Source organism: Mesorhizobium ciceri WSM4083, from assembly GCF_000519305.1.
GTDB classification, from domain to species: Bacteria; Pseudomonadota; Alphaproteobacteria; order Rhizobiales; family Rhizobiaceae; genus Mesorhizobium; species Mesorhizobium ciceri_B.
In genome coordinates, this window is the sequence record NZ_JAFG01000003.1 from 504,649 (window position 1) to 562,319 (window position 57,671).

The following is a 57,671-nucleotide window of genomic DNA, read 5'->3' on the forward strand; positions in this document are numbered from 1 at the left end:
CGGCGCGCAACCGGCCGACCTCGACCCGCAGCCGCGCCCGGTGCGATTCATCGGCGTGCCTGCCGCCGAAGGCTTCAGCGATGAGCCTCGCCCTGGACACATCGCCTGGCCACGCTTCGGCGAGCGTACGGGCCAGCGCAAACAGCACCGGGCGCGTTGCCAGGGAGACCGTTTTCTCCTGTTGGCGCACGACATAGCGAAAGCTATCGACCAGCAATGCCGGCGACGCCTGCAACGCCTCGACGTCCTCAAGCAGCAACGGGCGCTGCTCGCCAGCCGCGATCAGCCGCGCCGCCGGCGTGTCCAGCGCCAGGAATGCGCGGTCGACTTCAGCGATGAGCCCCGCAATGCCGGCCTGGCGGGCGGCGTGGCGTGCCCACTCCAACGCCCTGCGCGCCGGCTTCGTCTTGAGGCGCCGCATCGCGATGCCGGCGACGGCGAGCTCATGCGCGGCGCGCGAGGCTGGCGGAAGCGGCATCGGATCGAGCCCGGCCAGCACGTCTTCGGCCTCGTCGAGACGGCCGATCAATAGCAGGCGGCGCACCTTGAGGTGGCCGGCATGCGCTGCGTTCAGCCGGTCGCCATGCTTTTCCAGCGTCGCCCGCGCCGCATCCAAAGCCTTGGCCGGCCAGCCGAGATCCCGTGAGACCAGCGCTATCTCGGCCTCGGCAACGATGCATCTGGCGCGCGCCGCCGCCTCTTTCGGGCCGAAGCCACGCGCGGCACGCCGCAGTAGCGCCTTGGCGCGATCGAGATCACCGAGCTGCGCCATGGCAATGCCGCGCAGCGCCAGCGCCGGCGGGTCCTCGCGCAGGGCGACGCGATCCAGCGCGCCGAGCGGATCGCCTCCGGCCAGCGCCAGCGCGGCCGCGGTGATCAGCGAGTCCATTCAAATCCCGTCACACTTGTAACTCCCACCTCGACGCTGCCCGCCCTAACTTAAATCCGTACCGTCAACCGGCAAGCCGCATCGGCCAACTCTATCGGCAACGCGCGGCACGCCAAGGGAGAACCGACAATGCCAACCGACACTCCTCTCCACCCGGCCGAAGGCACCGTGAGGATGCGCCACCCCTGCTGCGGCGGGCCGGTTCCTGCAAATCCCGTCACACTTGTAACTCCCACCCCTGCGCTTCACCGCCCTATTCTGGCTGACAGCAAGCGACAACAGACTGGCAAAGGAGACGACCAATGACCAAGCACATCGCAATGAAGACCCCGCCGATCGTTTCGAGGCAGGACTGGGAAGCCGCCCGCGAACAAATGCTGGCGAAGGAAAAGGCAACGCTGCGCGCCAAGGACGCATTGGCCGCCGAGCGCCGGCGCATGCCGTGGATGGAAGTCGACAAGGCCTATCTGTTCGAGGGGCCGAACGGCAAAGCGAGCCTGCTCGATCTGTTCGAAGGCCGCCGCCAGCTGATCGTCTATCGCGCCTTCTTCGAGCCCGGCGTGCATGGCTGGCCCGAACACGCCTGCCGCGGCTGTTCGCTGGGCGCCGACCAGGTCGGCCACCTCGCCCATCTCAACGCCCGCAACACCACGCTTGCCTACGCTTCACGTGCCCCGCAGGCCGATATTGCGCGGCTGAAGCAGAAGATGGGCTGGGAGATGCCCTGGTACACAATCACTGACAGTTTCGACAAGGACTTCGGCGTCGACGAATGGCACGGCCACAACGTCTTCATCCGTGACGGCGACCGCATCTTCCGCACCTACTTGATCAACAGCCGCGGCGACGAGGCGATGGGCACCGTCTGGAGCTATCTCGACGCGACCCCGCTCGGCCGCCAGGAAATCTGGGAGGATTCGCCCGAAGGCTATCCGCAGACCCCACTCTACTCCTGGTGGAACTGGCACGACAATTACGACGCCGGGGCCGACAAGAAATGGGAAGAAGTGTCTGCTGCCGGCGAGGCTGCATTCCGCGACAAGGGCGAGCAGTAACGGTTGCCCAGTCTGGGTTCCTCTCCCCACTCCGTGGAGAGAGGAACCTGTCGTGGCGGGCATGATCATCAAGGATCAAGGCGATGAGCGACATCCACACAGGTGCCGGCAGCACGATCCCGGAAGCCGCCACCCTCGGGCTGGCCGACTGGCTTTGCCTTGCCGCGGCACCGACCTTTGCCGTGATGGCGCTGCTCACCTGCATCTTCAGCGGCGATGCGGCCATACAGTGCATGGGCACCGACGCCTCGCCCCTCACGGGCATGGCCGCGATGTATCTGCTGATGAGCGCATTCCATCTGGCGCCCTGGCTGCGGGTGATTTCCGGCAGGCAGGTCCGCTAGGCGCAGCGCGCCGTTCCAATTCCAGACACCCCACACATCGGAGAAGACAATGAGACTGGTCAGGCTGAGGGCGCCGGGCGGCTTGGGCAATCTCGGCCTGGTCGAGGAAGATCCGCCCCAGCCAGGGCCGGGCGAGGTGCTGGTCAGGATCCGGGCCTGCGCGTTGAACATGCGCGACGATTTCGCCGTGCAAGGCAAGATGCCGCTCGCTGACGGCCGCGTTCCGCTCTCCGACGGCGCTGGTGAGGTGATCGCCGTCGGCGACGGTGTCGATGCACTCAAGCCCGGAGACAGCGTCGTCAGCGTCTTCTACCCCTGGTGGCTGGGCGGCGACATGACGCCCTGCACCCGGCGCGATATTCCGGGAGAAAGTTTCGACGGCTTCGCCAGCGAGTATGTCTGCATGCCGGCGCACGCTTTCACCAGGGCACCGGCAGGCTATACGCATGTCGAGGCGGCGTCGCTCACCTGCACCGGCGTTACCGCCTGGCGCGGCCTGGTTGTGTGCGGCAAGGTGAAGCCGGGCGACGCGGTGCTGGTCCTCGGTTCGGGCAGTGTATCGCTGTTCGCGCTGCAATTCGCCAAAGCCGCCGGCGCCCGGGTCATCGCCACCTCATCCGACGAGCAGAAGCTGGAAAGGCTCACGCGCCTCGGAGCCGACGCCGTCATCAACTACAGGTCCGTCCCGGACTGGGGTCGCAAGGCCAGGGACCTGACGGGCGGGCGCGGCGTCGATCACGTGATCGAGGTCGGCGGACCCGCCACGCTGGCGCAGTCCATTGCGGCCTGCCGCACGGGCGGTCACATCGCCCTGGTCGGTGTGCTGACCGGCTTTGCGGCGGAAGTCTCTATCCCCGCCCTGTTTTCCAACCAGATCCGCATCAGCGGCATTTCCATCGGCAGCCGGGCCGACCAGGAGGATATGATCCGCGCGATAGAGGCTATCAGGCTGAAGCCCGTCATTGACCGCCACTTTCCGCTGCAGGACATCGCCACCGCCTTCGCGCATTACGAAACCCAAAAGCATTTCGGCAAGGTCTGCCTCGACGTTTGAGCGGCCTCCGCCAGCAGCACGATGAAGGGGACCGTCGGGCCCGCGCCTTCGTCGTGATCCTGCCTAGGTCGCGATGTCGTTGACCGGCATCAGGGGCTTGGGAAGATCGGCCTCGCCGAGCCCGCTGCGCAACTCGATCTCGATGTCGCGGCAAATCTGCGAGATCGGGACGTCGTTGGCGTTGCCCTCGAACGGGTTGGCGCTGCTTTCGCCGACCTGGTCGAGGGACATGTAGGCCCAGCCGAGCAGCGTGCTGAACGGGATCGTCAGCCAGATTGCGATCGACCCGAGCGCGCCGCCCAGTTTGCCCATATCGGCAAAGACGGGAACGACCCCGAACGGCAACAGCGTGCAGAAGATCATCACGAACATCGAACTGACGATGGCGTATTGCCGGGGATAGGGATTGTTCTTGATGCGATCGCAGCGCGCCTGCTGGTCATGGAAGTCGCGGATCAGCTTGGTCAGCTCGCCATAGATCTGCGAAGGGATTTTTGCATCCTTGAACAGCGCATTGACCTGGACAGATTGCAGTTCGAGCAGGGCTATCGCCGGCTGGGGCGATTTCAGGACGTCCTCGGCCTGTTCGGCGAGCAGCGGATGCAGCTCATCAGCGATCGAGCTCGCATCCTCATGGATACGGTAGCGCCGCCGGTATTCGATATTGGCGGCCCGCGCCATGGATTCCCATGGCATCGGCCGGCGCAGGGAAAACCGCAATGCCGTCATCCAGGCGATATGGCGATAGATGAGCTGTCTGGCCGTCGGCGCGTCGAGGAAATCCCTGCAGAAATTGGACCACAACCGGCTGCTGGCCGTAATTTGCGTAAAAGCCTGCAGCGCGTCGCTGCTGCGGGTGAACACCTGCGAATTCTTGAACCCGGCAACGAGTGACACGGTGGTGCCAAGCACCAGCACCACCGACCATGGCACCGAAAACCCGGCGATGCCTGGAAGACGGTAGGCGGCCACGGCCAGTCCGCTCACCACCACCATGTAGATGACGCTGCGCCGCGACCACAGCGCGAAATCCACTATTTTGTAGGAACGGCCTACATACATCGGGTCCCCTCAAATCGGCAGGTGTGGTTTTGCACGGGCGGAATCTCGTCGCCTCATTGTGCCTTTGCAGCCCCGAACCGCAACCCGTCCATCAACAGCTTGACCAGCCGGCGCGAGCGGTCGCGCCATTCGGGGGTGTCGGGCGCTGAATAGATGCCGCCCAAGGCGTGCAGCACGTCGGAAGCGTCGACGTCGCCGCGGATGGTGCCGTCGGCCACCGCCGCCTCGACCAGCTGCCGCAAGGCTTGCGACACCCGGCCGAACGTGTCGGAAAACAGCGTCGAATTGGTGGTGAGCACAATGCGCAGGCTGGTCGCCAGGCCGCGCTTGGTGGCGATATAGTCGACGAAGCGCTGCATCCACTGTTCCAACGCGACATCGGACGGATGTTTTTGGGCAAGCTTGCCGGCGGCCGCGCACAGCGCCTCCACCTCACGACGATAGACCACCTCGACCAGATGCTCGCGCGTGGGGAAATGCCGGTAGAGCGTGCCGATGCCGACGCCGGCGCGGCGCGCGATCTCCTCCAGCGAGCCATCGATGCCGCGCTCGGCAAAGACGGACACCGCCACCTCGACCAGCCGGTCGCGGTTGCGCCGCGCATCGGCGCGCAGCGGCTTTGCGTCTACGGCCTCGGCCTTCTGTTCAGCAATGGCGGACGGCTCGCTGGCCAATTTTTTCTCCACATCGTGTCAGGGGGCTTGAACCCGGCCGGGTCAGCCACCACGTAATAAACGGAGGCGCCTCCGTTTTAGTGGAGCACCTTTATCATATAATCAGGGGAACCGGTATGTCACGTCTTTCGAACACGCAAGCCGACATCTCCCCTGCCCGCCTGTCTCGCGGGAGATCCGCTGCCATCTCCGCTTTCGCCGTCAAGACCTGACCGAACAGTTACCTTGCCCTTCTGCGGCAAGGCACCAGTTCAATCCCATCCGCGTCAAGCAACGGAGCCAGACGCCCATGACCAGCCTTCCCATCACCCTCACCATCAACGGACATAAACACGAACTGGAGGTCGATCCGCGCGTAACCCTGCTCGACCTGCTGCGCGAGCGGCTCGATCTCACCGGCACCAAGAAGGGCTGCGACCGCGGCCAGTGCGGCGCCTGCACGGTGCTGGTCGACGGCAAGCGCATCAACTCATGCCTGGCGCTGGCGGTCAGCCATGACGGCGCCCAAGTCTTGACCATCGAAGGCGTCGCCCACGGCGAGGAGCTGCATCCGGTGCAGGCCGCCTTCATCGCCCATGACGGCTTCCAGTGCGGCTTCTGCACACCCGGCCAGATCATGAGCACGCTCGGCCTGATCGCCGAGGGCCAGGCCGGCGACGATCCCGAACGCATCCGTGAGGGGCTGAGCGGCAACATATGCCGCTGCGCGGCCTATGGCGGCATCGTCGAGGCCGTCCTGGAAGCCCAGCAACAGCTTGTCAAAGCCGACCGGAGGACCGCGGCATGAGAGACTTCGACTACATCAGGCCCGCCACCATTCCCGACGCCATCGCCGCGGCAGCCGAGCCGGGCTCGGCCTATCTCGCCGGCGGCACCAATCTGCTCGACCTGATGAAAGGCGGCATCACCAGTCCCGAGCGTATCGTCGACATCTCCCGGTTGCCGGAGCTCAACCGCATCGAACGGTTGGACGGTGGTGGCCTGCGCATCGGCGCGCTGGTGCGCAATGCCGACCTTGCCCATGATCCAGCGTTCGCGAAATCCTATCCGGCGGTGGCCGAGGCGCTGCTCTCGGGCGCTTCGGCGCAGCTTCGCAACGCCGCCACAGTCGGCGGCAATCTGTTGCAGCGCACGCGCTGCAGCTATTTCTACGACACCGCCAGCGCCTGCAACAGGCGCCAGCCTGGCGCCGGCTGCGACGCGCTGGGTGGAGAAAACCGCCTGCACGCCGTGCTCGGCTGGAGCGACGCCTGCATCGCCACCCATCCGTCGGATTTCTGCGTGCCGCTGGTGGCGCTCGACGCCGTGGTCGAGATCGAAGGCAAGAAGGGCCGGCGCCATGTGACGCTGGAGGAATTCCACCGGCTTCCCGGCGAAACGCCGCAGCGGGAGAATGCGCTGGAGCCCGGCGACCTGATCGTGGCAGTGCGCCTGCCGGCGGAGGCAGCCTCCTTCTCCGCCAATGCCCGTTACCTGAAAGTCCGCGAACGCACCTCCTATGCCTTTGCCGTCGTATCGGCCGCGGCAGCGCTCGTCGTCGACGGCGGTAAGATCCGCGCCGCAAGGCTGGCGCTGGGCGGCGTCGCGGCCAAGCCGTGGCGGGCACGAACGGCGGAAGCCGTCCTGCTTGGCGCGGACGCCAGCGAGGCGACCTTCGCCAGCGCCGCGGACGCTGCCTTGGCCGATGCCAGCCCCTCCGGCGACAATGCCTTCAAGATCGAGCTGGCCCGCCGCATCGTGGTCAGGGCGCTGATGTCCGCGCTTTCGGGAACGCCCGAGCGTCTGCCAGCCCTTCCTGCCTCCCCGTTCTCGAACATTCCCGGAGCGCGCCATGACGCTTGAACTCAGCCTCAACCAGCAACCCGCCCATGCCCGGCAGGGCTCCAGCATAGGCCAGCCGCTGACCCGCCGCGACGGCTTTCTGAAAGTCACCGGAGCCGCGCGCTACGCCGCCGACAACCATCCGCCCGGCATGCTCTATGCCGTGCTGGCGGTCAGCAGCATCGCACGCGGCCGCGTCGCATCGCTGGATGTCGAGGCGGCCAAGGCGCACAAGGGCGTGGTCGAGGTGATGACGCCGCAGAACCGGCCGGCGCTCGCCGCCGATCCGGACGCCAAGGACCATCCCTTCATGTTCCGGCTCGACCTGCTGCAAAATGACCAGGTCCGCTACCCCAACCAGAGCATCGCCGTGGTGATCGCCGAGACGCTGGAGGCGGCGACCGAGGGGGCAGCACTGCTGTCGCCGCGCTATGAAGTGCTGCCGGCGCGCGTTGGCCTCGACGGCGCTGAAAGCTTCGTGCCGCGTGGTGTCGGCGTCGGCGGTCCGGCCGTGCAGCACAAGGGCGATGTCGAGGCCGGCCTCAAATCGGCAAAGACGCGGATCGAAGCCACCTACGAGACGCCGGCCCAGTACCACAACGCCATGGAGCCGCATGCGATCGTCGTCGCCTGGGATGGCGACACACTGTCGATCGACACGCCGAGCCAGGGCCTTGCCATGGCGCAGGGCCGCATCGCCGGCCTGTTCGGCATCGCGCCGGAAAACGTCCACATCCGCAGCCCGTTCCTGGGTGGCGGCTTCGGTTCGAAAGGCATGATCTCCGGGCCGCAGATACTCGGCATCCTGGCGGCGCGTCTCGTCGGCCGTCCGGTCAAGCTGGTGCTGCGGCGTGAGCAGATGTACGGGCCGGTCGGCCACCGTGCGCCGACGCGCCAGACGCTGCGCATGGGCATGGATGGCGAAGGGCGGCTGACGGCACTCGACCATCACGCCAAGACTACGTCCAGCACGTTCGACGATTTCTTCGAACCGGCGGCGGATGCCTCGCACACACTCTACGCCAGCCCGGCCATCGCCACCTCGCACGATGCGGTGCGGCTCGATACCGGTACGCCGCTGTTCATGCGGGCACCCGGCGAAGCGACCGGCTCGATCGCGCTGGAGAGCGCTATTGACGAGGCAGCCTACGCCTGCGGCATGGACCCGCTGGAATTCCGGCTGCGGAACTATGCCGAGGTCGAGCCGATGACCGGCAAGCCGTTTTCCTCCAAGGCACTGCGCGAATGCTACAGGCAAGCGGCCGAGACGTTCGGCTGGGCGAGCCGCCCGCTTCAGCCACGGCTGATGCGCGACGCCGACGGTTTCCTGACCGGCTGGGGCATGGGCACGGCGACCTTCCCGGCGATCATGTTCCAGGCCGAAGCGCGGGCGGTGCTGAAAGCCGATGGCAGCGGCGTGATGGAGACCGGCGCGCAGGACATGGGGCAAGGCGCCTGGACCGCCTTCGCCCAGATCGCAGCCGACGGACTGGGACTGGATATCGACCAGGTCGATTTCAGAGCCGGCAGTTCCGACCTGCCCAATGCAGGCATTGCCGGCGGCTCCGGCCACACGGCGACGGCCGGCATGGCGATCCACAATGCGGGCGCCGCCGTCATCGCCAGGCTCGCCGATCTCGCCACCGGTGACGAGGCATCACCGCTCTACGGCGCCGGAAATGAAGGCGTGCTGGCGCGCGGCGGTCGCCTCTATCGGCGCGACGATGAAAGCCGCGGTGAAAGCTATGCCGAAATCCTCACACGCGCGGGCCTCACCGAGATCGAGGGCCATGGCAAGGGCGCTCCCGACCCGGCATCCCAGGAAAACTATGCCAAGCACGCGCACGGCGCCGTGTTCGCCGAGGTGAAGGTCGATCCGGATTTCGGCCAGATCCGCGTCACAAGGCTGGTCGGCGCGTTCGCCGCCGGGCGGGTCATCAATCCCAGGCTGGTGCGCAGCCAGTACTATGGCGGCATGATCTGGGGCGTCTCGTTCGCACTGCATGAGGAAGCCATCACCGACCGGCGCTCTGGCCGGATCCAGAATGCCAACCTCGCCGAATATCACGTCCCGGTGAATGCCGACGTTCCGTCGGTCGAGGCGCTGCTGGTCCACGAAGACGACCCTCACGTCAACGCACTCGGCATCAAGGGCGTCGGCGAAATCGGCATCACTGGTACCGCTGGCGCCGTCGCCAATGCGGTCTGGCATGCGACCGGCGTGCGGCCCCGGCGCTTTCCGATCCGCATCGAGGATCTGCTGGGGTGAGGAGTGGTCCACCTGGCGGACGGGAAGCCAATTGCTTGGCTCCCGTCCGACGAACGGTGAAGGCCCGGTCCGCCTTCGGGCGGATCAAAAGGTCCAGTGGACCTTTTTAAAGGGCCGAACGCCCGAAGGGTCCGAAGCGACAGCGAAGGGCCGGACAGCGGGCGCCAGGTCCCCCGCCGGCCCAACATGAGATCAACCGACTTCGCGTCAAGCAACTGGAGCCAGGCGCCCATGACCAAAACAACGATCCCAGTTCATCTCGATATCAACGGCCGTCATCACGATCTGCAACTCGAGCCGCGCGTCACGCTGCTCGATGCCTTGCGCGACCGGCTCGGCCTGACCGGAACCAAGAAGGGCTGCGACCACGGCCAGTGCGGCGCCTGCACCGTGCATGTCGACGGCGAGCGCGTGCTGGCCTGCCTGACGCTGGCCGCACAAGTCGAGGGCCGCACCATCACCACCATAGAGGGGCTTGCACGGGAGGGCGAAATGCATCCCGTGCAGGCTGCCTTCCTCGAACAGGACGCCTTCCAGTGCGGCTATTGCACGCCCGGCCAGATCATGTCGGCGGTCGCTTGCATCCGCGAGGGCCATGCCGGCTCCGACGACGAGATCCGCGAATACATGGCCGGCAATCTCTGCCGCTGCGGCGCCTATCCGCACATCGTCGCCGCCATTCGCCAGGCAGCATTGGAGGTCCAGTCATGAGGGATTTTTCCTATCTGCGCGCCAATTCGCTTGATGCCGCGCGCCAGGCGGCTGCCCTGCCCGGCGCCATGCTGCTCGCCGGCGGCACCACGCTGATCGACCTCGCCAAATGCGGCGTCGCCGAGCCAGACTCGCTGGTCGACATCACCCATCTTACGGGGCTGAACAGCATCGACGTGAACGAACGCGGCGCCACCATCGGCGCGCTGGCCAGGATGGGCCATGTCGCCGACCATGCCGACATCAAGAGCCGCTTCCCCGCCATCTCGGAAGCCCTGTGGCAGGCGGCTTCCGCGCAGATCCGCAACATGGCGACCATCGGCGGCAATCTGATGCAGCGCACGCGCTGCCCCTATTTCCGCGATCCCATGAATTTCCCTGCCTGCAACAAGCGCGAGCCCGGCAGCGGCTGTTCGGCCATGGGCGGCGTCACCAGGGGCCACGCGGTGCTTGGCACCAGCGACGCCTGCATCGCCATGTATCCGGGCGACCTCGCCGTGGCGCTGGTCGCCTTCGATGCGATCGTGCATCTGGGCGAGCGCCAGATCCCGGTCGACGACTTTTTCCTGCTGCCCGGCACCACGCCGGACAAGGAACATGCGATCGAACCGGGCGAGATGATCACCGCGATCGAGATTCCGGGCACGGCCGCTGCCCGGCGTTCGACCTATCTCAAGATCCGTGACCGGCAGTCCTATGAGTTCGCCGCGGCCAGTGCGGCGGTCGGCATCGAATTCGAAGCCGACGGCCGAACGATCCGCGATTTGCGCGTGGCGCTTGGCGGCGTCGCGACCAAGCCGTGGCGTGCGCGGGCCGTGGAAGACGCGCTGAAGGGCAAGGGGCTGGAGCCGGACGCTGTGCGCGCCGCGAGCCTGCTCGCTATCCAAGGCGCCGTCGACCATGGCGCCAACCACTACAAGATCGAACTGGCGCCGCGCGTCGTCGCCCGCGCCATCCTCAGATTGGGAGAGACGGCATGACCGTTCACAACATCAGGCATGGTGATGCGTCCGACGGCGCTTTTGCCGAAGCCGTCGGCGGCCGGCTGTCGCGCGTCGACGGCCCGGCCAAGATCACCGGCGCGGCGAAATACGCCGTCGAGCAGCAGCTCGAAGGCCTCGCCTACGCCGTGCTGGTCGAGAGCACGATTGCATCCGGCAAGGTGCGCGCGATCGACACCAAGGCGGCCAAGGCGGCGCCAGGCGTGCTGCAGGTGCTGACGCCGGACACCATCATCAGCCTGAAAACCGCAGCGGACTGGTTCGGTACGCCGCCGCCCGACAAACCCTATTGCCCGCTCGCGCGCGACATCACGTTCTCGGGTCAACATGTCGCCGCTGTCGTCGCCGAGACCTTCGAACAGGCGGTCGCGGCGGCGGCCCTGGTCAAGGTCAGCTATGACGAGACGCCTTCCATCGTCGACCTCAGCGACGGCAAGGCCGGCGACGGCATCCCGATCGACGCCATGACCAAGGAATGGGGCGATGCGCAAGGTGCCTTCGCGTCGGCACCGGTCCGGATCTGCGCCGCCTACAACACGCCGCGCGAATACCAGGCGCCGATGGAGCCGCATGGCCTGATCGCCCGCTGGGAGGGCGACCGGCTCACCGTATGGGAGCCGAGCCAGTGGCTGGACGGGATGGCCCGCACCTATGCCGAATGGTTCGACGTGCCGTTCGAGAATGTGCGGCTGGTCTCGCCCTATATTGGCGGCGGCTTCGGCTCTAAGGCGCTGGCGCTGAGCCATGGCGCGGTGGCCGCATGTGCCGCCAAAATGCTCGGCCGGCCGGTGCGCCTGGTGATGACGCGGCCGCAGACCTTTACCGGCTATGGTGGCCGCGCCGCGACGCGCCAGACGGTGACGATCGGCGCCGATGCGCAAGGAAACATCCAATCGATCGTGCATCGCGGCGTCAATGAGACATCCATCGACGGCATGTGGGTCGAGCCGCTGGGATCGGTCACCTCGATCATGTATGCGACGCCGAATTTCTCCTCGAAGCAGAATGTCGTGCGGGTCAATTCCGTGGTCCCGGGCGCCATGCGCGCGCCGGGCGAAAACCCTTCGGCCTTCGGCATCGAAAGCGCCATCGACGAACTCGCCTACGAGGTCGGCATCGACCCGCTGGAAATTCGACTCCGGAACTATGCCGAGCAGGATCCGCATGCCAAGAAAGCCTGGTCGACCAGACAGTTGCGCGAGGCTTTTGCCGCGGGCGCGGAGCGCTTCGGCTGGTCCAGGCGCTCGCCTGAACCGCGCTCGATGCGCGACGGCAACCAGCTGATCGGCTGGGGCGTCGCCGCCGGCACCTATCCGGTGCGGCGCGCCTATGGCGAAGCGATCGTGCGCATCCTGGCGGACGGCTCGGTCGAGGTCGAGAGTTCCTCGATCGACATGGGCCAGGGCACCTACACCATCCTGGCGCAGACCGCCGCCGAAACGCTCGGCGTGCCAGCTGACGACGTGGTGGTGAAACTCGGCGACTCCCGCTTTCCCCGCGCCGGCGTCACCGGCGGCTCGCGGCTGGCCGGCGTCATGACTGGCGCCGTCTACAAGGCGGCGACATCGGCGCTCGACCAGTTGGTGGGTCTCGCCATCAGCGATCCGCGCTCGCCTTTCCACACGCTGCAGGCCAACACGCTGGTCGTCGCCAATGGCCGCATAGCCTCGCCGCGTGGCGACGGCCCCGATGTCTCGATCGCCGAACTGCTCAAAAGCGTCGGCCGCGACCACATCGAAGCCACCGGCGACACCATGCCGGAAAACTCGACGCCAGAGGAGCGCTATAAGAACTACACCACCATCGCCATGGCGCTGCCGCACACCGAGGGCGACTATTCCCGCCACTCCTGGTGCGCGCATTTCATCGAGGTGCGCGTCGACGAGGATTTCGGCACGGTGCGTGTATCGCGCGTGGTGTCGGCGCTGGATTCCGGCCGCCTCTACAACCCGAAGCTCGCCGAAAGCCAGTGGAAGGGCGGCATCATCATGGGCATCGGCCAGGCGCTGCTCGAAGAGGGCATCGTCGACCGCCGCCATGGCCGCATCGTCAACAACAACCTCGCCGATTACCTCGTGCCGACCAATGCCGACATCCCGGACATCGAGGTGATCTCGGTCGGCATCCCCGACCTGCATTCCTCCGTGCTCGGCGGCAAGGGTGTCGGCGAATTGGCGATCGTCGGCGTGGCCCCGGCGATTGCCAACGCGGTGTTCCATGCGACGGGAAAACGCGTGCGGGATTTGCCGATCACACTGGAGAAGCTAATCTGAGGGCGGTGGCTGATCTCCCACTCGAGGGGAGATGTCGCCAAAGGCAACAGAGGGGGTCGTCGCGTATAGAGCGCCGACCCCCGTCTGCGGCAACAGGCCGAGCCCCGCCGCCCCCTGGCCTGCCGGCCATCTCCCGAGGGAGATTTGTAGCACCAGCAATCAGAACTTATAGCTGAGCCCGACCCGGATATCCTGCGTCTGCAGATCGACATGCGTTTCCGTGGGCAGACCGGCGGCCACCGAGAGATCCTGGCTGCCGAAATCCGAGTAGCGATATTCGGCTCGAGCGATCCACTTGTCGGTGAAGGCGTGCTCGATGCCGGCGCCAACGGTCCAGCCGACATGGCTGTCGCTGTGGAGCGTTACTTCGGCGGCAGGGCCGCCGGCGCTGACCGCAATCAGTTCATACTTGGCCGCGGCGACGCCGGCAGTGATGTAGGGCAAGGTCCGATCGAAAGCATAGCCGGCGCGCAGCCGCGCCGACCCCGACCATTTGAGTTCGCTCTTGAGCAAGGTGGTGACACCGCCGCCGCCGGCGTCGAGGGCCGTCAGCCCATCTATATTGCTGTACACAATGTCGGCCTCGGCTCCGATCACGAAGCTGTTCTCCATCTGGTAATTGGCGCCGATATGAACACCGCCGATAAATCCGTTCGGATCGGTGGAGACATTGAGATCGGTGGCCCCACCCAGTCCGCCGCCGGCGATGAACAGATTGGATTTTCCGGCCGCGTAGCCGATGTCGACGCCGGCATAGAGTCCGGACCAGTCGTAGCCGGATGCAACAGGCGAAACCTCATTGATATCAGCCGCACACGCCATACCGAGCGGCGCGAGAATGAAGGCCGTTGCGAGAAGAAGAGTTTTCATTGTTGTCTGCTGCCCCATGTTGCTTCCCCGCCGCACAAATGACCTGCGGAGATCCAGCTGTTGTCGAGAAATCCGGTGTTGCATTGTCCGCCGGCTGCGTCTTGGGCTGGGCCGCACCCGAATTGTCGGGGAAAGCATCGCAGCGCTTTCCCCGCTGGTGTGGCCATTCGGCCTCAGTCGATTGCCGTGTCGTGTATCCGGCGGAGTTGGCGGCGACGAAACTACCTGGCACTGCCCGGTGTCGAGCCGAAGCGGCGGCGGAAGCAGCGGTTGAAATAGGACACGTCGGAGAAGCCGCTGAGCAGCGCGATCTCGCTGATCCGCATGCGGTCGTTGTGCCTGTCGCGGAGCATGCGATGCGCCCTTTGCAAGCGCAGCTCGAGAATGCGCTCGGCAAAGCTCACCCCGGTTTCCTGCAGCAGGTCATGGACATAGCGAACGGAGAGCCGCAATTGCCCGGCAACGCCCTGCGCCGAAATGGCGGGATCGGCGAAATTATCCCGCATCTTCTGCAGTATCGCCTGCAGCCTTGCCGCGCGCAGGCCGCGCAGGCCCGCCAGTTCGGCCGCTTCGCCCTTGGCGCCGGTCGCCAGGCCGATCAGGTCGACGATCGTTTCGGTGGCGTGGCCAATGAGGTCGGGCGAGACCAGCGCCGGGCCTGCTTCCAGGAAGCTGCAATAGCGCTTGAGCATGCCGAGCGCCTCATTGTCGGCTCCAACGGTCAACGCCAGCCGATCCTCGATATGAGCGAAGGCATTTTCCAGCACGGCACGAGGGAGCACCACATTGGCCCAGACATTGCTGTCGCCGCCGGTCATCTGCAACGCTTCAGAAGCCGAGACCAATGCGGCCTCGCCTTTGCCGACGTGATAATCGCGGCCAATCTGCGTACCGCTGAGCACCGTATCGCCATTGTTGACCAGCAGCAGATAGCCGTCGCGACCGTCGGCGGCGATATTGCCGGCCTTGCGGCTGGCATGACGTATCGTCCCGGCCATCTGGCCAAGCACCAGCGACCCGACAGCCGTCGCTTCGATCGCGGCTTCGAACGACAGCTTCTCGGAAATCGTATATTCGACCGACCATATCTCGGCGACGTGGATGTCCTGCCAGAGCGCGAAGCGTGCGCGATGATCCAGATGCGGCGGCAAATCCGCCGACGAGAAGACGTTCTTTTGCAAGGGACGACTGGCCTTTTCTACAATCGCGTCTTCATTTCGACACGCACCGTATTGGACCAGATCACGGTCTGTCCAGAGCCGGATATACTTGTGCGCCAGGTGACAATTTCAGTGCCGTCCTGGACAAGGATTGGCTTAAATTCCGTCGGTTGTCCGGCTGAATTCCGGAATACCTGAAAATACCCAGTACCGAAGAATCGCTCCACCCTACTCCGGCGATGGGACCGGCGGCCGTGATGTCAGCGCCGTGCCGAAGGCGGCGACAACAACGGCTGCAATGCCGGCCAATTGCGTGGCGGTCAGGCTCTCATGCAGGAACAGGAAGCCGGCCAGCGCGCCCAGTCCCGGCTCCAGGCAGGTCAGCGTGCCGTAGATGCGCGCCGGCATCCGGGTCAGCGCCACCATCTCCAGAAAAAACGGCAACGCGCTGGAGAACAGGCCGACGAGCAAGGCGCTGACCAGGATCGATGGCGCCAGCAGCGCGGTTCCCGCCTGCGCCACGCCGAAGGGCAGCACCAGCACGGCGGCGATGGCCATGCCATAGGCGGTGGTGCGGGTGCCAAGCTCCGCGCCCGCCTTCTGGGCGAGCACGATGTAGAGCGCCCAGAAGCCGCCGGCCGCCAGCGCCAGCATCACCCCGATCGGATCGAGCGGCGTGAGTGAATGAACGAAGGGCGACAACAGCAGGATGCCGGCCACCGCCAGCGCGATCCAGGCAAAGTCGCTGGCGCGCCGCGAACTCAAGGTCGCCACCAGAAGCGGGCCGGTAAACTCCAGCGCCACCGCGATGCCGAGCGGAATCCTGGCCAGCGCTGCGTAGAACAGGAGGTTGAGCGCGGCGAGCGTCACCCCATAGGCGACCAGCCACGGCATGGTGGCACGCGAGGGCCGCATCTGCCAGGGCCGCAGCACCGCGATCAGCATCAGCGCACCGATGACCAGCCTGAGCGTCGTCGTGCCTTGCGCGCCGATCTGCGGGAACAGGCCCTTGGCAAAGGTGGCGCCGATCTGGATCGACACCATGGCGCCCATCAGTGCTGCGACCGGCAAGGGCGCGGCTTCGCGACGGGCAATCGGCGTCGATGTCACGTGATCCCATCCTCCATATCGCCGGGTCCAAACCCGATCGGCGGCATGGAGATAGGGCGAACCGGCCGGCCTGTCGTGAGGCAGCGGCAACTGGCTGCTGGGGCACGGACTGTAGGCACGCCATGAGCCTCCCAGCCCGCGAAGCGTTCATTGCCGCAGTGCACAAGGAATAGCCGGAGATGATCCTGTAGATGCGAGAGCGCAACGACAACGATAAGCTTTAGGCAGTGGCGGCCGAGCGCTTGAAGACGATGGTGACCCGCGTGCCCTCGCCGGCGCTCGAATTCACGTCGAATTCCGCCTTGGCGTTTTCGGTCAGCGAGCGGGCGATCAGCGCGCCGAGCTTGCCGCGCTTGGGCCAGGTCTCGCCCTCCGGCAGGCCGATGCCGTCATCGGCAATGAGGATGCGGCAGCCATCGCCGTCAACCATGCTGTGCAGCGTGATCGTGCCGCCTTCGCGCCCCTGGAAGGCATGTTTGAGCGCATTGGTCAAAAGCTCGTTCACCACCAGCCCGGTCGGCATGGCGACATTGATCGACACCGGATAGGTGTCCACCTTCATATCGAGGCGGATGCCCTCGACCGCATGCGAGTTCATCACCGCCGACGCGATCTGGCTGAGATAGACGCCAAGATCGACCTCATCCTTGTCATCATCCCCCGACAGCGTCTGGTAGAGGATCGCCAGCGCATCGACGCGACCTGCCAGCCTCTCGAAACGCTTCTGGTCCGGTTCGGCCGCGTTGCGCGTCTCCATCCGGATCAGTGCGGTGATCATCTGCAGATTGTTCTTCACCCGGTGCTGCAGTTCGCGCAGCAGCGTGTCCTTCTCGCGGATGCGCTCATCGATCGATCGCGGATCCTCCGTTTCGCCATGGGCCGAGACGTCGACCAGCGCCACCAGCCGGAAGCAGGCCTTGCCATTGTCGTCCTCGATGACGTTGGAATAGACGTCGACGATCGCCGGTTGGTCTTCTGTCCGCTCCAGCCGGAACGTGCCGATGAAATCGGTGTCCTCGACCACGGCCTCGAACAGCGGACGGTCCTTCAGCTTGTGCAGGCCGGTGCCGGAAAGCGCCGCCCAGTGTTGCCGGGCGAGCGTCGCCGCCTTGAGGCCGGACAGTTTCTCGAATTCCGGATTGGCGTAGACGACACGCTCCTTCGAATCCAGGCCCGAGACGGCAATGGCGATCGGTACCTGGTCGAGGAATTTCTTGAACTGTTCGCTTTCGAGCGCGCTGGCAAGGTCCGGCGTTTCGAGCAACTGCCCGACCGCTTCGGCCTTCTGTGTATCGGATGTCATCTGCGGCGCCTGTGCTGTGCTTGATCACCATCAGTACCAGCGATGCGATCACCCCGCCATCGCCAAAGCACGAGGCGGCATTTTCACGCCCCGCATCGGCGATGGGCGGTGTCGCGCAGCCGCCTCGAAGCAAGCAGTCGACGCCTTGGGAGCGCCTCACGCGGCCGGCTTCGACGCCAGCCGTGGACCGGTCTTGACGTCGACGATCTCCGGCTTGCCGCTGTCCACCGTGCCATCCCAGCCGCCACCGAGCGCCTTGTTGAGGGCGATGTAGTTGGTCGCCAGCAAGACGCGGCTTTGCAGCAGCGAGTCCTCGGCCGAATAGAGCGAGCGCTGGGCGTCGAGCACATCGAGAAGGCCTGTCTCGCCGGCCTTGTAGAGCATGCCTTCGAGACTTGCCGCCTCGCCATAGGACTTCGCCGAGGAGGCCAGCTTGCCGATCCGGATGCGCTCCTGCGACAACAGCACCAGCGCGTTTTCGACATCCTCGAGCGCCGTCAGCACCGAAGACCGGTAGGCGATGAAATATTGATCGCGCTGCGCCTTGGCAACCTCGACGGCCGCCTGCAATTGGCCGGCATTGAACAGGGGCACGCTGAGCGTCGGCCCGAACGACCAGCCGATCGACGAATTCTTGCCGAGATCGCCAAGCTTCAGCGCCGCCGTGCTGATGTCTCCCGTCAGGCTGACCGAGGGATAGCGGGCGGCCTCTGCCTGGCCGATCTTGGCGGTGTATTGCGCGTATTGGCGCTCCGCCATGCGCAGATCGGGGCGCGACAGCAGCAGGTCGGCGGGAATTCCGGTAGGCATTGGCAGGCGCGGTGCAGGGATTGGCGCGACCCGCTTCAGCCGCTCGTTGAGCGAGGCAGGCGGCCGGCCGGCCAGCACCGCGAGACGGTGCACGGCCTGGGCATAGCTTGCCTCCAGCGTCGGCACCGCGGCTTCGGTGCTCGCTGCCTGCCCCATCGCCTTGGCGACATCGGCGGCGGTCGCCGTGCCCGCCTGCGCCATGGTGCGGGTAAGTTCGGCGGTCTGCCTTTGCGACGCGGCCGAGCGCCGGGCGAGCGCGATGCGGGCCTGGTAGCCGCGCGCCTGGGTATAGTAGGAAGCGACATCGCCGACCAGGGTGAGAAGCGTCGAGCGCAGTTCCTCCTGCGAGGCGTCCAGCCCGTAGCGCGCTGCCTCGACGCCCCTGCGGTTGGCGCCGAACAGGTCGAGCTCCCAGCTTGCATCGAAGCCGGCCTGGTACTCGCTGTAGGTGGCGTCAGAGCCTGATGTGGTCTCGGCCGACTTGTTGCGGGTGGCCGAGCCGGAGCCGTCAACCGACGGCAGCAATGTGCCGGCACTCTGGCGATAGCTGGCACGCGCCTCGCGGATTTTTGCCTTGGCGGTGGCGACATCGAGATTGCCGGCAACCGCATCCTCGACAAGCGTGTTCAGCTCAGGATCGCGCAGCCGCTGCCACCATCTCGACAGTTGCGCCGGCTGGGCAGGCTTTGTCGGCTTGTGGCCGCTCCAGCTTGCAGGCATCGCCAATATGGGCGTCTGATAATCCGGACCGACGACGCATCCCGCGAGCAGGACAGCGGTAATCATAGGCGCAAGAAGCCGCCTCGCGGCCACCGAGCCACGTTCCAAACCTGTCATGTGAAGTTTTCCTATTGCTGGTTGGCCGTCACCGGCGTTTCGCCCGTATCTGGTTTGGCCGCCCTGCCCTTGAAGATGCGCCGCACGGTGACGAACAGCAGCGGCACCAGGAAGACACCGATCACCGTCGCTGCGATCATCCCGCCCATCACGCCGATGCCGACGGAGTTCTGCGCACCCGAGCCCGCACCGCTGGCAATCGCCAGCGGCAACACGCCGAGGATGAAGGCCAGCGACGTCATCAGGATCGGCCGCAGCCGCTGTCGTGCTGCCTCAAGTGTCGCCTCGACGAGCCCCATCCCGGCGGTCTGCCGCTCGATGGCGAACTCGACGATGAGGATGGCATTCTTGGCCGCGAGACCGATCGTGGTCAGCAAGCCGACCTTGAAATAGACGTCGTTGGACTGGCCGAACAGGCTTGCCGCCAGCAGCGCGCCGAAGATGCCGATCGGCACCGACAGCATGACCGCGAACGGGATCGACCAGCTCTCATAAAGTGCTGCCAGGCAAAGGAACACCACAAGGGCCGAGATCGCATAGAGCGACAGCGCCTGGTTGCCGGAAAGCTTCTCCTGGTGCGACAGCCCTGTCCATTCGTGGGAATAGCCGGCGGGCAGCTGCGCCACCAGCTTGTCGATCTCGTCCATGGCGGCACCCGAGCTGATGCCCGTGGCCGCCGCGCCCTGGATCTCGACCGCCGCCGATCCATTGTAGCGTTCGAGCCTGGGCGAACCGAATGTCCAATGGCTGGAAGCAAAGGCCGAGAACGGCACCATGGCGCCGCTGGCGTTGCGGACCTGCCATTTGTCCAAATCTTCCGGCTGCATGCGGAAGTTCGGGTCCGACTGCAGGTAGACCGGCTTCACTCGCCCGCGATCGATGAAGTCGTTGACGTAGTCGCTGCCCCAGGCGGTCGACAGTGTGTTGTTGATGTCGGCCAGGCTGACGCCCAGCGCGCTGGCTTTTTCTTGGTCGATGTCGACCGAGAATTGCGGCTGGTCTTCCTGCCCGTTGGGCCTTGTGTTGGCGAGCAGCTTGCTCTGCCCGGCCAGGGCCAGAAGCTGGTTGCGCGTCTGGATCAGCGCGTCATGGCCGGCGCCGTTGACGTCCTGCAGGTAGAAGTCGAAGCCGTTGGTGTTGCCGAAGCCCTGGATGGCGGGAGGTGCAAGCGCAAAGATCTGCGCATCCCTGATCTTGGAGAAGGCGCCCATGGCGCGGCCGGCGATCGCCTGTGCGGCGGAAGCCGGTGATTTGCGCAGGTCGAAATCCTTCAGCCGCACGAAAGCGATGCCGACATTCTGTCCGGCGCCGCCGAAGCCGAAGCCGGAGGCGGTGAACACCCCGTCGACGGCATCCTTCTCTTGGCCGAGATAATGGTCAGTGACTTGCGCCAGCACGCGCTCGGTGCGGTCCTGCGTCGCGCCGACCGGCAGCTGCACGCTGGTGATCAGGATGCCCTGGTCCTCTTCCGGCAGGAACGAACTCGGCAGCCGGGCAAACATCCAGCCCACGGCAACGACGATGGCTAGGAACACGACGAGGAAGCGCCAGGATCGGTTGATGATGCCGTGCGAGCCATCGCGATAGGCAAGCGTGCCGCGATCGAAGACCCGGTTGAACCAGCCGAACGGACCGGTCTGCGTCGCATGATCCTTGGGCGGCCGCAGGATGGTGGCGCACAGTGCCGGCGTCAGCACCAACGCGACCAGCACGGAAAGCACCATCGCCGAGACGATGGTCACCGAGAATTGCCGGTAGATGATGCCGGTCGAACCGCCGAAGAAGGCCATCGGCACGAACACGGCCGAAAGCACGGTGGCGATGCCGATCAGCGCACCGGTGATTTCGTGCATCGACTTGCGCGTCGCCTCCTTCGGCGACAGGCCTTCTTCCTGCATCACGCGTTCGACATTCTCGACGACGACGATGGCGTCGTCGACGAGCAGGCCGATGGCCAGCACCATGGCGAACATGGTCAGCGTGTTGACGGAATAGCCGAACAGAGACAGCACACCGAACGTGCCGAGCAGCACCACCGGCACGGCAATCGTCGGGATGATGGTGGCGCGCAAATTCTGCAGGAAGATGAACATCACCAGGAACACCAGCACGATCGCCTCGGCCAGCGTCTTGACCACCTCCTCGATCGACAGCCGCACGAAGGGCGAGGTGTCGTAGGGATAGACGACCTCGACGCCTTGCGGGAAAGTCGAGCTCAGCCGGGCGATCGTCGTGCGCACCGCCTCGGCGGTATTGATGGCGTTGGCGCCGGTCGCCAAATTGACGGCGACGCCGGCCGCCGGCTTGCCGTTATAGTTGGCCTGCGTCGTGTAGCTTTCGGCGCCGAGCTCGACGGTAGCAACGTCGTTGAGGCGAACCAGCGAGCCGTCCGTCTGGCTCTTCAGGATGATGTTGCGGAACTGTTCGGCGGTCTGCAGCCGGCTCTTGGCCGTCACCGTGGCGTTGAGCTGCTGGCCCTTGCGCGCCGGCAGGCCGCCGAGCTGGCCGGCCGAAACCTGCGTGTTCTGTGCCTCGATGGCGGAGGCCACGTCGCTCGGCATCAGGGCATATTTGGCGAGCTTGTCGGGGTCGAGCCAGATGCGCATGGCATAGCCGGAGCCGAACAGCTGCGTCGAGCCGACACCCTCGACGCGCTTCAGCGTGTCGTTGACGGTGGCATCGACATAGTCGGCGAGATCGGTCGAGTTCATCTTGCCGTCGGTCGAGACGAAGCCGATGACCATCAGGAAGCCGGTCGAGGATTTGGAGACGGTGATGCCGTTGCTCTGCACCACCTGCGGCAGCTGCGACTGCACCAGCTGCAGCTTGTTTTGCGTCTGCACCTGGGCGGTGTCGGGATCGGCCGCGGTGGTGAAGGTCAGCGTGATCGAGGCCGAACCGGTCGAGGTCGACGTCGCCGTCATGTAGTCGAGATTGTCGATGCCAGTCATGCCTTGCTCGATGACCTTGGTCACCGAGTTCTCGACCGTCTGCGCGTCGGCGCCCGGATAGGTGGCGCTGATGTTGACCGTGGTCGGCGCGATCTGCGGATATTGCGAGATCGGCAGCGAGGTGAGCGCCAGAAGTCCGCCCAGCATGATCACGATGGCGATCACCCAGGCGAAGATCGGCCGGTTGATGAAGAATACGGACATCGCTCAGTTCCCGGTGGCGGCGGCAGGCGCCGGTTTGGCAGCGCTGGACGCCGCCGGTGCGGCGGACGCGCCCTGTCCGCGGTCCTTGACCTCGCCGGTCGTCTCGTCGATCGTCACTTCGACGCCCGTCGCATCGCCGCCGGGGCGCACCAGTTGCATGCCCTCGACGATGACGCGGTCGCCGTCGCCGACACCCGAATCCACCAGCCAGTTGTTGCCTACACTGTTGCGCACTGCGAGCACGCGCGTCTCGACCTTGCCCTGCGCATTGATGACCATCGCCGTCGCCTCACCCTTGGTGTTGCGGCTGACGGCGCGCTGCGGCACCAGGAAACTGTTCTGGGCAACGCCCTCCTCGACCAGCGCCCGCACATACATGCCGGGCAGCAGCAAGCGATCGGGATTGGGGAACTCGGCCCTAAGCGCGAAGGTGCCGGTGGTCTGGTCGACATTGGCGCCGGCGAATTCCAGCTTGCCGGTCTGCGTGTAGATGGTGCCGTTCTCGAGCTTCAGCTTGACGCTGACATTGGGACCGCTGAACTTCAGCCGCCCTTCCGAGATCGCCTGGCGCAGATTGAGCAGGTTGGTGCTCGACTGCGTGACATCGACATTGATCGGATCGAGGGCACGGATGGTGGTCAGCACAGTGTCCTGGTTGGCGGTCACCAGCGCACCCGGCGTCAGCGTGGACTTGTCGATGCGGCCGGCGATCGGCGCCGTGATCGAGGTCCGGTCGAGGCTGATGCGCGCCGTCTCGGCACTGGCCTTGGCCGAGGCGACATCGGCTTGCGCCTGTGCCAGCGTGGCGGCGGCATCGTCATAATCCTGTTTGGAAACAACGTTCTGCTTCAACAGGCCGGCATAACGGTCGAACTTGGCCTGTGCGGTGGGCACCGCCGCTTGGGCCTTCTGCTGGGCGGCGACCGCGCTGTCATAGGACGCCTTGTAGCTCGCCGGATCGATGAGGTAGAGCGGCTGTCCAGCCGCCACCTCGCTGCCCTCCTTGAACAGGCGCTGCTGGATGATGCCGTTCACTTGCGGGCGCACCTCGGCAACCAGCGACGCCGCCGTGCGTCCCGACAGTTCGGCTGTTATCGCCACCGATTGCGGATGCAAGGTGACGACGCCGACTTCCGGTTTGCCGGGCGCGCCCATGCCGGCGGGGGCGCTGCCCTCCTGCGAGCAGGCCGCCAGCAGAAAGGTGGCTGCGAACATCGCGGCCCAGGGTGCCAGACGGAGTGCCGGCTGCGGAGACGGGCTAGACTGGATAGACATGGACTGAATGATCTTTCGCTGGAGTTGCGGGCGCGGGCAATCGACCGCTTGGTCGAGGGGCATGCCGGCCGATATCTTGGTGGTGGGCCGCGCCGGTCTGCGGGCGGCGTCGAGCAATGCTTCGAAGCGGCTCATGTCGCGCTCCTTCTCGTCGGCCGGAGCTGCTCGAAGGTCGAGTAGCTGGCCGCGATGCCCACCAACATCATTATGCCGATCAGCGAGGACATGCCAAGCGCCTTGCCGGAGTTCACGCGATCTTGCGGTCATGATGTCCATGGTTGTCGAGCGGCTGCGAGAGCGGAAGCGACAGCCGCCAGGCGGCGAAGCGCAGGCGGATCGCGCCCTTCAGCGTGTCGACCGGCAGGGCCGGCGGCATGTCGCGCCCGGCAGGACCGAACGAGAGCCTCGGGCCGGCGGACGCGAGCAGCCGCAGCATGATCATGGCTTCCCACATTGTCGTGCTTCCATTGCATGGTTCGAATTGGCGTCATTCGAACTGGACGTGATTGAAACCAGGGATGGCGAAGATACGCCCGCCATCCCTGAGGAGACCGGCCGGCCCGAGAACGGGTTGGGTACCGGGCCGGCCGGAGCAGTCGGTCAGAGTTATCAGTCGTTCCCGGGCTGGGGCGAGAGCTGCCTGCCATCGTTGGGCAGGCCTCTGGGGCCGGCTGCATCGTTCGGCGGCCCACCCCAGGGACCGGGGGGTGATCCATGGGGGCGTTCCGCCGAAGCGAGGAGTTCGAGTTGTTCGGGCGTCAGCTTGGCACGCAGTTCAGCGATCGCGTCCTTCAGTCTGCCGGCCGAAACCGCGCGGGCGGTGACGTCGTCTGCCAGCTTTTCCTGGAAGGCGAAGGGATCGAGCTTGCCGCCGGGACCCGCCGCGTCGGGACCCTTCGCTTCAGCACTACCGGGCCGCCCGTGGTCGGGTCGAGGCGGCGAAAGCACCGACTGCAGCGCGCTGGTGTAGTCGCGCCAGGCGTCGAGTTGTTCGGTGCGGATGCCGACGCGGGTCTCCAGCGCGGCGAGCCGGGCGGCCAGCATGAATTCCGGCGGCGGACCCATGCGGCGAGGGCCAAAGCTCTGTGGGCCGAAACCCTGCGAACCAGGCCGCATCGGTCCATGCGGGCCGGGTCCAGCCATCGGGCCGTGATCCAGGCCGTCCTGCATGGCCATGACAGGTGGTGGCTCGCCGGGTCCAGCACCGGGATCGGGCTGCGCTGCCAGCGCGGGGTGAATTGCGGCGACGGAAAACAGGCCGAGCGCAAGAAGTCTGCTTCGCATAAAGATGTTCCTTTCTCTCATGCTTCGGACAGTTCAGAGGATAGGAAGCGTCTTTGTCCGCTTCGCGTCGGCGTGTTGCCGAAGGTTTCCGCAAAAGGGCAATTTGTTTCCGAATGTTTCCCTCGGGCCCCCGGAAACGTTCGGTTGCAATTTTCCATGCCGCTTGGGCGCGGCTCTCCCTATAATCGCGGCAAGCCCCTGCAATCACGGGCCCCTGCAATCACGGGCCTTTATAATCATAGGCCTCCATAGTCATCGGCAACGGCACGGTCATGCAGTCACAACCCCATATCCTCGTCGTCGACGACGACCGCGAGATCCGGACGCTTCTCCAGCGTTACCTCGACAGCCAGGGCTTTCGCGTCACGGCGGCGGCGGACCGGCGCGAATGCGAGCAACGGCTTGGCTCCGGCCAATTCGACCTGATCGTGCTCGACGTCATGCTGCCGGACGGCTCCGGCCTCGATATCTGCCGGAGCTTGCGCGACCGCAAGCCGCACACCCCGGTCATCCTGCTGACCGCGCTGAAAGAAGATGTCGACCGCATCATCGGCCTGGAACTCGGCGCCGACGACTATCTCGGCAAGCCGTTCAACCCGCGTGAGCTCATTGCCCGCATCCGCGCCGTGCTCAGGCGCTCGACGCCCGAGGATGCGCCCGCGCCGCCGCGCGCGCGCATCTACCGCTTCGCCAGCTACAGGCTGGAGCCGGACACCCGCAAGGTCACGGACGCGCAAGGCGCGGCCGTCGACCTCACCGGCGCAGAGTTCGACCTTTTACAAGTGTTTCTCGACCGCCCCGGCCGGCTTTTGTCGCGTGACCAGCTTCTCGACCTGACGCAAGGCCGCGAGCGTGACCCGCTCGAGCGTTCGGTCGATGTGCTGGTGAGCCGGCTGCGCCGCAAATTTTCCGACACCGGCGACGGGCCGCTGTTCAAGACCGTGCGCAATGGCGGCTACCAGCTCACCGCGCGCGTCGAGACCGTGGAGAGCCACCCGTGAATTCGCTGCGCCGCCGTCTCATCCTGCTGCTGGTCGCCTCGATCGTCGGCGTCGTCGGCCTGGCGACCGCCGCCGTCATCAGCGTGCGCGGCGGCGGACCGCCACCGGAACTGACCGTGCCCTGGATTGCCCAACAGATGGAACTGGTGGTGCGGCTGTTGCCGGGGCCGATCCCCGACGTCTTGCGGGTGCAATTCGCCGACCATCCGGCGGGCGGCAAGGTGGCTCGTGCGGAAACGGCGATGCTCAACGACATCCTGCACCGCCGTGGCCTCGACTTTCCGGCGGTCGTCAACGAGAAGCCGGACGAACCCGGCCAGATCGCATCGATGCACCTGCCCGACAGCCGCTGGGCGATCATGGAGGTGCCGCACCTCAAGCCGCCGCGTCGCGAATGGCTGGTTCTGGCCGGCTGGATCTCGCTGATCGTCGCCGGCGCCACGGCGGTGTCGGTCTATTTCACCTCGGTGCTGATCCGCCCGCTCGAGATGCTGGAGGCCGCCGTCTCCAAGATCGGATCGGACGGCGTGCTGGCGGCGGTGCCGGAAGTGGGCTCGGCCGAGGTCAAGGCCACCGCGCATGCGCTGAACCAACTCTCGTCGCGGCTGCGGACCGCCATGGAAAGCCGCATGCGGCTGGTCGCCGCCGCCGGCCATGATCTGCGCACGCCGATGACGCGCATGCGGCTGCGCGCCGAATTCCTCGACGACGAACGCGACAAATGGCTTCACGACCTCGACGAACTCGACCGCATCGCCGATAGCGCCATCCGCCTGGTGCGCGAAGAAGTGAACCAGGACGCCGTCGAACCGGTCGACCTGGCAAAGACGGTGCGCGATATCGAAGCCGAGATGGTATCGCTCGGCCATGCCGTCTCGATCGGGCACCTGGACAAGGTTTGCGTGCGGGCCGGCGCGCTCGGCCTGCGCCGCGCCTTGCGCAACCTGATCGTCAACGCCGCCACCCATGGCAGGGCGTGCCGCATCGACCTGGCCGCGGCCGACAATCGCGCCGTGCTGACCATATCGGACCATGGCCCGGGCATCCCCCCGGAACTCCTGAACAAGGCGTTCGAGCCCTTCTTCCGCGTCGACCCCGGCCGCCTGCAGTCCATCCCCGGAGCGGGTCTTGGCCTCGCCATCGCCAAGGAAATCATCGAGCGCTACGGGGGGACGGTAACGCTGGAAAACCGCCGGGGCGGCGGGCTGGAGCAGACAGTGGTGTTCGAGGCGGTGTGAGGACCGCTACGTGCGAGCTCCCGTTAAACGGAACGCCTGCCTCGGGAACAGCGAGCCTTACGGCAAACCAAGAAAAAGACGGCGACGATGCTGCACCGCGCAAGACCAATGATTCCAACCCATTTTCTGCAACCAGGGGCAACCCATCCAAAATACTCACTCCGAGATTTCGTGTGATTTAACAAATAATTAGCCCTATCTTATTGCCCCGGCCCACGACGTCTCCCCAACCGGTCCAAGCGGGACTCTTTAGCGCTTGCTCACATAAGTATTTCAGCCCGGTAGATTTTTTGTGTTGCGCCGCACAATGCGGTGGCCGAACCATTCCTTTGGGGGTTCGTTTGCGACTGGACATAGGCTGTGGAGGATTCCGGCACGTTGACCAACCTGTGCTGTCCGTCCGTCGATTTCGAGCCCGGCCCGATCGGACTCGCCGCGATTGGACGCGCAAAGCGCGGGTATGACGGTGCCGGCGCTCTGGCGGATCTCGTCCGCCTTGGCCTGCTGCCCGAAACGACCGGCAGGCGGATACGTCGCGGACATCAATGCCGCGGAAGCCGCTGATGGGAAGCGCCCGCGACATCCAACTTGATGCGTTGAGAGCCATCGCCGTGACGATGGTGTTGTATTCCCATTTCTTCGCCGCTGGAGGATCTTCATTCTGGGGCCATATCGGCGTGCGGCTGTTCTTCGTGCTGAGCGGCTTCCTCATCACGCGCCTGCTCTTGGAGGCGCGTTCGGCCGCCGAATTCGAGGCCGGCCCGGCGCTGCGATCCTTCTATATCAGGCGAGGCTTGCGGATATTCCCGCCCTATTTCGCCGTCCTGGGTTTCGTCTGGCTGGTCGACCTGGACCAATCCAGGGGATCGCTGGTCTGGCATGCGCTTTACCTGTCGAATTTCTGGTATGCGCTGCGCAATGACTGGAACCCTTGGGTGCTGTGCCATTTCTGGAGCCTGAGCATCGAGGAACAGTTCTATCTTGCCTGGCCGCTGGTCGTCCTTTTGGCCCCGCGCCGCCGCTTCGAACAGATCTGCATCGGCGTCATCGCGCTGTCGCTGGCCTATCGCTTCTACTGGCCGATTACCGCCACGCCGGCGCTGGCGCGCGACCTGCTGCCGCCGGCATCCATGGATGCGCTGGCGACAGGCGCGCTGCTTGCCTGCTGGCGGGCCAGGGGGGCGGCCCTGCCGCACTGGATGCAATTCAGCTGGCCTGCCTTCGCGGCCGCATTCCTTGTCATCGAATGGTTTGTGCCGGCGCCTGCCGATCCGATGCTCGAATGGGCCCATTGGCTGGTGCGGCAAGTCCTGCCGCTGGTGCCGCTGATGGCCATCGTCGCCGCCTGTTCGCGCGGCCTTGGCGGCCCCCTCGGCAAGCTTGCCGAACTGCCGCCGCTGCTTGGCCTCGGCCGCATCAGCTACGGCGTCTATCTCTATCATCCGATATTGCTGTCGCTCGCGGTCAAGGCGCAGCCCTGGATTCCGCTCAACGTCTCGGAGCAAGGGCCGGGGCGATTCCTGGTTGCGAGTGCCGCCACGATTGTCGCGGCCTCGATTTCCTGGGTGGTTTTCGAAAGGCCGCTCAACAGCCTGAAGCGTCACTTCCCCTATGTCTCGCGCGCCCATGCCACGCCGACCGGCCATGCCGGCTGGCTCGCGAGGGTGCCAAGCGGATCGCCCGATGGCCGCACACCGGCGCTCGAACTCCAGCGCACGGACGCAAGACGATGACCGCCGCACCGCTCGTCTCCGTCCTGTTGCCGGTCTACAATGCCGGGCCTTACCTCGCCGCAGCACTTGGAAGCATCCTGCGGCAGGATTACGGCCGCCTGGAGATCATCGCGATCGATGACGGCTCGACCGACAATTCGCTCGAGATCCTCGAGCGATACCAGAAGGCCGATAGCCGCATTTCGATCATCTCGCGCGAAAACCGCGGCCTTGTCGCGACGCTCAACGAAGGGCTGGCGGTCACCCGGGGCGAACTGGTCGCGCGCATGGACGCCGACGACGTCGCCTATCCCTGGCGCTTGTCGCGCCAGGTGGCGCTGTTCGAGCGGCGGCCCGAACTGGGCTTCTGCGGCGCCGGCGTCGACATGTTGATCCGCGGCCGCATCGCCAGGGGCAGGCCCGATCCGGTGTTCCAGTTCGGCCGCATCCCTGTATTGGCGATGTTCTTCACGATCTTCATGCACCCGACGGTCGTCTACAACAGGAAGGTCATCGACGACGGCGTTCTCCACTACGACCAGACCTACAGGCACGCCGAGGATTTCGATCTTTTCAGGCGGCTGGCCGGCCGTTACCCGGCAGCCATGATGCCCGAAAACCTGGTCGTCTACCGCGTCCATCAGACAAGCGTGACCAGCCGGCACGTCAAGGCGATGCGCAGGACGCATTTGCGGATCGTGGCCGAGAACCTCGAGCGCGAGGGCCTGGCGCAAGCCACGCGGGACCTGCGCGACATTGGCGATGCGGTCAGCTACGACACCGTCGCCCGTGCGGCCGACTTCATCGTCGCGCTGGAGGAGGAGATCCGCTCGCTGCCGGCGGCGACGCGGCCGAGCTTCGAAGCGGGCGCGCTGAACCTGTTCTATTTCCTCTACCAGCTCGTGGCCGACGAAAAGCAGCCCGCGCTGACGCATGAATTGCTGACGCGAACCGCGAAATGGAACGCCATCCGGCGCCGCGAGCAATATGCGCTGCGGCCCGGCGCCTGGGCGCCCTGGCTCAGCCTCGCCTCGCTGTCGGCCGCCAAGCAAGCCGATGCCATGGCATACTTCTTCAAATCCGCGCCCGCCGCAGCGGTTCTGGCACCCTATCAGGCGGGCTGAGGCATGATCGTAAAAGCCAACCAACCTCTGCAGCGCGATCGTTCGACGGCGCTTGGCCCCGCCCCGGCCGGTCCCCGCCCGGAACGGTCGGCGCCGGAAGTCTCCTTCATCATCTGCACGCGCAACCGCGTCGCCGTGCTCGATGCCTGCATCAAGTCGGTGCAGGCCGCGTGCCGCGCCCATGCCGGATTCGCCGCCGAACTCGTGGTCGTCGACAACGGTTCGAGCGACCGCACGGCCGAACGCCTGGCCAGCATCGCCGCTGCGTCGGACATTCCGTTCACGCCCGTTTGCGAGCCGCGCCCCGGGCTGGCTGCTGCGCGCAACGCCGGGTTGAGGCGCGCGCGCGGCCGTGTGCTGGTCTTCGTCGACGATGACTGCGCGGTCCATCGCGACTATTTGCGCGATCTGGAGCGACACTATGCGTCCGGGGAACGATGGCTCATCAGGGGCGGACGTGTCGAGCTTGGCGATGCCAGGGATCTGCCGTTCACCATCAAGCGGTCGTGGGTGCGCGAACGGCTGACGCCGGATGTTCATCCAGGCGGTTTCGTGCTGGGCTGCAACATGACGATGCACCGCGACGTTGCGGCCCGCATCGGCTATTTCGACGAACGCTTCGGCGCCGGCGGACCATTGCGGTCGGCCGAGGATACCGATTACCTCGTGCGCGCGATGCTGCTCGGCATCGCGGTCGAGTATGTGCCTGACATGACGATATTCCATCATCACGGCCGGCGGGATCGCAAAGCCATCGAAAAGCTGCACCGCGACTACAGCCTGGGCAATGGCGGGCTCTGCCTGAAACATGTTCGCCACGCACCCTGGCTGCTTCGCCATTTCTACTGGGCCGCAAGAGGAGCTTTCCGGGAATTGGCGGGGGGGCCTGCGTTCGATCGTGAACTCAACCTGCCGCACTGGCCGATCGTCGCCATGAATTTGCTCGGCGCGGCCAGGTTCGCGGTTCTCCTGCTGGCCAGACGGCCGCGGGCCGAGCCGGTGCGGCAAGATCAGCAAGCCAATGCCCAGGCGAGGTGAAACGCTATAATGCCGATGCTGCCGCCAAGCCTGCCGATGCTGTTCCGGGCGTTCGGAAAGCGGCAACTGCGCCTGCTGCCGGCGGTAGTGGTTCTCGGCCTGGTCAGCGCCGTCCTCGAAGGGTTCGGCATCGGCCTGATCATCCCGTTGCTGGGCATCATCATGGGACACGGGGATGCGGCCGGAATGGCAGGCTTCTCCGCCGTCCTCCAGCACGTCGGATCGGACTTGAGCGAGCGCAACCGGCTGGTCGTCATTTCGGTCGCCATCCTCGGCTCGATCATCCTGAAGAACGTTTTCGCCTTCGCCAACACGCTGCTGACGACCTTCATCTCCGGCAAGGCAAGTCATTCGATCCGCAGCGCCTTGTCGGAGCAGCTGTTGCGGGTCGGCTACCCGTTCTTCCTGCGGCAGAGCCCCGGACGCCTGCTCAACATCATCTCCAACGAATCCTGGCGGGCCTCCGATGCGATCCAGATCATGCTGTCGGCCATCGTCAGCGCATCGGCCGCCATCATCCTCCTGGCTTTCCTGTTGCTGCTTTCGTGGCGCATGACGCTTCTGGTCACGCTCGGACTGGCGCTCGTCCAGATCGCGCACGCCATCCTTTCGGCCAATCTGAAGGAGCCCAGCCGCAGCGTCGCTTCGCGCAACGGCCACCTCGCCTCACAGATGCTCCACCTTGTGCATGCCGGACGGCTGATCCGCATCTTCGGACAGGAGAACCGGGAAAAGGCGATATTCGACACGGCGTCAGATGCGGTTCGCCGCGCTTCCTTCGCGCTGCTCGTGCGCCAGGGAGCGCTGCCGCCGCTGACGGAGGTTCTCCACGCCATGCTGTTTCTGGCGGTGGTGATCGGCGCCTGGCTGGCGCAAGTGAGTTTCCCGCTGATCATCGCCTTCGTCATCCTGCTCTACAGGCTGCAGCCGCACATGCGAGCCCTCCAGGGGTCGTGGAGCCAGCTGCAAGGCCTGAGCGGATCGCTCGAAGAGGTGACATGGCTGCTGGATCCCACCGGCAAGCCGCAACCGCCGCAAGGCGACGGGCCGTTCCACGGCCTGCGCCAGGGCATCAAGTTCGACGATGTGACGTTCACCTATTCCGGCACGGACCGGCGCGAGGTGGTGCTGCATGCGGCGACATTCGAAATCCGCGGTGGCCGCTCGACGGCGCTGATCGGCCGCTCGGGCGCCGGCAAGACGACGATCGTCAATCTCCTGTGCCGCTTCGTCGAACCGGACGCCGGCAGCATCCTCGTCGATGGATCTCCGCTCGACGGGATCGACGCCGGCCAGTGGCGCCGCCACATTGCCCTGGCCAGCCAGGAGCTGGAACTGGTCGACGGCAGCATTTTCGACAACATAACCTACGGCCAGGATGCCGCGACTGCCGGCGATGCCGAGGCCGCCGCAAGACTGGCCGAAGCACATGAATTCATCGAAAGGCTGCCTCAGGGCTACGACACGTTGGTCGGCTACAGGGGCATCAATCTGTCGGCGGGACAGAGGCAGCGGATCGCCTTGGCCAGAGCTCTTGTCCGCGATCCCGATCTCCTCATCCTGGACGAAGCCACCAATGCGGTGGACGGGCTGTCGGAAGCGGCCATCGTCGAGACGCTGAAGTCGAGAGCCGGCCGCCGCACGACCATCGTCATCAGCCACCACCACAGCACCATCTCGTTCTGCGACGACGTGGTCATCCTGAGCGGCGGCCGGGTGAAAAAGCAGGCCCCTTTCGGCGCCCTGGCCTCGCTCAGCATGGACGAACTCTACCAGCACGAACCGCTCGACTGAGAAGGCACCGGGCCGGCCCGCGACCGCTTCCCGGGCGTGTCTGCAGCCTCCGGCTGGCGGGTCGTCGCAAGCGTTCGAATCAGGAGTCCAGGCAAGTGCCGCTGGCACCTTCCGTGATCGCACCAATGCCGTGCGCAACCGAGCGCGCTACCTTGTCCGTGCGGCGGACCTGTCGATCCGCCTGGCCGGTGCCCCATTGGGCTTACTCTCCGGGTGAGGTGCCGGCCTCCCAAGCACAAAAACAAAAGACCTGAAGCGGGTCGCCTGATCCCCTTCAGGCGCGACACGCCTCAGGTAGCGGCGCCGACATTCCTGCGCATGCGCCGCCTGCCCGTCGTCCGTGCTTTCTTCGCCATCGCCCCGGCTATCTCGACCACGCCGTTCTCGGGCGGCCTGCCATTGGTGGCCTTGTGGAGCCGCTCGTAGGGCAGCAATTCCTTGATCCGGGCATTGAGCGAGGCGATTTCCGCCTTGAGGTCCTCGCACTCCTGCCTCTGCACGTCGAACTGTATCTGTTCGGACGCCTGTTGCAGCGCAAGTTGAGAAAGGTTGGCGTTCACCTTGGAAAGACTCATCTTGTCGCTTTCGCTCTCCTGGCTCAGCGCGGACAATCTTTCATCGGCGATCTTCTTTTCGGCCAGGGCGTCGTTCAGTTCGCTCTTGAGCCTGGCGATCTCGCCTGCGGCTTCGCTGTTTTCGCTCGACACCTGCTCCAGCCGCGATTGCAGGCTCTGGATCTCCGAACCCAGCCCGCGCATTTCTGCCTGGCTGCGAGCCAGTTCGGCTTCCTTGTCGCCTTCCATCATGCGGGCCGCTTCGGTCGTTTCCGACAGTTTCGCCTGTGCGGCCTCGAGCGACTTCTGCAGCCGCATCTCCTCTTTCTCGCTCTTGCCGAGTGCGGCCAGCAACTCCGCCAGCCGCGCTGCTTCGCTGGCATGGATCGTCGACAACTCGTCGAGCCTGTGGCGCGCCTGCGATTCCCGCTTCAGCGCCTTGTCGAGTTCGATCGAGAGGTTGACGTGCTTTTCGCGCAGCATCTTGCTTTCGCGCAAGCGCCTGTTGGCCTCCACCGTCCTGGCGGTCAGCCGCTTGGCGATGTCGCCGAACTCCGCTTCGCGTTTGGCGCTCGCATTGGCTGTCTCCACGAGTTCCAGCCTGACCGCGGCAAGTGCCGCACGAAGCGTCTCCCGGTCCTGGACCAGGCTTGTCTCGCGCTGCTGCAGCGCTTCGAAAGCGCCTTCGCGCTCGCGCAGTTTTTTCACCGCATCGTGCAGCTTTTCCGACAGCGCCCTCTGTTCGGCGGCCAGGGCGGCATTGGCAACCTCCAGCTCGTTGGCGCGCAGAATGTCGCTGTGCAGGATGTTGAGGAATTCGCGCGTCAAATGGTGTGAGGTGCCGATCTCCGACAGCTTGTCGTTGATCTCCTCCAGATAGTCCCTGGCATCATGGAAGAGACCCTCGAAGGCGCTCAATGCGGCCAGCCGGGTCTGTGTATGGGCGGTCAGCCGTGGCGCGGTTTCGGAACTGTCCGCACCCTCGGCATTCCCTGCATTGTCGTCATTTGCTGCATCGGCCTGGGGTGGCCCGTCATCGGCTGCCGCATGGGCATCCGGCACATCGTCGCTCTCCGGCGGCGCCAGGTCGTCGGCATCGAGACTTGCATCCAGCGCGTCCGCCAAATCGATCTGCAGGTCCTGGATCGCTTTATCCACGTCTTCAGCACGCTTGATCAGGCCTCTGAAGTTCATCACCAAACTCCCCTTACGCATACCTCGCTTAGAACTTAACAAATTGCTAATATAGCTTTACATCCGCTGCTTGCGCAGGGGAAGCCCCGTCGGCACAAAGGTAAATTTGGGACATTTGGGGGTTTGGATGGCGCGAGCGATGTGCGCGGCCTGGTTCCTCGCCCCCACGGAGTGGGGGAGAGGTGGCTCGGGCGAAGCCCGAGACGGAGCGGGGGAATGGCTCGGCCTCAATGAATTCTGAGGGAACCTGCCAGCGTCGCGCTGCCCCTCTCCGACCGCTTCGCGGCCACCTCTCCCCATTTCATGGGGCGAGGAACCCAGGCATTGCAGCGCCGCGCTGACCCCCACCCCGATCCGCTTTGCGGATCGACCCTCCCCACAAGGGGGAGGGTAAAAAGTCACCCCGCCATGGCCAGCGGCACGGCGCTCTTGTTGGGGATCTGGATGTCGATCTCCAGCGTCGACATGGTCTCGCCGCGGTCCATAGAGACCTGCAAATAATCCTGGTCGATCTGCACATGCTTGGCGATGACGGCCATGATCTCCTCGCGCAGGATGGAGACGAGGTCGGGCTGGCTGCGGTTGCGGCGCTCATAGGCGAGCAGCACTTGCAGCCGCTCGCGCGCCACCGGCGCGCTGGAGCGCCGCTTGAAGATGTCGAGCAGGTTCATGCCGCCCTCCTTCCCAAAAGACGATCGAGGAAGCCCTTGCGCTCGAAGGGCACGATGACGGGCAATTCCTCGCCCTCCAGCCGCCTGGCGGCGTCGATATAGGCCTTGGCAGCGGAATTGAGCGGCTCCGACAGCGTCACCGGCGAACCGAGGTTGGAGGCGCGCAACACGTCCTGGCTTTCCGGAATGATGCCAAGCAGCGGCACCGACAGGATTTCCAGCACGTCGTCGATGGACAGCATTTCGCCGCGCGACGCACGCGCCGCATCGTAGCGCGTCACCAGCACATGCTTGGCGATCTGCTCGCCCTGCTCCGCCCGCAAGGTGCGCGCGTCGAGCAGGCCTATGATGCGATCGGAATCGCGCACCGACGACACTTCCGGATTGGTGACGATGACCGCCTCGTCGGCAAAGCGCATGGCGAGCTGCGCGCCGCGCTCGATGCCGGCCGGGCTGTCGCAGAACACGTAGTCGAACACCGAGCGCAGCTTGTCGATGACTTCGCCGACGCCTTCCTCGGTCAGCGCATCCTTGTCGCGCGTCTGCGAGGCCGGCAGCAGGAACAGCGTCTCGACCCGCTTGTCGCGGATCAGCGCCTGCGAGAGTTTCGCCTGGCCCTGGATGACATTGACGAGGTCGAACACCACGCGCCGCTCGGCGCCCATGATCAGGTCGAGATTGCGCAGGCCGACGTCGAAGTCGACCAAGGCCACCTTCTTGCCGGTCTTGGCCACGGCCGCCCCGAGGGCCGCCGTCGAGGTCGTCTTGCCGACGCCCCCCTTGCCCGAGGTGACCACCACTACCTTGCCCATTGAAAAGCCTCCGTTGTTGTTTTCTTGGTCGGGCAGCCCTCGGCCACCCCAATATCGAAACGAATGTCAGCTCAGCGTCGAAACCCGCAAGGCGTCGCCGTCGAGAAACGCCTGCACCGGCTTGCCACGCGAAACGCCTTCCATCTCCTCGGCGGTGACGTACCAGCCGTCGACCGCCAGAAGCTCGGCCTCGTTCTTGCGGCAGAAGATGCGCGCGCCCCTGTTGCCCAGCGCACCCGCCGAAGCGCGCCCGCGCAGCGTGCCGTAGACATGGATCGAACCCGCCGCGATGATCTCCGAGCCGGAAGCGACCGAACCGAGCACGATGACATCGCCGTGCGGATGCACGATCGCCTGGCCGGAACGGATCGGCGCCTTGATCATCAGCGTGCCCGAAGCTTCAACCTGCGGCTCGCTATCGCCCGCCTTGCTTGCGTCAGCCTTGCCGACCTTGTCGGGGCCGGCTTCAGGCGCCCTGCCCTCTGCCTTGTCCTCTCCGGAAACATCCTCTCTCGCCTTGCGAGGCAGCAACCCATCCGTCGTCGCCTCCTTGGCGCCGACCAGCACCGGCGGCAGGTTGGGCTCGAGTGCGGTGTGGCCGTCGAGCTCGATGGCGTAGATGCGGATGCCGCGATGGCCAAGCACGCCGACCAGCGATTCGATCGCGGCGACATCGGGCTTCAAGGTGTTGAGATCAAGCACCACCGGCCGCCCGGAAAAATAGCCCGGCGAGTTGCCGATCCAGTGATCCAGCCCCTCGAGCCACACGTCCAAAGGGGCCTCCGGCGTCAGCGTGAAAGCGACGAAAGAGCGGGCGCGGAAGCGGATGGATTTGGCCTCGAGGGGAGCGGCAAAGGTCACGGCTGGCGAATCCTTACTGAGAGGTAAACGCTAGCGAGGGAATGGTTAACGAATGGTTAATGGGAGGGGCGGGAGACTACTTGGCAGCCTGCGCCACGTCGACGTCAACCGCCTGACGCAGGCGCCGGAAAACCTTGAGCTCGGATGAGGCATCCAATGATGCAATAATCTCAGCTGAGCACCTCCTCACAATTTCCACATACGATAGTCGTCGCTAAGCGCATGAAACTTGCACTGCTAAGAAAAGATGGTAGAAAAACTGAGGGGGAGACGCGATTGACTTCTAAAGACAAATTCAATGCATCAGGATCGCTGGCAGGCTACCTGTTTCAATGCCGACTGGCGCTTCTCCTTGGCCTCCAGATGGTCAAGAAAAAGGCCAATGGGCATATCTCGATCGAGAAGTTCGACGATATTGCCTTCGAGACTGAAGACTTTGTAGATTGCCTGATCCAGGCAAAGCATCATATTACCAAGAAAGAGCTGACCGATACCAGTGTGGATGTATGGAAAACTTTTCGCATATGGATCAAGAATTTCAAAGAGAGCCCAAAATCGAACTCAGAAACTAAACGCATAATAATAACAAATTCCATTGCTCCCGACAACTCCGGTCTATCAAAGTTGAGACCATTAACTTCGAAGGACAAAAGGATTGAGGCGCGAGAATCTCTCAAATCGGCAGCAAAAACTTCAAATAACAAAGACTCAAAAATTGGTCGGAGCGAGTTTCTCAGCCTGTCCGACCAAGAAATAGACCTCCTTCTCGGCTCGATCGACTTGCTCGATGACTACCCCAATCTACCAGACGTGATGGATGAGATAGCTGGGGAGCTAGTACTCCTAGCGCCGAGTCACGCTGGAAAAGTGGCTGAATCACTCGAAGGATGGTGGCTCGGAGCGGTTGCAAAGAGGCTCGTTGGCGAGGATGACTCTTCAATCTCACTTCAGGATGTCATCAAAAAAGCGAATGAGATTGGCAAGTGGTTCGGGCCGGATGGACTTCCAGTAAGCGATCCCGAAACGCTCGGTGATAAGCCTTATCATCCTGACGATGAAGACGAGATTTACGTCAGGCAGATGCGTCTTATCAAACTTCCCGAGACCGCTATCCGCCGCGGTGTTCGAGATTATTATCGATCACATGCCCAGCGTTCCAAATGGGCGCGCGAGAGCCTTCTCATCGATGGAGAGGCTTCACGTTACGACGCCAAGCTGATCGATCAATGGGAAAGGCGCTTTGAGGCGGATTGCGCAGGGTGCACCCAAGATGGTGAACTTCGCGCGCAGGCCGGACGAAGCGTATATTTCTGGGCGAACCAGCACCAGATCGGGTTTAGGAATGTCGTTGAGACTTGGATAACTGCCGGGTCATATCACGCTCTCGCAGATCGCCTAGATGTGGGCTGGCATCCGGATTTTCAGCACCATCTCGGGAACGGAGACTCAAATGGCAAGGCTTGAACCTTGGAGCCGGCGCCCCCCTGAGGAAGCCAATCTGTTCAATCCGGCTTTCATGTGCGGGCTCATCCATGAATTCCTCAAGGACTTCACGAAGGGGCATCCCGACGGCGCACCACTCACTACCGTCATTGTGGCTCTGACCACCAGCCTACACCGCGCAAGCCGAGAAACATTGCCGCATTCAACCGTCCGGTCTCTTTACGAATGGCTGCAAGAAAACGAGCGCCTGCTGATTGGTTTTGCCACACGGGCAAAGAACCTTTCTCCTTATATCAAGGAGGCGATACTCTTTGGGATGACCTGCGATGCAATTATTGTCGGAGACGCGCACGCTCTTTTGCCAGGAACAATGAAATCCGGTTTCTCCCAAGGGTTTTTAGATCAAACAACATCAGAGACCAAAGCCATCATTGATAGAACAAAGTTCATGGGACGGTGGCTTACCAAATCGGGCTCGGAAGTTTCAATCGCTGCCGCGTGGGGGATTAAACCGTGAGTTTCTCGATTCTTGCTATAGTCATCTATAGTCACACGGGCGAGCAACGCGTCGTTCCCTTTCGCCGGCACGGTCTCAATATAATCACCGGAAAATCAAAGACAGGTAAATCGGCGATCATCGATATAGTCGATTATTGCCTCGGTCGTGGAAGCTACAATGTTGCGGAAGGTGCGATTCGCAAGAAGGTCGCGTGGTTTGGCCTCCATCTGGGAAAAGGGTCTGACGAAGTTTTCATCGCTAGGGACAATCCTGGGCCTGGTGCCTCGACGGGTTCCAAGGTCTACTTTCAGCGGGGCGATATCGAAAATTACCCCTCATTGGACGTGATAGCGAAGAACACGACCGAGAGCAGTTTGAAGGAATTTATAACTCGTTTCGCAGGTATCTCTGAAAACGAGCATCGCCCGCAAAGCGGTACGAGACCCCCGCTTGAAGCCGACATTGCACACGCATTGTGGCTTTGCTTTCAAAAGCAGAACACCATCGCCAGCCAAGATCAGCTCTTTCATCGGATGAACGAGCAATTCCTCCCGCAGGCATTAAGGGACACTCTGCCCTTTTTCCTCGGCGCGGTGGATGAGAGCCATTTTCTCCTCATGGGAGAATTGGATGAACTTCAGAAGAAGCTACGACTGCTAGAAGCTGCTGACGCGAAGCAAATCCAGGTAATCGAAATCAGCCGAAACCGAGTCACTCGCGTTATTAACGAGGGGAAGAAGGTCGGGCTAATAAGCCAAGACTATCAGGCAGTTGACGACACTGTTTTCGCATTTTTGAGCGTGGTTGCACAAACCTCCGTCGAGGCTCCAGAGCTGGTTTCGGATTTTGGCGAAACTATTGAGCAGTTGCGTGGTGAGCAGATCACTATCCAAGGCCGTTTGATGGAGCTCAATCAGGACATCCGGGCGGCGCGCGCTTTTCTCTCAGACCAAACGGACTATTCCAGAGAGGCTACCGAGCAAAGAGCGAGACTGAAGAGCATAGAAATTTTCAAAGGAGCCCTGACTACGTCTCAATGCCCCTTCTGTGACTCCGTACTGGCGACGCCCTTACCGAAAGTCGAAGAAGTCAGCCAATCCCTGAGAAAGGTCAGCGATCAACTTGAGGGCATTTACCGAGACAGCCCTCATATTCAGCGTCACATCACCGGATTGGAGGGCGAGATCGCCCGTGCAACCGACGCCCTCAAGTTAGTGCAGATCGAGCTTGCTAAGGCGACCATGGAAGATAAGTCGGCGCAGGCACGTCAGGATCAAATGATTGCAAGAGGTCGATTTGCGGGAAGACTTTCGGAGTTCCTTGAATCCATTGCGCCGCAATCCGCCGATGACTCTGGTTCCGTTCAGATCGCAGAGTTGCGGGATCTCATAGCTGGAATTCGGTCCCGATTGAACAATGATGAAACCGAATCTCGGCTAGAGACCATCCTCAGTTTCATAAGCGATAAAATGACCGAGTACTCAAAAATGCTCGACCTTGAGCATAGCGGAAGCTCGCTACGCCTCGACCTTAAGAAGCTTACCGTCGTAGCTAACACGGTGGATGGCCCGATCCCTTTGAATCGAATGGGGAGCGGAGAGAATTGGGTTGGCTACCACGTTCTGAGCCACCTCGCCTTGCATTGGTGGTTACGGAAAAGAGCGCGTCCTGTTCCAGGCTTCCTGATTTTCGATCAGCCGACGCAAGCGTACTACCCTCCTGACAGCACTGAGGGCGGTCTCGACCAAATTGAAAAGGACGACGATCGCACCGCTGTTCAGGCTCTCTTTAAGCTGATGAGTTTCGCTTGCTCAGAGATCACACCTGATTTTCAACTGATCGTTCTTGATCACGCTCACCTGAAGGATGATTGGTTCGAGAGTGCGATTATACAAGAATGGCGCGGTGAGAACGCCTTGGTGCCGTACTCGTGGCCAGACAGATGACATTCAACACTGCCGAGATGCGGTTCGGTCAGTTGCGGTACTGGAGAGCGGATATAGTTGTGGTTCCTTCACGCTCTTAATTCCTAATGCGCTAGACTGTCCCCCTTGCCATTACCGACGCCCCGGAGACTGATTGAAGTGCCACCCACAAAACCGCTGTTCACCGTGGTGCCGCCCAACGCCCGCAATGCCAAGGTTCCCACGCCGTTTGCACTGCATCGCGACCGCTGGGACGATTTCGGATACAAGACGCAGTACCAGCTGATGCATCATGAGGCCGACGAAGAGACCTATATAGGCAACGTGAAGATTCTGCAGAAGGGCCAGCGCGAGACGCGCCAAGGCCTGCTAGAGGATGGCCCGCACACTAAGCTCGACACGGATTTCTGCTCGCTGGGACAGACGCTCGACTATTATGAGCGGGTGGCAGCCCTACCGCTGGCACTGCGGACTCAGTTGATCAAGGCTCTGCGCGACGTAGTTCAGCGGCCGGCGCTGATCCCGAGCTATCGAAAGGAACCCGGTTGGACCACCTCGATCCTGCGCGACATCGACGATCTGAATGAGTTCACCAGCGTCGCGGCAGTGCTGCTAAGCAAGGACTATTCGTCCTTGGTAGACGTATCGCTCGACCTGACGTTCAAGCCGAGCGGATGGAAAAAGGCGCTTGAGCTCAATTTCGATACGCTGGTCACGCAAAGACAGGCACAGCCGAGATACCGCCTGCCAAAAAGGATCGCGGTGCTGGTGGGGCGCAACGGCTCGGGCAAGAGCACGCTGCTTGCGCGATTCGCGCGGGTCGCGCACGCTCCGCGTATGGCTAGACGGCGCGAGCCGATCCGGAGTCTCGGCACGCTCATGCCGCGGGGCGTAGGGTTCACACGAATCATCGCGATCTCGTACAGCGCGTTCGACTCGTTCCAGATTCCCGGCGTGACTGTCGAGGAGCGGCGCCAAATAGCGCGGGATGTCGACGACGGCACTGGGCGGTATATCTTTTGCGGGCTGCGCGACATCGCCGCCGAACTCCACTCGACGGTAAGCGAAGAGTCGGACGAGGACCTCGAAAAGATCGTCGAGGCCGACGACCTAGCGCAGAAGACACTGCTTAAGCCGATCGAGAAGCTGGCCGACGAATTCGTGCGCACGCTGGAGCGGATTCGCCAGGCGGATCGCTGGGATCTCCTCGAGGATGCGGCCGCGCCGCTGCTTAACGATCCATCGTTTGGGGGTGACGACACTGTACCTTTCAACACCATACTCGGCAGCGAGCCACGCGAAACCTTTCTGCGCTGGAGCACTGGCCACAAGATCGTGATACAGATTGTGACCGCGCTCGTCGCCTATACCCAGCCCAAGGCGATCGTGCTGCTCGACGAACCCGAGACTCACCTCCATCCGCCCTTGCTGGCGGCGCTGATGCACGGGGTTCGGTTCGTGCTGGAGAAACTCGATGCTTTCGCGATCGTCGCGACACATTCGCCGGTGGTCGCGCAGGAGAGCCTAGCGCGCCATGTCCATATCCTGCGCCGGTCGAGCGCAAGTGCGACGATCACCGCGCCGCGGATCGAGACATTCGGAGAGAGCATCGGTGAGGTCAGCGATGAGATTTTCGGGCTCAATTCCGACGCGACCGATTTCCACGAGATCCTAAAACGGCTGACAAAGCGGCTGAAGACCTTAGAGGCGGTTGACGCGCAGTTCGATCACGGCCTCAGTATGCAGGCGCGCGCCTATGTCATGAGCCTGATAGCGACGGACGACGACAACTGATGTGGCTGCTAGACAAGCCAAGCGTTCGGTCGGTGCGGAAGCAACTCGATACCGCGTTAACCCTCGTCAATGGCGATGCGGTCTATGCTCTCTCCGCAGCCGAACGCACCGCAATCGCCGCCGCCTATACGCTCTATGATCGCGAGCAGGGACGCGCGCACGCCGACCTACTAACCTGTGGCCTGACCACGCCTTGTCTTACCGCCCTCTACCGAGCTTACAATGAAGTCCAAAAAGGCGGCAGGTTGAAGGGACTGCGGCGCAGCTTGCTTGATAGCGCAGAGACCTGCCCGCTTTGCGGTTTTGCCGAGCCGACCCAGCTCGATCACTTTCTGCCGCGCGATCAGTATCGGGGGCTTTCGATCTATCCTCGCAACCTCGTGCCCGCCTGCGGTTCCTGCAATAATGTCAAACGGACTCATGTCGGCGCGGGCGACGATGAGCTCGTTCACGCCTATTTCGACGAGCTGCCTGACGAGGACTTCCTCGTGGCCGATATCACGATGACCGGGACGGCGCTGGTGGCGACCTTCATCATCAACCCCGTCGGCATCGATCCTGTACTGGCAGCGCGGCTGCAGTTCCAGTTGGAAAGGATGCAGCTCAACCAGCGCTATCCAAAGCAGATCAATATCTTCCTGTTCGGCCAGCGCACGGGCATGCTGCAGGTCTATGCGGCTGGCGGCGGAACGGCCCTTCGCGCCTTCCTCGTCGCTGCGGCAGCCGACCTCGATCGCGATTTTGAGAAGCACGACTGGCGCGCCGCACTGATGCGGGGTCTTGCCGACTGCAATGCTTTCTGCGACGGCGGCATTACCGCCTATTTTGCGCGGCGGCCGCGCCGGCGCCGGGCAGCAGTCTAGAGCACGGACCAAGCAGTTGAACCGAAAGGCAGTCCTTGCAGCGTGAATGGGTGCTGACGTAACCTGGATTCTCTGTAGACCATGTTTGTTCGCCCGTAAGTCCGAACGGGCCTAACACCTGGCGCGTGCTCACTGGCGGTGCCTGTTTTAAGTGGGGGCAAGGCTGGTCCCAGCGTCCGGCTTGCTGCCATTTGTAAATATCGCAAATGCCGGCCTCCAATGAACTTACCGCAGTGTCTCAATTGCAGCCGCTTAATAGGCAAATACCCAGCCCCCTCAATGCCGCTTGAAATACTGCACCTCCCGCTCATGCATCTCCGCCGCCTCGCGGATATCGAACGTCCCCAGATTGCGTCCCTTGCCGGTCTTTTCGCCCTTTTTGCGTGAATACAGCCGGTATTTTCCCCCTTTCAGTTTCCGGATCATCTCGCTCTCCCTGGCCGATCAGGATTTCCGCTTGGCTTTGAGGCTGCGAGGGGCTTGCTCGACCTCCGCGCGGTTATTGCCCAGGCGGTCAATCAACGCCTGCGCCTCGGCGTCTGTGTCTCTGCGCTGGTGACTTAAAAAAGTTGAGATGCGGTGTCGGATCCGCAGGCGGTCAACCGTCTTAAAGCAGGCGCCACTCGCTGCCATCTCGACAACCAAAGGAATGATCGATGACCAAGAAGATTTTCGTGAGCCTGCCGGTGAGCGACGTGAAGGCATCCATGGCGTTCTATGAAGCTCTCGGGTTCAAGAACAATCCCAGCTTCACCAGCGAGGCGGCCGCCGGGATGGTGTGGAGCGACCACATCAATTTCATGCTGCTCAGCCGTGAAAAATGGCAGACCATGACCACGCGCCCCATCCCGCCATCAACGTCCAGCGAGGTCATGCTGGCGCTGTCGCTCGACAGCCGCAAGGCGGTCGATGCGATGGCCACGGCTGCTGCCGCGAACGGTGGCACCGCCGACATCAATCCGATCGAAGATCATGGGTTCATGTATACCCGCGACCTCGCTGATCCCGATGGCCATGCCGTGGGCGCGATGTGGATGGACGTTTCCGCAATGCCTTCTGCCGACAAGGCGGACTGACATCGTTTTCACGATCGGCCGAGCCCAGATTCCTTCTCACCTTTCAAAACGGATGCACGACCCAACGACACAGGTTATGTTGTCCCGTCTGGCCGAGGTCATCGAAGGGGAGGCATGACATGCAGGCAATGCCGATAGCGCATGAAGCCGCGCAACCCGTGGCCGGCCCCTCCCTGGCCGGCTATCCGGCCGCCGTCCTGTGCTGGCTGCTTTCGGCTGGTGTCTACATCGCGGCCAAATGGGTGGCGCCTGAAATGCCGCCCTGGGGCCTCTGCTTCTGGCGGCTGACGCTTGCTTGCGCCATCCTGCTGCCGATCGTGCACCGTCATCACGAGGCGATGATCGGGCTTTTGCGAACCCGCGCCCTGGAGGTCGTCGCCGTGGGGGCGATCGGCCTGACGCTCTGCCAGGGTATGATCTACCACGGCCTCAACCACACCGACGCCACCACGGCCGGCATCATCATGGCGCTGTCGCCTGTCATGACGATGGTGCTTGCCCGTTTCGTACTTGGCGAGCCGCTCGGCCTGTGGAAGTCGCTTGGCGCGCTGGTTGCGCTTGCCGGGATGATTTTCATCGTCGCCCACGGCAACCTGGAGGCGCTGCTGCAACTCAAGGTCAACGCCGGCGAGCTGTGGATCGTCGGCAGCGCGTTCTGCTGGGGCCTCTACACCGTGCTTTTGCGCCGTGCCAAATTCGGCATCGAACTCCTGCCGATGGTCGTGCTGCTGCTCGGCGCCGGTGCGCTGGTCGCCTTGCCTTTCCATCTGTGGGAATTGTTCAACGACGAACGCTCCGCCATGGACGTCGACAGCCTTCTCGCGCTCGCCTATCTGGCAGGCCCCGGCGGCGCCTTGATGTACTATCTCTACAACAAAAGCGTGCAAACGCTGGGCGCGAGCCGGGCAAGCATGCTGCTCTACCTGCAGACGGTGTTCGTGGCCATCCTCGCCTATCTGCTGCTCGGCGAGGGCTTGCACGATTACGATCTGGTCGGTGCGGCCTTCATCGTCGCCGGCATCGTACTCGCCACAATGGTCAAGCCAGCTCAACCACGCGTGGCGTAGAAATCTTGCGGGTGACGCCTTTGCGACGGGTCAACAAAAACCCGCTTGGGCGGCGGGTCACTGGCGCAAATCAGCACCATAGGCAAAAATGTAGCATAGCTGCCCTCACCCGTCAAGGAAAAAATTCCTATCGACGTCAGCTCCAGCTGCCCGCCGGACCCGTGCATTCCCGGCCAAAAGCCACCGGCGCAATTGCGGTGGAGGCCGACATTTCAACGAAAGTAAATTCAGATCCAGCTTGACGGAACATTAGCCATAGCTAATTGTTGATCTGTGCGGCAGGTGGTGCCCTCCATCGCCTGCCGAAGATCGGCCGTCCGATCGGCCCGCGTCCTCCGCCAGAGGCGCGGGCTTTCGGGGCCGCCGCGCAATCCAGCCGGTATTTTCCGTTCTTCAGCTTTCGATCATTTCGCCAGTCCCTCATCGGGGTTTCGCCGCCTTTTGGCCTTGAGGCTGCGGGCGGCCTGCTCGATTGCCGCGCGGTCATTGCCCAGGCGGTCGAGCAGTTCCTGCGCCTCATCGCCCGATATCCCGGTGCGCACCGCCAGCGCCTCGACCTCCAGCACGTCGGAGCTGGCGATCTCACCGGTTTCAGGCAGCGCGTCGTCCGCCGTCAGCGGCAGCGCCGACTCGCGGTCGATCTCGGCCTCGGCCTGGTGCCAGTGCCGTTCGGGGTCGCCGTGCATGCGGCCTTCCCGTTCCCAGATCTGGTAGGCGCGCTCACGAATTCTGTCGTCCCGGTCGTCGCTCATGGTCAGTCCTCCTTGGGTCAGGGTTGAACGCCGCGCCAATGCGGACGCTCCGGAAAATCCGCGCGATCGGATCGCCATGCCGGGCGGCGCGCGGGGCTACTGGCATTGCCGTCTCGGGCCGCCGGAATAAGGCTGGTAGGAGTTGTCTTCCGGGCGGTAGGAGCGGTAGCGGCTGAAGCAGGAATCGACATGGTCGGCCGAAAGGGCTTCGCCGCCACCGTCGGCAACGTAGACGCCCAGGCCGGCGCCGTTTTCGTCGCCATCGCCGGCAACCGGCGGGACAGGCTGGCCGGCGGCTTGGAGATAGGGCGAGATGCAGGGGCGCAGCTGCCCGCTGTAGGAGCGATAGCTGTTGTCGTCCGGATGGTAGGAGCGATAGCGGCTGGCGCACCAGGCGAGATGCGAAGGCGGCAATTCGGTCGCCGTGGGCGCGATGGCGCCGGTGACCGTCGGGTCGGGCGGTGTTTCCTGCGGTTTGGCGGGGATGTCCGTCGGCGCGGACTGTTTGGCCGGCAGGCGTTCGAGCCCCTGCCCGGCTTTGTTCACCGGCCGCGCCTTCCTGGTCCACAGCTCCGCCACGCTGACGGTGGCCGTTGCCTGGCGCGGCGGCTTTGCGGCAAGCAGCCAGGCCGCAAAACCCAGTCCGCTGCCGAAGACCGCAAGGGTCAGCACGAAGCCGCAGACCAGTCCCAAAACCGCTTTCACGACACGCTCCTTAAGTCCCTGCTCATAGAATGCGGGGCCTCAAGGCTGGTTCCAGAAAAAGGCCCAAGCGTACGCGCCGGCGCTTCCGCCGGGCGGGCCCGGCAAGCGCCGCCAAGGGAGGGTCAAAGGAGCGCCCAGACACAGTTCAGAAACAATATTCAACAGTTCGGAAAAACTGCCGAAAAGATCGGATGGCATAAGCATCCCAAAACAACTGGAAAAATGGCCGTGCCGGGCGATGCCCGGCCTGGACGGGAAAGCATGGAAATGGATCACGGTGTCGATATCGCCGAACTGGACGCGGACCGATCGGGGCTGGAGAGCGGCCTGGCAGGTGTCGATGCGCTGGTAAAAACGGCCCCCGCGACAGCCAGGCGCGGGCAAATCCTGACGGGCGCCGACTTTGCCCGGCAAGGCCTGCCCGGCGAGCGGCTCGACACCGTCTTCGAACAGCTTGCCGACATGTTTGCAGCGCTGCCGGCGGTGATCTCCGACGGGCGTGTCTGGACCTATCGGGAACTGGACAGCCGTGCCAACCAGTTCGCCCGCCTGCTGGTCAAGCGCGGCGTGCGGCCGGGCGACCGTGTCGGGCTCATTCTCGACCGCTCGGCGGAGACCTATGTCGCGCTGCTCGCCGTGATGAAGGCGGGCGCTGCCTTCGTGCCGCTGGCCACCGCTTTTCCCGAGGAGCGGATGGCGCTCATCATCGAGGACGCCGGCGTCAGCCTGATCGTCACCATCGCCGCCTATGCGTCGCGCGCCGGTCAGCTGCCGGTCCCGCATCTGCTGATCGACAGCGCGGCTGCCGAAATCTCCAAACAGTCCGACGCGCCGCTGAAGCCGCATGCGAAGGCCGCTTTATCGGACGACACCTGCTACATCCTCTACACCTCGGGCACCACAGGCAAGCCCAAGGGCGTGGTCATCAAGCACCAGAGTTTCGTCAACTTCATCCGCGTTGCCGCCGCCTCCTACGGCTACCGGCCGGGCGACCGCGTCTACCAGGGCATGACCATCGCCTTCGACTTTTCCTCCGAAGAGATCTGGGTGCCGTTCGTCGCCGGCGCGACGGTGGTGCCGGCACCGGGCCAGATGCCGCTGGTGGGCGAGGAACTCGCCGATTTCCTGCGCCTCCACGACATCACCTGCATCGCCTGCAGCCCGACGCTGCTGTCGTCGATGACATCGGATGTGCCCAGCCTGCGCACGCTGCTGGTCGGCGGCGAGGCCTGCCCGCACAATCTGGTGGTGCGCTGGTCGAAGCCGGGGCGGCAGATCCTCAACACCTATGGCCCGACCGAGGCGACCGTCACCGCCACCATGGGCGCGCTGACACCGGACAGTCCCGTCACCATCGGCGCGCCGCTGCCGACCTATTCGATCGTCATTCTCGACGCATCGCTGCCGCAACTCGCCGAGCCCGGCGAACTGGGCGAGATCGGCATTGCCGGCATCGGGCTCGCGGTCGGCTATCTCAACAGGCCCGACCTGACCGAACAGAAATTCATCGCCGATTTCGTCGGCCTGCCGAACAACCCGTCGAAGCGCATCTACCGCACCGGCGACCTTGGCCGCATCAACGACCAAAGCGAGATCGAGTATGCCGGCCGCATCGACACCCAGGTGAAGATCCGCGGCTACCGCATCGAGCTCGGCGAGATCGAGGCGGTGCTGCTCGACCAGCCCGAAATCGCCCAGGCCGCCGTCACCACCTGGGAGATCGAGCCCGGCCGCGTCGAACTCGTCGCCTATTTCGCAGCGAAGGCCGGCCACCCGGCGATCTCGCGCGCGGACCTCGCCAGGACGATGAAGCGGCGGCTGCCGGATTACATGGTGCCCTCCTATCTCGAGGAACTACCTGTTATCCCGATGACGGTTTCCAACAAGGTGGATTTGCGCCAGCTGCCGAAGCCGACAAGCGTGCGGCTTTCGGGCGATCGCGCCATGGTCGCGCCCGGCAATGACGACGAGCGTTTCCTGGCCGACGCGCTGGCCGCCGTATTGAAATTCGAAGAAGTGTCCGTCGAGGACAATTTCTTCGACGATCTCGGCGCCAACTCGCTGCTGATGGCGCATTTCTGCGCGCGCCTGCGCACCAGGAAGGAATGGGCGACGGCGTCGATGCGCGACATCTATCTCCATCCGACCGTGGCGCGGCTCGCGCTGCATCTGGGCGTGGCGGACGAGATGACGACGGCCACCAACGAGCCCGTCCTCACCCGCCGGGCCTCGAACTTCGCCTACTGGACCTGCGGCGCCGCACAGCTGATGTTCTACGCGCTCTACAGCTATGGCGCCCTGTGGGCGGTCAATGACGGCCTCAACTGGATGTATGACGCGCTCGACGATCCGCTGCAGCTTTACATCAGGTGCGTGGCGCTTTCGGCCGCCGTGTTCTTCGGCATGTCGGGCTTTGCGGTCATCGCCAAATGGGTGCTGGTCGGCCGCTGGAAGGCGGAGGCGTTTCCCATCTGGGGCGTGCGTTACTTCCGCTTCTGGGTGGTCAAGACATTGATCCGCACCGCCCCCGTCGTGCTGTTTCGCGGCAGCCCGCTCTACAGCATCTACCTGCAGCTTCTGGGCACCAAGCTCGGCAAGAACGCCGTCATCGAATCCAAATCCGTGCCCGTCTGCACGGATCTCATCTCGATCGGCGCCAACACCATCCTGCGCAAGGAATCGATGATTCTCGGCTTCCGGGCGCAGTCCGGCTATATCCACACCGGGCCGCTGACCATCGGCTGCGATGCCTTTGTCGGCGTCGGCTCGACGCTCGACATCGACACCCGGATCGGCGACGGCGCCCAGCTCGGCCATTCGTCCTCGCTGCATCGCGGCCAAAGCATCCCCGACGGCGAACGCTGGCATGGCTCGCCGGCCGTGCCGACCACGGCCGACTATTGCAAGGTGCGCAACGTCGATCCGTCCAACATCCGGCGCTTCCTGTTCGAAGCGGTTCAGCTGATCGGGCTGTTTGCCATCGTCACCCCCTTGCCGCTGCTATTCCATAGCTATTGGGAAAATGTCGGCGACGACTACCAGGAAACCATCGGCGTCGTCGCGATCGGCACCACGGTCACGCTGTTCGGCTACATGGCCGCATCCTTCCTGGCGGCAACGCTGGTGCCGCGCCTGGTCAGCCTGCTGTTGAAGCCCGGCCGCACCTACACGCTGTACGGCTTCCGCTACTGGCTGCAGACCGTCGCTGAATTCTCCAGCAACTCGCGCGTGCTCGGCCTGCTGGCCGGCGACAGCTCGGCGATCGTGCACTACATGCGAGCGATCGGCTGGAACCTCAACAAGGTGGTACAGACCGGCTCCAATTTCGGCTCCAACCAGCAGCACGAAAACCCGCTTCTGTGCGAGATCGGCACCGAGACCATGGTGTCGGACGGGCTGTTCATGATCAACATGCACAAATCCGCCGCCGCCTTCAGGCTCGAGCCGACAAGGATCGGCGAGCGCAACTATCTCGGCAACAATATCTACTATCCGCCGGACGGGCGCACCGGCGACAACGTCCTGCTCGGCACCAAGGTGATGATCCCCATCGACGGGCCGCTGCGCGAGAATGTCGGGCTTCTGGGTTCGCCTGCCTTTGAAATCCCGCGCATGGTGAACCGCGACAAGGAGCTCATCGCCGGCATCGACGAGGACGACCGGCGCCGGCGCATCCCGTTGAAGAACCGCCACAATCTGGTGACGATCCTGCTGTTCGTGGCAACGCAATGGGTCATGCTGTTCGCCACGCTGGCGATCTGGGATCGGGCGCTGAACTACTACACCGAATGGGCTGAAGTCGCGCTTTTCGTCGCCGTGCTCCTGACCTCGGCGATCACCATTCCGTTCTACATCTTCGTGGAACGGGCAAGTCTTGGTTTCGGCAGGCTGAAGCCGCAGATGACGACGATCTACGATGTGGCGTTCTGGCGCCATGAACGCCACTGGAAGCTGGCGGATTCGCCGATCGTGCGGCTGTTCGCCGGCACGCCGTTCCGGCCGATGATCCTGCGCATGCTGGGCGTCAAGATCGGCAGCCGTGTCTATGACGGCGGCAGCAACCTCACCGAACGCTCGCTGGTGGAGATCGGCGACGACGCCACCCTCAACGAGGGCTGCGTCATCCAGGCCCATTCGCTGGAGGAAGGCGCCTTCAAGTCCGACTTCATCCGCATCGGCAAGGGCTGCACGCTCGGCCCCTCCGCCTTTGTCCATTACGGCGTCGTGATGGGCGAAGGCTCGGTGGTCGATGTCGACTCCTTCGTCATGAAGGGCGAAGAGCTGGAGCCCAACTCCATATGGCGGGGCAATCCGGCCAAGCTGCATCGCTTCGTCGAGCCGATCACCGACAATGGCTCCAAGGCATCGGCCACGGCATCGGCTTGAAGAAGGGCATCGGCTTGAACTCCGGAGACATCCGTCTCGTTGCCGTGACCAGGGCCAACCGCGCCTTGGTCGCGGCCCTGGAATTGGCTCCCGAGCAGATGGATTTCGTCGCCAGCAATGCGGAGTCGCTGGAAGAAGCCGAAACCGACGAAGACGCGCGGCCGCGCGTCGTCATGGCCGGGACCCGTGTCGTCGGTTTCCTCATGTACGAGGCGCCCGAGGATGATGACGAGGCGCGCATCTACCGCTTCATGATCGACCGCGCCTCTCAAGGCAAAGGTTACGGCAAGGCCGCGCTGCGTGAGGTGCTGGGCGAAATCCGGGGGCTCGGCCACATCAGCCACGTCTCGATCTGCTACGAACCGGAGAACGATGCGGCGCGCAACCTCTATCGCAGCGCCGGTTTCGTCGAAGAAGGGCTCGACGAGGACGGAGAAATGATCGCCGATCTCGCTTTGCCGGCACGGACGCACGAGCCGTGACGCGGCTGCCCGAGGAAATCGCCTTGGCTGAAGCGATGGCCGCCATCGCACCCAAGTGTGTCCGGGTCGGATGCCGGCTTATACGCGATGGCGACGACGCCCATCTGCTGCCCGGGGAAGCGAACTCCATCGCCGCGCGTCAACCGGCCATGCGGCGCGCCAGCGGCGCGGCCCGGTGGATCGCGCACGGACTGCTGGCGGATATCGGCGTCAACGATTTCGCCATCCTGCGCACGCCAACGGGCGCGCCGGTCTGGCCCGACGGGATAACCGGTTCGCTCGCCCACGACGACGACATGGCCGTGGCGGCGGTTGCCCCGATTGGCGATATCGCCTCGCTCGGCATCGACGTCGAGCCCGCGCAGCCTCTCCCGGATGACATTTTGGCGCTCGTGACAACATTTGCGGACCGCACGGACGCAGCCGACCGGCATCTTGCCGGCCGCATCCTCTTTGCCGCCAAGGAAGCCGTCTACAAGGCCGTGTATCCGCTCGATCGCGAGGTGCTGGGCTATGAGGACATCACCGTCGACCTGAACACAGGCCGCGCGACGACGAAGACAGGCCGCAAGCTCAGCCTCGCCTACTGCCTTGCCCCGCGCGTGGTGGTGCTGGCGTTTGTCGATGGAGATGCGGGTTAGCGCGCAGCCCTATTCGCCAACGATCTCCGTATACGCCCTCACCTCGCCATCCAGCCCGCGCAGCCGCCAGTTCTCGCCGTCCCGTTCCTCGACATGGCAAGGCCCGATCGGCACCTTGCCGCCGCCTTCCGGCAGGTCGAGCACATAGACGGGGTTGCAGATGCCCGACAGCCGCGCCCGCAGCGCTTCAGTCAGCGCCTGTCCCTGCGCAATCGTCGTGCGCCGGTGCGCCATGCCGCGCGCGAGGTCGCCATGGTGCAGGTAGTAGGGTTTGACGCCGAGGCGGTACATCAGCTCGCGGCAGAGTTCTTCCAGCACCTCGATGCTGTCGTTGACGCCTTTGAGCAGAACGCTCTGGTTGAGCAGCACGAACCCGGCCTGCCGAAGCGTGCGACAGGCCGCTTCCGTGGCCTGAGTGATTTCCCGCGGGTGATTGAAATGGGTGACGACAGTAACCATCAGCCGGCCCTGCAGCGCCGCGACGAGCCCTGATGTAATGCGCGACGGCAGCACCACCGGCACGCGCGTATGGATGCGCAGCAGCCGTACATGGGAGATCGCTTCGATGCGCGCGAAGATTTCGGCCAGTGCCTTGTCGGGCAGCGAGAGCGGATCGCCGCCGGTCAGGATCACCTCGCGGATCTCGGGATGATCGGCGATATAGGCGAGCGCCGGCTCCAGCGCCTCGCCCGTATAACCACGGCCGATCGACGTCAGCGATTCCTTGCGGAAGCAGAACCGGCAATAGACCGCGCATTGATAGGTCGGGAACAACAGCACACGGTCGGCATGGCGATGCGTCAATCGCGGCACCGGGCTGAAGTCATGGTCGGCGATCGGATCGTCGAGTTCGCCTTCCACCTCCTCCAGTTCTTGCGGAGAGGGGATGACCTGCGCCCGGATCGGATCGGCCGGGTCGTTCCAGTCGATCAGGTCGAGATAGGCTTTGGGCGCGCGCACCTTGTGGTTCGCCGCCGCGCTTTTAGCCGCCGCGCGCTCGGCTGGCGACAGTGGGAGGCGGTCGAGGTCGCGCACGTGGCGCACACCGGCGCGGACGTCCGCCTGCCAGGCGGTGTCGGGATCGGCGGCGCGTGCATTGTGGAGGTTGGTGTCTGAAGTCATCAGGGTTCTCGGGGGGCAGTTTCTGGCGGAGCTATCGGCCGGATGGCCAGGCGGGTCAACCTTCCGGGGTGGTCGCCGCCATCAAATCCACCGCCTGCAAATCCGTAGGTATTTAGCCAAAATGGCACTATTCTGCGCAGTCTGGGCTTCAGGGAAAACGAATGGATTTCAGCACAGGCCATGGTTACCTGCTCATCGGCGGCCTCATTCTCGTCGGTACTGGGCTGCTCATCCTGTCGCTGATTGTCAATCTGCGCGTCGCCCACAGTGTGCGCGACGACGTGCGCCATCGCGAAAAGCTGCTGGAATACTACCGCAACATCTTCTCGCAGCTGGGCGTGATCCTGATCGGCATCGGCGTCTCGCTGTTCATCTTCTTTTTCCAGCAGAATTACCAAGACCAGCGCAGACGCGAAACGGATCTCCAGCAGGTTCTGGCCAAGCTGGCGGCGCGCATCGCTCGCGGCGCTCCCCTCGTCGAGTCACTTGGCGAATTTGATGCGCTGCTGGATGACGGCGGGGCCTATATTAGTCCCGAACTTGGTGGAACCAACGCCGCCATCGGTGCCCAGGGAGCGGAGCTTGGCAAGCAGATCAGCGAGATCCTGCTGGTTGAGCGCGACGTCGACATCCGGGACTTCGACATCCTCAACCTGTCGCGCGATTTCGAGTCGTCGTTCGTCGTCAATGAGCTCGATCCGACGCTATGGTTCGACATCGTGCGCGACGAGAGCGAGATCAAATATGCCGTCACCCAACTCACCCTCGACTACAAGGACCTGCAGGATGCGATCGGCGGCGAGCCAATCGAGGTTGCGATCGCCAATCCTGAAACCGAGCGCAAGATCAAGCACGAAGTGCTCGACATCTTCTACGATGCCGACCTCTTGCGCCAGCGCAGCAGGCGATTTCTCGGCCGTGCGTGCTGGCTCCTCAGCCACGGACGCAGCTTCGTCAGTCTTGCACCGGTCGAGGCGATCGAAGCCGATGCGAGATCACATCAGGAATGGATCGACAGGTCGAAGCCCTTGCTGGCGCAGACGAAATCGGGCAACGGCGATTGCTTCAAACTGCTCCGGTACGGCCCGGCATCCTGACTCCCGGCGGCACCGTTCGATTTGGAAGTCAGTCCCCCACACGTTGCAGCGTGCCGAGATGATTGTCGTCGAGAAAACCTACGGTCATGGCCGACGCCTTGCCGTCAGCGCCGACCACAAAACTTACACCCGAGGGGCTATCCGGCGTCTCCGCGTCGGGGAAGGTCAGGAAAAGGTCACCGTCGAAATGCCTCAATGAGTAGGACCGGCCGGCGGCCGGGCCTACCCTGAGCACAAGGTGGTCTCCCGCTTCCGACACAATCGCGTCGCCGATGAAGTCGTTGGCGTACCGGCCGGCATAGACACTGCCCGGCGCGGCTGGCCGTGGCGGAGACGGCGGCGCGGCATAGGCGGCCTTGGCCGCCGCGACCGCCGGACCGAACAGGCCCGCATAGATATCATCCCACGCCTTGACCCAGTCCTTCTCGACCTTACCGTCGAAGATGAGATCGGCAAAGCTGTCGGACAATCCCTCCGGCAGGCCAGTCGGAAAGGCGTTGGCGACGATGACGATGCCCAGCTTCTCCTTTGGGAAGACCGTCACCAGCGTACGCGCGCCGACGCTGAAGGCGCCGGCGTGGCCCCAGCTCAGGCCGTGTCGGCCGAATTCGACGTTCCAGCCGAGGCCATAGAACGATGCGCCGCCGGAGACGGGGTTGTTGCCGCGCGCTATCAGCGGAACATGCGTCTGGCTTAGCGCATCGGCGGCAATCAGTGTCTTGCCGGCATAAACACCGTTGCCGAGGATGAGGCGCAGCCATTGCGAGAGGTCACGTGCCGTGGAGCTGACGCCGCCGGCGGGCGCCTGCGCATCCGGATCGCGCTCTATCTTCGCGGCCCAGGCGCCATCGACCTTGACGTGAAGCGCGGCGCGGTTGCTTTGCTTGACGAAGTCCGAATGACGGGAACTGGTCGAGGCCATGCCAAGCGGACGGTAGAGCTTCTCCTCGGCGACCTCCTCCCAGGGCTTTCCTGTCGGCCTCGCGGCTGCCACGGCACCCTCTGTCAATCCGAAATTGCTGTAGGAATACCCGGCGCGAAAGCTCGACGATGGTGGCACGAACCGCAGGCGATGCAGTATCTCGACGCGGTCGTAGCCAATACCTTCGAGGTCGTCTCCGGCGGTGCCCGGAAGCCCGCTGCGATGCGAAAACAGGTCACGAACGGTAAGTTGGCTCGCCGGATAAGGATCGGCCAACCGGAAGGCCGGATCGAGATCGGCGATCTTCGAATCCCAGGACACGATCCTGTCGCTAACCAACGCCGCTACGACGGTGGCGGAAACCGGCTTGGAAAGGGAGGCGATCTGGAACACCGTGTCGGCGTCGACGGTCTCAGGCTTGCCGGCCTCGCGATGCCCAAAACCCTTGAGGAAGATCACCTCGTCATCGCGCACGACGCCGATGGCGAGACCGGGTACGGCACCGTCCGCTACGGCGGCTTCGGCAAGCGTTTCGAGCTTCGACAGGGCAGCAGTGATGCGCTCGGGCGTGAGGGTATCGGCCGGCGTCGCGTGCGGCCAAAGCACCATTGCGGCGATGAAGATCCAAACCCTGCAATGACAGAGATTCCGGTTCAGCCGCATGCACAAGCCTCCTTCCAGGAATTCACATGACCATGATACAGGCCCGCACCGGTGAGGCCAGCCCTTCTCGGGCCACTCGCGCCGCGGGCCGGACTGTTCGGTCTCCTTCTCGGCCGCGCCGGCGACGTCAGCTTCAGCGCCGCGTTTCTGCTCCTAACGCCCAGCGGCGCCCGCCATCGCCAAAAAGGCGCTCTCGATGGTCTCGAACGTCAGCTCCGGATAGAGCGCGCCGGCTTCCGGCGTGGCCGTCTCGAGCGCCGTCTCGCCGCGTATCCAGAACGCCCGCAGCAGTCCGAGCCAGGGTGCTGACGCGATCATCGCCTCAAGCTCCGCCGCACTCTGGGGCACGATATGCGGCGAGCGGCCGCTCACCCGGCGCCACAGAGCGATCATTTCGTTCTGGGTGATCTTGTTTCGGGCGATGCGGATCTCGCTGCGGACGGCACTAGGGTCGTTCAACGCGCGCAAGGTGACGGCGGCGATGTCCTTCTCGCTGACGAACGTCGCCGGCACATCGCCACCGCCATAAAGCGTCACCTCATCGGGCGGCAAGGGCGACGAGCCAAAGCGCATCAGATCGCCCAGCGTCGCCACCCAGGTCGAGAAGAAGCCGTTGGTGTAGATCACCGTATAGGGCAGATCGGCTTGCCTGATCGCGTCGAACACGGCTCGCTTGAGGTCGAGCGGCGGGATCGAGCCCGGGGCGGCGGCGGCGAAGTCGAGGCCGAAGCCGGCGGAAGGCACATAGCGGGAAACGCCGGCATCGCTCAGCGCCCGCACCAGCGTCATCTCGCTGGCTGAATCCACATGCACCGAACTGATGACGCGGTCCACTGCACCGGCGGCGCGGACAAGGCTGTCATAGTCGTCAAGATCGCCGACATGGATTTTGGCGCCGAGCTCCTTCAGCGAACGCAGCCGTTCTTCATTGCCGGCTGTTGCCGGACGAACCAGAACGTGCAGGCGATCGCCATTGCGGACGCTGGCCTTCGCCATCTCGCTGCCGATCAGCCCCGTCGCCCCGATGATCAGGGTGCTGGTCATATCGCCCTCCCATTGCGCCGGATGGAACCGTCCCAATCGCGCTCGAACCCGATGTCGTGCAAACGATGGTTAGTGAAGCGCGCAACCCGGCGCAACGCACGCCGGCGCCCGACGGCTTCCGAGGTTATCATTGCAAGACCGCTCATCACAGCGGTGATGGATTGGAAGGTCGGGTTCATAGTCCGTCTCCTGTGTTGCTGGGCTCAAGCGTGTCGGCGCCGTCCGCTGGGGACA

49 protein-coding genes (1 of these 49 running past the window's edge) are annotated in these 57,671 nt (G+C 63.9%); 26 read left to right on the forward strand and 23 right to left on the reverse strand.

What is annotated here, in order from left to right:
• A protein-coding gene (locus MESCI2_RS0102500; protein ID WP_027035168.1) for a hypothetical protein crosses the window boundary here: on the reverse strand, positions 1 to 889 show its 5' portion. 332 nt of this gene lie to the left of the window's left edge; 889 of the gene's 1,221 nt are visible here — the first part of the coding sequence; it begins with the start codon at positions 887 to 889; its stop codon lies beyond the left edge, outside the window.
• A gap of 302 nt (positions 890 to 1,191) precedes the next feature.
• Between MESCI2_RS0102500 and MESCI2_RS0102505 the strand changes: the two genes are divergently transcribed.
• From MESCI2_RS0102505 to MESCI2_RS0102515, 3 genes are all read left to right on the forward strand, one after another.
• Positions 1,192 to 1,944: a DUF899 domain-containing protein gene (locus tag MESCI2_RS0102505; protein ID WP_027035169.1), complete on the forward strand. Its 753-nt coding sequence runs from the start codon at positions 1,192 to 1,194 to the stop codon at positions 1,942 to 1,944.
• 83 nt (positions 1,945 to 2,027) lie between these two features.
• On the forward strand, positions 2,028 to 2,288 hold the full coding sequence (locus MESCI2_RS0102510) for a hypothetical protein (RefSeq protein WP_027035170.1): 261 nt from the start codon (positions 2,028 to 2,030) through the stop codon (positions 2,286 to 2,288).
• A 49-nt stretch (positions 2,289 to 2,337) separates the two neighbouring features.
• Entirely contained in the window at positions 2,338 to 3,342 is a 1,005-nt protein-coding gene (locus tag MESCI2_RS0102515; protein WP_027035171.1) for a zinc-dependent alcohol dehydrogenase family protein, read from the forward strand.
• A gap of 63 nt (positions 3,343 to 3,405) precedes the next feature.
• On the opposite strand, the gene MESCI2_RS0102520 is transcribed toward MESCI2_RS0102515, so the two are convergent.
• Positions 3,406 to 4,404 (reverse strand): bestrophin family protein, encoded by a 999-nt coding sequence (locus tag MESCI2_RS0102520; RefSeq protein ID WP_027035172.1) that lies wholly within the window; start codon positions 4,402 to 4,404, stop codon positions 3,406 to 3,408.
• A gap of 53 nt (positions 4,405 to 4,457) precedes the next feature.
• Positions 4,458 to 5,078, reverse strand: coding sequence for a TetR/AcrR family transcriptional regulator (locus tag MESCI2_RS0102525; RefSeq protein ID WP_027035173.1), 621 nt, complete (start codon positions 5,076 to 5,078; stop codon positions 4,458 to 4,460).
• Between the two features lie 289 nt (positions 5,079 to 5,367).
• Here MESCI2_RS0102525 and MESCI2_RS0102530 point away from each other — a divergent pair, with 289 nt between their 5' ends.
• From MESCI2_RS0102530 to MESCI2_RS0102555, 6 genes are all read left to right on the forward strand, one after another.
• Positions 5,368 to 5,865, forward strand: coding sequence for a (2Fe-2S)-binding protein (locus MESCI2_RS0102530; protein ID WP_023814339.1), 498 nt, complete (start codon positions 5,368 to 5,370; stop codon positions 5,863 to 5,865).
• Positions 5,862 to 6,920 carry an FAD binding domain-containing protein gene (locus MESCI2_RS0102535; RefSeq protein ID WP_027035174.1) on the forward strand — a complete coding sequence of 353 codons (1,059 nt, stop codon included), beginning with the start codon at positions 5,862 to 5,864 and terminating at the stop codon, positions 6,918 to 6,920. Before MESCI2_RS0102530 ends, MESCI2_RS0102535 begins: the two co-directional genes overlap by 4 nt.
• A complete protein-coding gene (locus MESCI2_RS0102540; protein ID WP_027035175.1) occupies positions 6,910 to 9,168 on the forward strand; it encodes a xanthine dehydrogenase family protein molybdopterin-binding subunit in 2,259 nt (752 codons plus the stop codon). Before MESCI2_RS0102535 ends, MESCI2_RS0102540 begins: the two co-directional genes overlap by 11 nt.
• Before the next feature lie 231 nt (positions 9,169 to 9,399).
• Positions 9,400 to 9,879: a (2Fe-2S)-binding protein gene (locus MESCI2_RS0102545; RefSeq protein WP_027035176.1), complete on the forward strand. Its 480-nt coding sequence runs from the start codon at positions 9,400 to 9,402 to the stop codon at positions 9,877 to 9,879.
• Positions 9,876 to 10,859: an FAD binding domain-containing protein gene (locus MESCI2_RS0102550; protein ID WP_027035177.1), complete on the forward strand. Its 984-nt coding sequence runs from the start codon at positions 9,876 to 9,878 to the stop codon at positions 10,857 to 10,859. The genes MESCI2_RS0102545 and MESCI2_RS0102550 overlap by 4 nt, the downstream gene beginning before the upstream one ends.
• Positions 10,856 to 13,153: a xanthine dehydrogenase family protein molybdopterin-binding subunit gene (locus MESCI2_RS0102555; protein WP_027035178.1), complete on the forward strand. Its 2,298-nt coding sequence runs from the start codon at positions 10,856 to 10,858 to the stop codon at positions 13,151 to 13,153. The genes MESCI2_RS0102550 and MESCI2_RS0102555 overlap by 4 nt, the downstream gene beginning before the upstream one ends.
• A 159-nt stretch (positions 13,154 to 13,312) precedes the next feature.
• Here the strand turns inward: MESCI2_RS0102555 and MESCI2_RS0102560 are convergent, their stop codons facing one another.
• The 9 genes from MESCI2_RS0102560 to MESCI2_RS0102605 form a co-directional block, all read right to left on the reverse strand.
• Positions 13,313 to 14,023, reverse strand: coding sequence for an outer membrane protein (locus MESCI2_RS0102560; protein ID WP_027035179.1), 711 nt, complete (start codon positions 14,021 to 14,023; stop codon positions 13,313 to 13,315).
• Positions 14,024 to 14,244: 221 nt separating this feature from the next.
• Entirely contained in the window at positions 14,245 to 15,204 is a 960-nt protein-coding gene (locus MESCI2_RS0102565) for an AraC family transcriptional regulator (RefSeq protein ID WP_027035180.1), read from the reverse strand.
• Between the two features lie 207 nt (positions 15,205 to 15,411).
• The gene (locus MESCI2_RS0102570) at positions 15,412 to 16,293 is read right to left on the reverse strand and encodes an EamA family transporter (RefSeq protein WP_032900293.1); all 882 of its coding nucleotides are present in this window, start codon (positions 16,291 to 16,293) and stop codon (positions 15,412 to 15,414) included.
• Positions 16,294 to 16,513: 220 nt separating this feature from the next.
• On the reverse strand, positions 16,514 to 17,596 hold the full coding sequence (locus MESCI2_RS0102575) for a sensor histidine kinase (protein ID WP_027035182.1): 1,083 nt from the start codon (positions 17,594 to 17,596) through the stop codon (positions 16,514 to 16,516).
• Between the two features lie 156 nt (positions 17,597 to 17,752).
• On the reverse strand, positions 17,753 to 19,243 hold the full coding sequence (locus MESCI2_RS0102580) for an efflux transporter outer membrane subunit (RefSeq protein WP_027035183.1): 1,491 nt from the start codon (positions 19,241 to 19,243) through the stop codon (positions 17,753 to 17,755).
• An 11-nt stretch (positions 19,244 to 19,254) separates the two neighbouring features.
• Positions 19,255 to 22,398 (reverse strand): efflux RND transporter permease subunit, encoded by a 3,144-nt coding sequence (locus MESCI2_RS0102585; RefSeq protein WP_027035184.1) that lies wholly within the window; start codon positions 22,396 to 22,398, stop codon positions 19,255 to 19,257.
• A gap of 3 nt (positions 22,399 to 22,401) precedes the next feature.
• A complete protein-coding gene (locus MESCI2_RS0102590; protein WP_032900377.1) occupies positions 22,402 to 23,673 on the reverse strand; it encodes an efflux RND transporter periplasmic adaptor subunit in 1,272 nt (423 codons plus the stop codon).
• Positions 23,674 to 23,920: 247 nt separating this feature from the next.
• Positions 23,921 to 24,127, reverse strand: coding sequence for a hypothetical protein (locus tag MESCI2_RS0102600; protein ID WP_027035186.1), 207 nt, complete (start codon positions 24,125 to 24,127; stop codon positions 23,921 to 23,923).
• Positions 24,128 to 24,282: 155 nt separating this feature from the next.
• A complete protein-coding gene (locus tag MESCI2_RS0102605; RefSeq protein WP_027035187.1) occupies positions 24,283 to 24,957 on the reverse strand; it encodes a hypothetical protein in 675 nt (224 codons plus the stop codon).
• Between the two features lie 272 nt (positions 24,958 to 25,229).
• On the opposite strand from MESCI2_RS0102605, the gene MESCI2_RS0102610 reads away from it, so the two are divergent.
• The 6 genes from MESCI2_RS0102610 (at position 25,230) to MESCI2_RS0102640 (ending at position 32,864) form a co-directional block, all read left to right on the forward strand.
• Positions 25,230 to 25,958, forward strand: a complete 729-nt coding sequence (locus MESCI2_RS0102610) for a response regulator (protein WP_027035188.1) — start codon at positions 25,230 to 25,232, stop codon at positions 25,956 to 25,958.
• A complete protein-coding gene (locus MESCI2_RS0102615; protein ID WP_027035189.1) occupies positions 25,955 to 27,196 on the forward strand; it encodes an ATP-binding protein in 1,242 nt (413 codons plus the stop codon). The genes MESCI2_RS0102610 and MESCI2_RS0102615 overlap by 4 nt, the downstream gene beginning before the upstream one ends.
• Positions 27,197 to 27,759: 563 nt before the next feature.
• Complete coding sequence (locus MESCI2_RS0102625; RefSeq protein ID WP_027035191.1) at positions 27,760 to 28,929, forward strand: acyltransferase family protein; 1,170 nt, start codon at positions 27,760 to 27,762, stop codon at positions 28,927 to 28,929.
• Entirely contained in the window at positions 28,926 to 30,032 is a 1,107-nt protein-coding gene (locus MESCI2_RS0102630) for a glycosyltransferase family 2 protein (protein ID WP_027035192.1), read from the forward strand. The genes MESCI2_RS0102625 and MESCI2_RS0102630 overlap by 4 nt, the downstream gene beginning before the upstream one ends.
• 3 nt (positions 30,033 to 30,035) lie before the next feature.
• Entirely contained in the window at positions 30,036 to 31,070 is a 1,035-nt protein-coding gene (locus MESCI2_RS0102635) for a glycosyltransferase family 2 protein (RefSeq protein ID WP_027035193.1), read from the forward strand.
• A gap of 9 nt (positions 31,071 to 31,079) precedes the next feature.
• Positions 31,080 to 32,864 carry an ABC transporter ATP-binding protein gene (locus tag MESCI2_RS0102640; protein ID WP_032900294.1) on the forward strand — a complete coding sequence of 595 codons (1,785 nt, stop codon included), beginning with the start codon at positions 31,080 to 31,082 and terminating at the stop codon, positions 32,862 to 32,864.
• 290 nt (positions 32,865 to 33,154) lie between these two features.
• On the opposite strand, the gene MESCI2_RS0102645 is transcribed toward MESCI2_RS0102640, so the two are convergent.
• The 4 genes from MESCI2_RS0102645 to minC form a co-directional block, all read right to left on the reverse strand.
• Positions 33,155 to 34,612: a hypothetical protein gene (locus tag MESCI2_RS0102645; protein WP_027035195.1), complete on the reverse strand. Its 1,458-nt coding sequence runs from the start codon at positions 34,610 to 34,612 to the stop codon at positions 33,155 to 33,157.
• A 398-nt stretch (positions 34,613 to 35,010) separates the two neighbouring features.
• Positions 35,011 to 35,283: a cell division topological specificity factor MinE gene (gene minE, locus MESCI2_RS0102650; RefSeq protein WP_024501686.1), complete on the reverse strand. Its 273-nt coding sequence runs from the start codon at positions 35,281 to 35,283 to the stop codon at positions 35,011 to 35,013.
• A complete protein-coding gene (gene minD, locus MESCI2_RS0102655) occupies positions 35,280 to 36,095 on the reverse strand; it encodes a septum site-determining protein MinD (protein ID WP_013530671.1) in 816 nt (271 codons plus the stop codon). The genes minE and minD overlap by 4 nt, the downstream gene beginning before the upstream one ends.
• A 66-nt stretch (positions 36,096 to 36,161) precedes the next feature.
• Positions 36,162 to 36,956: a septum site-determining protein MinC gene (minC, locus tag MESCI2_RS0102660; RefSeq protein WP_027035196.1), complete on the reverse strand. Its 795-nt coding sequence runs from the start codon at positions 36,954 to 36,956 to the stop codon at positions 36,162 to 36,164.
• A gap of 222 nt (positions 36,957 to 37,178) precedes the next feature.
• Here minC and MESCI2_RS0102670 point away from each other — a divergent pair, with 222 nt between their 5' ends.
• The 5 genes from MESCI2_RS0102670 to MESCI2_RS0102690 all read left to right on the forward strand — a co-directional run bounded on the left by MESCI2_RS0102670 (position 37,179) and on the right by MESCI2_RS0102690 (position 43,480).
• Positions 37,179 to 38,420: an ABC-three component system protein gene (locus tag MESCI2_RS0102670; protein WP_027035197.1), complete on the forward strand. Its 1,242-nt coding sequence runs from the start codon at positions 37,179 to 37,181 to the stop codon at positions 38,418 to 38,420.
• Positions 38,407 to 38,916 (forward strand): three component ABC system middle component, encoded by a 510-nt coding sequence (locus MESCI2_RS1000000136075; RefSeq protein ID WP_027035198.1) that lies wholly within the window; start codon positions 38,407 to 38,409, stop codon positions 38,914 to 38,916. Before MESCI2_RS0102670 ends, MESCI2_RS1000000136075 begins: the two co-directional genes overlap by 14 nt.
• Entirely contained in the window at positions 38,913 to 40,844 is a 1,932-nt protein-coding gene (locus tag MESCI2_RS0102680) for a DUF3732 domain-containing protein (RefSeq protein WP_027035199.1), read from the forward strand. Before MESCI2_RS1000000136075 ends, MESCI2_RS0102680 begins: the two co-directional genes overlap by 4 nt.
• A gap of 138 nt (positions 40,845 to 40,982) precedes the next feature.
• Positions 40,983 to 42,617, forward strand: a complete 1,635-nt coding sequence (locus tag MESCI2_RS1000000136080) for an ATP-binding protein (RefSeq protein ID WP_050596438.1) — start codon at positions 40,983 to 40,985, stop codon at positions 42,615 to 42,617.
• Positions 42,617 to 43,480, forward strand: a complete 864-nt coding sequence (locus tag MESCI2_RS0102690) for an HNH endonuclease (protein ID WP_027035201.1) — start codon at positions 42,617 to 42,619, stop codon at positions 43,478 to 43,480. The genes MESCI2_RS1000000136080 and MESCI2_RS0102690 overlap by 1 nt, the downstream gene beginning before the upstream one ends.
• A 276-nt stretch (positions 43,481 to 43,756) precedes the next feature.
• On the opposite strand, the gene MESCI2_RS1000000137795 is transcribed toward MESCI2_RS0102690, so the two are convergent.
• Complete coding sequence (locus MESCI2_RS1000000137795) at positions 43,757 to 43,906, reverse strand: hypothetical protein (RefSeq protein WP_155936562.1); 150 nt, start codon at positions 43,904 to 43,906, stop codon at positions 43,757 to 43,759.
• Positions 43,907 to 44,136: 230 nt separating this feature from the next.
• On the opposite strand from MESCI2_RS1000000137795, the gene MESCI2_RS0102705 reads away from it, so the two are divergent.
• On the forward strand, positions 44,137 to 44,556 hold the full coding sequence (locus MESCI2_RS0102705; RefSeq protein WP_027035203.1) for a VOC family protein: 420 nt from the start codon (positions 44,137 to 44,139) through the stop codon (positions 44,554 to 44,556).
• A 119-nt stretch (positions 44,557 to 44,675) separates the two neighbouring features.
• Positions 44,676 to 45,623 (forward strand): DMT family transporter, encoded by a 948-nt coding sequence (locus tag MESCI2_RS0102710; RefSeq protein WP_032900295.1) that lies wholly within the window; start codon positions 44,676 to 44,678, stop codon positions 45,621 to 45,623.
• Positions 45,624 to 46,027: 404 nt separating this feature from the next.
• Here MESCI2_RS0102710 and MESCI2_RS0102715 read toward each other — a convergent pair whose 3' ends face one another.
• A complete protein-coding gene (locus MESCI2_RS0102715) occupies positions 46,028 to 46,375 on the reverse strand; it encodes a DUF2934 domain-containing protein (RefSeq protein WP_027035205.1) in 348 nt (115 codons plus the stop codon).
• Positions 46,376 to 46,471: 96 nt separating this feature from the next.
• Positions 46,472 to 47,080 (reverse strand): BA14K family protein, encoded by a 609-nt coding sequence (locus MESCI2_RS0102720; RefSeq protein ID WP_027035206.1) that lies wholly within the window; start codon positions 47,078 to 47,080, stop codon positions 46,472 to 46,474.
• A gap of 261 nt (positions 47,081 to 47,341) precedes the next feature.
• Here MESCI2_RS0102720 and MESCI2_RS0102725 point away from each other — a divergent pair, with 261 nt between their 5' ends.
• Genes MESCI2_RS0102725 through MESCI2_RS0102735 form a run of 3 tightly spaced genes read left to right on the forward strand, consistent with a single transcriptional unit; the run spans position 47,342 to position 52,589 of the window.
• Positions 47,342 to 51,466: a Pls/PosA family non-ribosomal peptide synthetase gene (locus MESCI2_RS0102725; RefSeq protein ID WP_027035207.1), complete on the forward strand. Its 4,125-nt coding sequence runs from the start codon at positions 47,342 to 47,344 to the stop codon at positions 51,464 to 51,466.
• A gap of 14 nt (positions 51,467 to 51,480) precedes the next feature.
• A complete protein-coding gene (locus MESCI2_RS0102730; RefSeq protein WP_430981650.1) occupies positions 51,481 to 51,948 on the forward strand; it encodes a GNAT family N-acetyltransferase in 468 nt (155 codons plus the stop codon).
• The gene (locus MESCI2_RS0102735; RefSeq protein WP_027035209.1) at positions 51,945 to 52,589 is read left to right on the forward strand and encodes a 4'-phosphopantetheinyl transferase family protein; all 645 of its coding nucleotides are present in this window, start codon (positions 51,945 to 51,947) and stop codon (positions 52,587 to 52,589) included. Before MESCI2_RS0102730 ends, MESCI2_RS0102735 begins: the two co-directional genes overlap by 4 nt.
• A gap of 9 nt (positions 52,590 to 52,598) precedes the next feature.
• Here the strand turns inward: MESCI2_RS0102735 and MESCI2_RS0102740 are convergent, their stop codons facing one another.
• Positions 52,599 to 53,711, reverse strand: a complete 1,113-nt coding sequence (locus MESCI2_RS0102740) for a KamA family radical SAM protein (RefSeq protein ID WP_027035210.1) — start codon at positions 53,709 to 53,711, stop codon at positions 52,599 to 52,601.
• Between the two features lie 161 nt (positions 53,712 to 53,872).
• Between MESCI2_RS0102740 and MESCI2_RS0102745 the strand changes: the two genes are divergently transcribed.
• Positions 53,873 to 54,808: a hypothetical protein gene (locus tag MESCI2_RS0102745; RefSeq protein ID WP_027035211.1), complete on the forward strand. Its 936-nt coding sequence runs from the start codon at positions 53,873 to 53,875 to the stop codon at positions 54,806 to 54,808.
• 28 nt (positions 54,809 to 54,836) lie between these two features.
• Here the strand turns inward: MESCI2_RS0102745 and MESCI2_RS0102750 are convergent, their stop codons facing one another.
• The 3 genes from MESCI2_RS0102750 to MESCI2_RS0102760 all read right to left on the reverse strand — a co-directional run bounded on the left by MESCI2_RS0102750 (position 54,837) and on the right by MESCI2_RS0102760 (position 57,616).
• A complete protein-coding gene (locus MESCI2_RS0102750) occupies positions 54,837 to 56,393 on the reverse strand; it encodes a serine hydrolase (RefSeq protein ID WP_027035212.1) in 1,557 nt (518 codons plus the stop codon).
• A gap of 153 nt (positions 56,394 to 56,546) precedes the next feature.
• Entirely contained in the window at positions 56,547 to 57,437 is an 891-nt protein-coding gene (locus MESCI2_RS0102755) for an NmrA family NAD(P)-binding protein (RefSeq protein ID WP_027035213.1), read from the reverse strand.
• A complete protein-coding gene (locus MESCI2_RS0102760; RefSeq protein ID WP_027035214.1) occupies positions 57,434 to 57,616 on the reverse strand; it encodes a hypothetical protein in 183 nt (60 codons plus the stop codon). The genes MESCI2_RS0102755 and MESCI2_RS0102760 overlap by 4 nt, the downstream gene beginning before the upstream one ends.
• Positions 57,617 to 57,671: the final 55 nt, after the last annotated feature.

Bases quoted from the DNA above. Each gene is read 5' to 3' on its own strand.
- MESCI2_RS0102505 (WP_027035169.1), top strand. From the start codon at position 1,192: ATGACCAAGCACATCGCAATGAAGACCCCGCCGATCGTTTCGAGGCAG.
- MESCI2_RS0102510 (WP_027035170.1), top strand. From the start codon at position 2,028: ATGAGCGACATCCACACAGGTGCCGGCAGCACGATCCCGGAAGCCGCC.
- MESCI2_RS0102515 (WP_027035171.1), top strand. From the start codon at position 2,338: ATGAGACTGGTCAGGCTGAGGGCGCCGGGCGGCTTGGGCAATCTCGGC.
- MESCI2_RS0102520 (WP_027035172.1), bottom strand. From the start codon at position 4,404: ATGTATGTAGGCCGTTCCTACAAAATAGTGGATTTCGCGCTGTGGTCG.
- MESCI2_RS0102530 (WP_023814339.1), top strand. From the start codon at position 5,368: ATGACCAGCCTTCCCATCACCCTCACCATCAACGGACATAAACACGAA.
- MESCI2_RS0102535 (WP_027035174.1), top strand. From the start codon at position 5,862: ATGAGAGACTTCGACTACATCAGGCCCGCCACCATTCCCGACGCCATC.
- MESCI2_RS0102540 (WP_027035175.1), top strand. From the start codon at position 6,910: ATGACGCTTGAACTCAGCCTCAACCAGCAACCCGCCCATGCCCGGCAG.
- MESCI2_RS0102545 (WP_027035176.1), top strand. From the start codon at position 9,400: ATGACCAAAACAACGATCCCAGTTCATCTCGATATCAACGGCCGTCAT.
- MESCI2_RS0102550 (WP_027035177.1), top strand. From the start codon at position 9,876: ATGAGGGATTTTTCCTATCTGCGCGCCAATTCGCTTGATGCCGCGCGC.
- MESCI2_RS0102555 (WP_027035178.1), top strand. From the start codon at position 10,856: ATGACCGTTCACAACATCAGGCATGGTGATGCGTCCGACGGCGCTTTT.
- MESCI2_RS0102560 (WP_027035179.1), bottom strand. From the start codon at position 14,023: ATGAAAACTCTTCTTCTCGCAACGGCCTTCATTCTCGCGCCGCTCGGT.
- MESCI2_RS0102575 (WP_027035182.1), bottom strand. From the start codon at position 17,596: ATGACATCCGATACACAGAAGGCCGAAGCGGTCGGGCAGTTGCTCGAA.
- MESCI2_RS0102580 (WP_027035183.1), bottom strand. From the start codon at position 19,243: ATGACAGGTTTGGAACGTGGCTCGGTGGCCGCGAGGCGGCTTCTTGCG.
- MESCI2_RS0102585 (WP_027035184.1), bottom strand. From the start codon at position 22,398: ATGTCCGTATTCTTCATCAACCGGCCGATCTTCGCCTGGGTGATCGCC.
- MESCI2_RS0102590 (WP_032900377.1), bottom strand. From the start codon at position 23,673: ATGTCTATCCAGTCTAGCCCGTCTCCGCAGCCGGCACTCCGTCTGGCA.
- MESCI2_RS0102600 (WP_027035186.1), bottom strand. From the start codon at position 24,127: ATGTGGGAAGCCATGATCATGCTGCGGCTGCTCGCGTCCGCCGGCCCG.
- MESCI2_RS0102605 (WP_027035187.1), bottom strand. From the start codon at position 24,957: ATGCGAAGCAGACTTCTTGCGCTCGGCCTGTTTTCCGTCGCCGCAATT.
- MESCI2_RS0102610 (WP_027035188.1), top strand. From the start codon at position 25,230: ATGCAGTCACAACCCCATATCCTCGTCGTCGACGACGACCGCGAGATC.
- MESCI2_RS0102625 (WP_027035191.1), top strand. From the start codon at position 27,760: ATGGGAAGCGCCCGCGACATCCAACTTGATGCGTTGAGAGCCATCGCC.
- MESCI2_RS0102630 (WP_027035192.1), top strand. From the start codon at position 28,926: ATGACCGCCGCACCGCTCGTCTCCGTCCTGTTGCCGGTCTACAATGCC.
- MESCI2_RS0102635 (WP_027035193.1), top strand. From the start codon at position 30,036: ATGATCGTAAAAGCCAACCAACCTCTGCAGCGCGATCGTTCGACGGCG.
- MESCI2_RS0102640 (WP_032900294.1), top strand. From the start codon at position 31,080: ATGCCGATGCTGCCGCCAAGCCTGCCGATGCTGTTCCGGGCGTTCGGA.
- MESCI2_RS0102645 (WP_027035195.1), bottom strand. From the start codon at position 34,612: ATGAACTTCAGAGGCCTGATCAAGCGTGCTGAAGACGTGGATAAAGCG.
- minE (WP_024501686.1), bottom strand. From the start codon at position 35,283: ATGAACCTGCTCGACATCTTCAAGCGGCGCTCCAGCGCGCCGGTGGCG.
- minD (WP_013530671.1), bottom strand. From the start codon at position 36,095: ATGGGCAAGGTAGTGGTGGTCACCTCGGGCAAGGGGGGCGTCGGCAAG.
- MESCI2_RS0102670 (WP_027035197.1), top strand. From the start codon at position 37,179: ATGAAACTTGCACTGCTAAGAAAAGATGGTAGAAAAACTGAGGGGGAG.
- MESCI2_RS1000000136075 (WP_027035198.1), top strand. From the start codon at position 38,407: ATGGCAAGGCTTGAACCTTGGAGCCGGCGCCCCCCTGAGGAAGCCAAT.
- MESCI2_RS0102690 (WP_027035201.1), top strand. From the start codon at position 42,617: ATGTGGCTGCTAGACAAGCCAAGCGTTCGGTCGGTGCGGAAGCAACTC.
- MESCI2_RS1000000137795 (WP_155936562.1), bottom strand. From the start codon at position 43,906: ATGATCCGGAAACTGAAAGGGGGAAAATACCGGCTGTATTCACGCAAA.
- MESCI2_RS0102705 (WP_027035203.1), top strand. From the start codon at position 44,137: ATGACCAAGAAGATTTTCGTGAGCCTGCCGGTGAGCGACGTGAAGGCA.
- MESCI2_RS0102710 (WP_032900295.1), top strand. From the start codon at position 44,676: ATGCAGGCAATGCCGATAGCGCATGAAGCCGCGCAACCCGTGGCCGGC.
- MESCI2_RS0102715 (WP_027035205.1), bottom strand. From the start codon at position 46,375: ATGAGCGACGACCGGGACGACAGAATTCGTGAGCGCGCCTACCAGATC.
- MESCI2_RS0102725 (WP_027035207.1), top strand. From the start codon at position 47,342: ATGGAAATGGATCACGGTGTCGATATCGCCGAACTGGACGCGGACCGA.
- MESCI2_RS0102740 (WP_027035210.1), bottom strand. From the start codon at position 53,711: ATGACTTCAGACACCAACCTCCACAATGCACGCGCCGCCGATCCCGAC.
- MESCI2_RS0102745 (WP_027035211.1), top strand. From the start codon at position 53,873: ATGGATTTCAGCACAGGCCATGGTTACCTGCTCATCGGCGGCCTCATT.
- MESCI2_RS0102750 (WP_027035212.1), bottom strand. From the start codon at position 56,393: ATGCGGCTGAACCGGAATCTCTGTCATTGCAGGGTTTGGATCTTCATC.
- MESCI2_RS0102755 (WP_027035213.1), bottom strand. From the start codon at position 57,437: ATGACCAGCACCCTGATCATCGGGGCGACGGGGCTGATCGGCAGCGAG.
- MESCI2_RS0102760 (WP_027035214.1), bottom strand. From the start codon at position 57,616: ATGAACCCGACCTTCCAATCCATCACCGCTGTGATGAGCGGTCTTGCA.